The organism is Methylobacterium sp. Leaf118 (assembly GCF_920984675.1).
Taxonomy (GTDB): Bacteria; Pseudomonadota; Alphaproteobacteria; order Rhizobiales; family Beijerinckiaceae; genus Methylobacterium.
On record NZ_CAKLBV010000005.1, the window covers coordinates 1 to 57671 of the forward strand.

Here is a 57671-nt window from a genome sequence, read left to right on the forward strand (position 1 = left end):
ACCTCGCCGCTGCTGAGCGCGCCGATGGTGCCGGTGGTCTACCGGGTCAACATGCGCGATCCGCAGAGCCTGTTCCTGACCCAGACGTTCCGGATGCGCAATCGCGACCTGCTCTACGCCTCGAGCGCGCCCTTCGCCGAGGTGGCCAAGGTGCTCAGCGTCGTCTCGACCATCGCGGCCCCCGTGGGATCCGCCGCCTCCATCTACCGCATCACCCAGTAGGACCCGGGTCCGGCCCACTCCTCCGAGTGGGCCCTTGTGAAGCCCCTTGCGAATCCCCTTGCGAATCCCCTCTCGAATACCCTGGGGGAGAGCCGGAACGGGGCCCGGTTTTCAGGCCGATCGGCTTGCCAAATGCCCCGTCCGCATCGTTCCATGCGGCACGCTCGGCGGCCCGGAACACTGGGCGCTCAGGCGGGATTGCAGGACGATCGTCCTGCCCCGAGACGAGGATCCGGGCCGGTAGACCTTGGCAAAGGCGCGTCCGGCTGGGAAAGAGGCGACATGACGGTCCGACGCCTTCTCGCCCTCGGTGCCCTGTTGGCCGGCTTCGCCGTGCCCCCCCTCTCTCCCGCCGCCGCGCAGGTCACGGTGGGCGTCGCGGTGCCGCGCACCGGCCCCTATGTCGCCGTCGGCGAGCAGGTGCTGCGCGGGGTGCAGGCGGCGGCGCGCGACGCCAACGCGAAGGGCGGCATCGACGGCCAGACCATCGTGCTCGACGTGCAGGACGATTCCTGTGACTCGAATCAGGCGGTCGGCGTCGCCAACCACTACGTCAACGCCAATGTGCGTCTCGTCGTCGGCCATGTCTGCTCGAACGCATCGCTCGCCGCCTCCGACGTCTATGCGGCCCACGGCATCGTGATGATCACGGCGGCCTCGGTCGCCGCCAAGCTGACCGACCGCGGCCTGCCGACGATCTTCCGGGTCTGCGGCCGGGACGACGACCAGGCCAAGCTCTCCGCCGCGATCCTGGCCGAGCGCTTCCGCGACCGGAAGATCGCGATCCTCAACGACCTCTCCCCCGCTTCGCGCCAGCTCGCGGCGGCCACCAAGGACAACCTCAACCGCATCGGCGTGAACGAGGCGGTCTCCACCGCCTTCCAGGCGAGCGACGCCGACGACGCGGCGCTTGCCGACCGGCTCAAGGCGGCGGGCATCGAGGTGGTCTATTACGGCGGCGACGCCGGGGAGATGGGCCGGCTCGTGCGCATCGCCGCCGAGCGGGGCTTTCGCCCGCAATGGTTCGGCACCTCGGCCATCGCCACGCCGGACTTCGCCCGGATCGCGGGCGGGGCCAGCAACGGCGTCCTGATGACCTTCTACCTCGACCCCAGCCGCAAGCCGGAGGCGCAAGCCGTGGTGGCGGCCTTCAAGGCCCAGGGAATCGAGGCCGACGGCTCGATGATCTACGGCTACGCCGCGCTCCAGGCCCTGGTCGAGGCCGGCCGCTTCACCCGGAGCACCGAGGCCGCGGCCATCGCCAAGGCGCTGCACGGAGAGCGCTTCGACACGGTGCTCGGCACCGTCGGCTTCGACGCCAAGGGCGACATCACCGCCCAAGGCTACGTGCTCTACATCTGGCGCGACGGGAATTTCACGCCGGCCCGCAGCAACTGATCCGGGCTCCGCTTGATCAAAGCGGAGCCCGGATCAGGCAAGCCCGCACGGCGTTTGAGCGAAGCCCAAATCCGCCATCCCGAAGGGATCAACCGGATCTGGTATGAGGCCCCCGCCCGGCGTCGCCGAGGAGCGCCGCACAAGGCCCGCTCGCTCAGGCCAGCGTTGTCATCGTGACCGTCGACGCCGGCGCTCGGACCGGTGCCCTATCCCCGCAAAGCGGCGTCGATCTCCGCCCCGCGGCCGAGGTCGCGCATCAGCGGCTCGAGATCGGGGCGCTTGCGCAGCTGGAGGGCGTGGAGCTGGCGCACCGCCTCGTTCAGGCGGCCCTGCCGGCCCAGGATGTCGTCGGCGAAGGCGATCATGCGAGCGTTGGGCCAGGCCTTTTCCCGCTGAGCGTGGAGGCGGGCGATCAGGGCCTCGGCGGAGGTCTGCGGCTCGGCCTGCGCGAACAGGCTCGCCATCGCCGCCGTCGAGCGCGAGATGCCGACATGGCAGTGCACGAGGATGTGGACCGACCCACCCGCCGACGCCGCCGCGCGGCCGAACGCCAGGATCGTCTCCACATCCTCCCGCTCGGGCAGAACGAGTCCGGGGGCGGGCGCGATGGCGTCGTGGAAGCGCAGGGTCACCCGGTGATGGGCGCCGTAGGTCGTGAAGGCGGTCGGGTCGGGCCGGTCGGGGTCGAGGATCGACAGGACGTGGCTGACGCCGCGCGCCTCGTGCTCGACGAGTTCGTCGAGGCCGCAAACGGTGTGGAGGCTGAGATTCTCGGTACGCACGGGGGCGCCCTAGCACGGGAGCGGCGGTGACGCGACGATTTCCAGAGCTGGCGCTTCGCGTGTATGGCACGCGGGCGGCGGACGTCGCCGCCGGGAGCCGAGCCGAACCCCACGATGCCCCAGCAGACCCTGCCCCGGCGCGCCTTGCTCGCGGCCGGCCTCGGCGCCGCCGGGATGGCCACCCCCGCCCGCGCCCAGCACGGTGGGCCGGAGGTGCGCTGGCGCCTCGCCTCGGGCTTCGCGCGCAATCTCGACATCCTCTTCGGCGCCGCCGAGACCTTCGCCCGGACCATCGCCGAGGCGACCGACGGGCGCTTCCAGATCCAGGTCTCTGCTGCGGGCGAGGCCGTGCCGGCCGACGGCCTTCTCGAGGCGGTGTCGGGCGGCAAGATCGAGATGGGCCACGCCCCCGCGACCCTCGGTATGGCGAAAAATCCGGCCTTCGCCCTCGCCACCGCCCTGCCGTTCGGCCTCAACGCCCGGGGCCAGAATGCGTGGTGGCTTCAGGGCGGAGCGGCGGAGCTCTTCGCCGAGATCTTCGCCAAGCAGGGCCTGACCGCCCTGCCCGGCGGCAATACCGGCGCGCAGATGGGCGGTTGGTTCCGTAAGGAGATCAAGGCGACGGGCGACTTCCAGGGGCTGAAGCTGCGGGTCACCGGGCTCGGCGCCACGGTGCTGGCCAAGCTCGGCGCCGCGGTCCAGCCGACGCCCGGCCCTGAGATCTACGCGGCGCTGGAGAGCCGGGCCCTCGATGCGGCCGAGTGGATCGGCCCGCATGACGACGAGCGGCTCGGGCTCCAGAAGGTCGCGCCGATCTACCACTACCCGGGCTTCTGGGAGGGCGGCGGCATGCTGCATTTCTGGATCGGCGCCGAGGCCTGGAAGGGGCTGCCGAAGGGCTACCAGGCGATTGTGAGGGCCGCGGCGGCGCAGGTGAACGCGGAGGTCCAGGCCCGCTACGACGCGCGCAATCCGCAGGCGCTGCGCCGCCTCGTTTCAGGCGGGGCGCAGCTGCGCCCCTTCCCGCAGGACGTGATGGAAGCGGCCTGGAAGGCGGCGAACGAAGTCTATGCCGACCTGTCGGCCAAGAACCCGGACTTCAAACGCATCTACGACGCCCTGCGGACGTTCCGGAACGAGGAATACCTCTGGTTCCAGGTGGCCGAATACACCTTCGACAACTTCATGATCCGCGCGCGCGCCCGCGGCTGATCGCCCATCGACAGTGGGCCCGGCGGGGCGCAGGGCAAAAAAAAGCCGCCCTTGCGAGCGGCCCGAAGTCTAGGGAGGAAACGCCCAAGGAGGGCAGCGGAACCGAGGACGCCGTCCGCGATCCCGCAACGCACAATCTGTACGCGTCACAAAATTTTGCAAGGCCGCTGAGGTGCAAGATGCGGGTTCGGTCGTGCCGAAGCGCACATCGGCCGCGCTCTGTATCCGAAATGCCTCAGCCTCGCTGGGTCGCCGCCTCAGCCCCGATTGGGCGTAACGGGGTTCAAGGGGCGAGCCGCATCACGCGGCAGCGTGCCCGCGTCAAAGCGGCACCCGCCTTCTGCGGGGAGGACGGCAACCTTCGCGGCCGCCACGCATTCGCAGCCGCGACGGCCGGCGCCGGAGTGTCGAGAGCCGGAGCCCCACCGGGAAGCGGAGCCGAGCGAGCATGGCCATCCAATCCGCGCGTATCCGGCTCCTCGACGAGGCGCCTCCGCGGGAGAAGGCGGATTTCGTCCTCTACCTGATGCAGCAATCCATGCGGGCGGACTTCAATCCAGCGCTGGAACTGGCCGTGGAGGAAGCGAACCGGCTGGGGCTGCCGGTGCTCGTCTGCTTCGGGCTGCTCGACGGCGCCAACGGATTTCCCGAAGCCAATGCCCGTCACTACGCCTTCCTGCTCCAAGGGCTGGTGGATGCGGCGGCGGGTCTCAGGAAACGCGGCATCGCCTTCCACCTGCGTCGGGCGACGCCGGCCGAGGTGGCGATCGATCTCTCGGCCAAGGCCGCGCTGCTCGTCCTCGACCGCGGATACCTCGCGATCCAGCGGCGCTGGTACGACACCATCGTGCAGGACGCGCGGTGCCGGATCGTCCAGGTCGAGGGCGACGTGGTCGTACCCCTTGAGACTGCCTCGCCGAAGCACGAATACGCCGCCCGGACCCTGCGCCCGAAGCTGCACAAGCTCTGGGACGCGTATCTCGAGCCGCTGAAACCCCGCCGGGTCGATCATCCGGCGCCGGAGCTGACGGTCAGGGGCGGTCTCGACGTGTCGGACCCGGACAAGCTCCTGGCCGAGTTGACCCTCGACACCGCGGTCGGCCCGGTCCGGCGCTTCCGCGGCGGCACGTCCGAGGCCCGCAAGCGCCTCGACCGCTTTCTCGCGGAGGGCTTCGGCGGGTACGGCGCCGGCCGCAACAAGCCGGAGGCGGGGGCCGCCTCGCATATGAGCCCCTACCTGCATTTCGGGCAGATCTCCCCCGTCGAGATCGCCCTGGCGATCCGCGCCAGCAAGAGCGGCGACCGGGACGACCGCTCGGCCTATCTGGAGGAGCTGATCGTCCGGCGCGAACTGGCGATGAACCACGTCTTCCGGACCGAGGGCTACGACGACTATGCCCGCGCGGTGCCCGAATGGGCGCGCAAGACGCTCGCCGAGCACGCCGACGACCCGCGTCCGCACCTCTACACGGAGAAGGTGCTGGCGGAGGGAGGCACCCATGACCATTACTGGAACGTGGCCATGCGCGAGATGCGCGAGACCGGCTACATGCACAATCAGCTGCGCATGTACTGGGGCAAGAAGATCCTCGAATGGTCGCCCTCGCCGGAGGAGGGCTTCGCCCGGACCCTGCGGCTGAACAATCGCTACTTCCTCGACGGGCGCGACGCGAACTCGTTCACCAACGTCGCCTGGGTCTACGGTCTGCACGACCGCCCCTGGCAGACCCGCAAGATCTTCGGGAGTGTGCGCTACCAGAGCGAGAACTCGCTCCGGAAGTTCGACGCGAAGGCCTATGAGCGGGCCGTGATCCAGTTGTGCGAGGCGGAACAGGCGTGAGGCGCGGGCCCCGTGCCGTGACGCGCGAGGTCGGATCGCTCTTGCCCCTTGGGATCGCCTCCCGGGCGCGGTGGTGGCCGCCGAAGGGGGGGCCGACCCGAAGCGGGGCCCTTCAGCGCCTCACGCAGCCCATCAGCCCCTCGACCTGCCCCATTCGGCCCTGGATGCGGGCCGCGATCGCCCGCACGCCGCGGGACGGCTTGCCGGCGCTGCGCTGGATCGGATTCGGCAGCACGGCAGCGAGAAGCGCCGCTTCCCCGCGGGTCAGGTCGCGGGCGCTCTTGCGGAACCAGTGGCGCGCGGCGGCCTCGGCCCCGAAGATCCCCTCCCCCCATTCGGCGACGTTGAGATAGATCTCCAGGGTGCGGCGCTTGCCCCAGAGCGCATCCGCCATCACCGCGAGCGGGATCTCGAGCCCTTTGCGGAGATAGGAGCGGCCGGGCCACAGAAACACGTTCTTGACCGTCTGCATGGTGATGGTGGAGGCGCCGCGGCTCGGCCCTTCCTCGTCATCCACCACCTCGCGCAGCGCCCCCCAATCGACGCCGTTGTGGAGGCAGAAGCGCTGATCCTCGGAGGCGATCACCGCCTGGACCAGGGCCGGCGCGATCGCGTCCAGGGGCACGCCCTCCCGCTGCACGCCCTGAAGCGTCAACCATCGGCCGAGCATCAGGGTTGAGGGCGGGTTCACCACGCTATAGACGAGCGCCAACGTGAGCGTGACGATGAGAACCGCAACGGGCGCAAGGGTGATCAGGGTGGCGGCCCGCCGCAACCCGGACCGGCGCGTTGGAGCCGCTCTCCGCGACGGGGGCACCCTTCGCAGGTCGTGCCCGCGCCAACCGGCTTCGCTGTCCTCCGGCTCCGCCACTTCGCGTCCGCCCTTCCCCGATCCAGGCCAGTCCCGATGACCTCAACGCAGGCTCCCCACCCCCCGGTCAAGGCGGACGCTTATACGGGTGACTTTACCCACAGGCTCGCTCAGGTCGCCGGCACCGTCGAGACGTTCCTCGTCGATCTGCTCGGGCCGACCCTGCAGGCCGGCGAGATCGCGCGGCCGCCCCGCCTGATGGAGGCCATGGGCCACGCGGTGCTGGGCGGCGGCAAGCGGCTGCGGCCGTTCCTGGCGATCGAGACCGCGCGGATGCTCGGCGGGGCCGAGGCCGCCGCTCTGGCCGCCGGCGCCGGAGTCGAGCTCGTCCATTGCTATAGCCTCGTCCACGACGACCTGCCGGCCATGGACGACGACGACCTGCGCCGCGGTAAGCCCACCGTCCACAAGGCCTACGACGAGGCGACCGCAATTCTCGTCGGCGATGCGCTCCTGACCCTGGCCTTCGAGGTCACGGCCGAGCCGCGCTGGCAGCCCGATCCGGCGATCCGCGCCGAACTGGTGCTCGGCCTTGCCCGCGCCTCGGGGCTCGGCGGCATGGTCGGCGGCCAGCTCCTCGATCTCTCGGCGGAGGGGCGCTTCGGCCCCACCAGCATGGATATCGACGACACCCTTCAAATGCAGGCGATGAAGACCGGCGCCATCCTGGCCTTCTCCGTGGAGGCCGGAGCCCTGGTCGGCGGGGCCGACGCCGCGCAGCGGGCCGCGCTCCTGCGCTACGGCAAGGCCCTTGGCCAGGCCTTCCAGGTCGCCGACGACATCCTCGACCGCGAGGCCTCCCCGGAGGCCATGGGCAAGGCCACGGGCAAGGACAAGGACGCCGGCAAGGCCACCCTGGTCGACCGGCTCGGCCTCGACGGCGCCCGGGCGGAATGCGACCGGCTGGTGGCCGAGTGCGAGGCGGCCCTGGCCCCCTGGGGCGAGGGGGCGCAGGTGCTCAAGGATGCGGCGCGCTTCACCGTGGCCCGCAAGGCGTGAGCGGAGCCCGGGGCTGTCCTTGATGCCGCCACGGTTGGCGGGCCGCTTCGGGTTGCCAACCGGGGCACGCCCATGATTCTTCGCAATGCGCTCCTTCTCGTCGGCGGGACGGCCGCCGCCGCCGGCCTGTATCTCGCCTGGGCGCTCACCAGCCCGAGCGGCTACGAGGCCGGGGGCCGGGCCATCAAGGCGCAGATCGGCTTCCTCACCATGCCGCATGCCGAGCGGCAGAGCCTGCGCAAGCTCGCCCTGATGAAGGCCGCGGGCCATTGCGAGTGGGACCTCGATCGCGCCTTCTGGGGCCGGATCTACGATCTCTATGTCGGCGAGGAGCGGGGCGTGCGGGCCGCCGTCTACGCCACCCTGCTCGATGAGCAGGAGCGCTACTTCCTGGCCGATGCCGACCAGCGCCGCTGCCGGGCCGCCTGGGTCCGCTTCGGCGTGGAGGGTGCCGACATCCGCGGCATCCTGCGACCCGCCGGCACCGAGGCCGCGCCAGCTTCCGACACGGTGGTCAACGCCAGCGCCGAGGCGAACTGATTCCGGACCGGCCGCGCCCGGCCCGCGGCCGGCGCCGCCCGGACAGGCCGGTCAGGTTGCGGCGACCACGATCTCGATGAGATTCGGCCGGCCCGAGGCGATCCCGGCCTCGAGCGCCGGGGCGATGTCGGCCGCCCGCTCGATCCGCCGGGCCGGCACGCCCATCGCGAGCGCGAGGGCGGGAAAGTCGATGCGCGGCTCTGTGAGATCCATGCCGATGAAGCGGTTGACGCGCACGCTGGCGTAATGGGCCTGCGCCTTCATGAAGGTCTTCAGGATGTTGTACTCGGCATTGTTGATGACCACGAAGGTCACCGGCAGTCGCTCGTGCGCGGCGGTCCAGAGGGCCTGGGGCGAGTACATCGCGGCCCCGTCGCCGACGACGCAGACCACCGGAGCCCGGTCGAGCCCCAGCGAGAATCCGACCGAGGCCGGCATGCCCCAGCCGAGCACGCCGCCGCGGATCGACGAATATTGCCGCGTCCACGGACTGTGCAGCAGCGTGCGCAGATGCCCGAGCGTCGCGGGCGCCTCGTCGACGATGGCCGTGTGGGCGCCGACCGCCCGGCCGATCTCCCGGGCGGCGACGAGCGGCGCGATGACCGGGTCGGCGAAGGCGGCCTCGGCCCGGCCCCACAACTCCGCCCGGCGCGCCGCGTAGGCGGCCTCCGCCTCGGCCCGGAACGCGCGCCGGGCCGTCGCCTGGACACCGGCCTGGGCCTCCACGAGGGGCAGCAGCACATCGAGGGAAGCCCGCACGTCGCCGACGGTGGAGAGCCGTGTCGCGTAGGTGCGGCCGAGGTCGCGGGCATCCGCCGAGAGCTGGAACACCGCGATGCCCGGGGGCACCGCCGATCCCTCGGTATAGAGGACGGTGATGAGCGACTTGCCGCCCAGGGCGAAGACCGCGTCGTAGTGCCCGAGGATCGCGGCGATGGCACTCGCCTTGGTGGGCAGGTTGCCCATCCAGAGCGGGTGGGCGGTCGGGAACGGGATATGGGCCGGCCAGGACGAGCCGTAGACCGGGGCGGCAGGGCATCGGCGAGGCGGACGGCCTGGAGCGAGGCGTCGCTCATCTCGACCTCGTCGCCCGCGATCAGGGCGAGCCGGCCCGGCGCGAAGCCCGCGAGATGCGCGGCGAGGGGCGCGAGGGAGCCGGCCACGGCCCGGTGGTCGATGGTCGAGATCTCCCCCAGCGGCGCCCGGGTCCGCGCCTCCATGACGTCCATCGGCAGCGACAGGAAGACCGGCCCCGAGGGCGCGGCGGCGCTGTCGTGGAAGGCGCGGCGCAGGAGCACCGGAAGCTGGTCGGCGCTCGTGACCTCGCGGGCCCATTTCACGGTCGGGCCGGCGATCGTCACGAGATTGCCGAACAGGAGCGGATCGGTGACGACGTGCCGGGAATCCTGCTGGCCCGCCGTCACCACGAGGGGCGTGCCCGCGATCTGGGCATTGAGCAGATTGCCTATCCCGTGCCCGAGGCCGCCCGCCGTGTGCAGGTTGAGAAAGCCCGGCCGGCGCGCCGCCTGGGCGTAGCCATCGGCCATGGCGACGGCGCTCGCCTCCTGGAGCGCCAGCACGTAGGCGATGTCGGCCGCCTCCGTCAGGGCGTCGATCAGCGGAAGCTCGGTCGTCCCGGGATTGCCGAAGACGTAGCGGACGCCCTCGCTGCGCAGAATCTCGACGAGCACGTCGGCGCCTCGGCGCTCCGCCAGGGTTTCGAGACGGTCGATCGACATGGCCGGACCCGCAGGCGCCCCGCACGGAGGACGAGGAGGGCAGGATAGGCCGGATCGAGCGCCGCTTGGAGAGGTGGGATCGCTCCGGCCGCCTGCCGCCGATGGGTCGAACAACGCCATCGATCGATCACGGAAAATTGTATTAGTGATGCCGAAAACTGAGGACTCTCAGAATATCGATCACGGGCGCGTGATAATTTGTGCAAATTCATACCATAAGACGTGATTGTTTTATCACATCCACTGCATAATTCATGTTCTTAGCCTCTTCTATCCGGCTATTTTCTTGTCGGTTATCCGACGCCCCAGCAGGATGCCGCCGCAAGCCAAACAATGGGCGGGAGCGTCACCGTGGTTCTCAAATTTCTTCGTGGGGTCGGCCGGTCCACCGGCGCCGCCCCGGCGCCGGACGGCGTCGATCGCGCCGCCGGGCGGCGCGCGTTCATCCAGAGCGTCGGCCTCGGCGTCGCCGGATCCGCCATCGTCGGACCGGCCGCCTTCAGCCCGGCGGCGGCTCAGACCGTCACCGACACCGACATCCTCAATTTCGCGCTCAACCTCGAATATCTCGAGGCCGAGTTCTACCTGCGCGCCGTCACCGGGCGGGGACTGACCGACGGCGAAGTCACCGGCACCGGCACCCCCGGCGCGGTCACCGGCGGGCGGCAGGTCAACTTCGCCACCGCGGCGATCCGCAACTACGCGACCGAGATCGCCAGCGAGGAGCGGATCCACGTCCAGTTCCTGCGCAGCGCGCTCGGCGCGAACCGGGTGGCGCGGCCGGCGATCAACCTGACGGCCTCGTTCACCGCCGCCGCCCAGGCCGCGGGGCTCATCACAGCGGGCCAGACCTTCGACGCCTTCGCCGACGAGACCTCGTTCCTGCTCGCCGCCTACATCTTCGAGGATGTCGGCGTGTCGGCCTATCTCGGCGCGGCCCCGCTCGTGACGAGCAAGACCATCCTGGCCGCGGCCGGCGGCATCCTCGCCGCGGAGGCCTACCATGCGGGCACGATCCGCACGGTTCTCTACAGCCGCGGCCTCTACACGCCGGCCCTCAAGATCTCCGATGCCCGCGACTCCCTCGACGGCGCGAGCGACCTCGACCAGGGCATCGGCACCGCGACGATCGCCAACCTCTCGCTGACGAGCCCGGCCAACGGTCAGGCCTTCGCCCGCACCACGGGCCAGGTGCTCAACATCGTCTACCTGAACCCGTCGGCGCGGCCCGGCGGCTTCTTCCCGGCCGGCCTCAACGGCACGATCCGCTGATCCCCCGCGCGCCGGGATGGCCTTCAGGGCCGCCCCGGCGACGGACCGCGCCCTCGAACGAAAGTTGGCTCTCGACCATGATCAAGACACTTCTGTTGGCGGGGGGCGCATCCCTGCTGGCGGCCGGGGCGGTCCAGGCCGCCGACCTGCCGCGCCGCCAAGCGCCGCCGCCCGTCTTCACCCCCGTCCCGGTCTTCACCTGGACCGGGTTCTACGCGGGCTTCAATGCCGGCTACGCCTGGAGCGAGCGCCGCCGCGAGACGGTCACGGCCTTCGACATCCCGCAGATCCCCACCGCCGACTATCTGGCGGCGCTCGGGACCGGCGCGGGCCGGGGCGAGTCCGGCGGTTTCACCGGCGGCGCCCAGATCGGCTACAACATCCAGTTCACGCCGGGCTCCGGGTTCGTGTTCGGCATCGAGGCCGACGCGGCCTATACCGACCTCCAGCGCCGCCGGGCCGCCTCGGCCACCATCGTCGGCTTCCCGGGTTTCCCCGGCGCCAACGACGTCAATCTCGACAGCGCGACCCGCAGCGAGCTGTCGTTCCTCGGGACGGTCCGCGGACGCGTCGGCTACGCCTTCGACCGGTTCCTGATCTACGGCACCGGCGGCTTCGCCTATGGGCAGACGCAGTATTCGTCGGTCCTCACCATCGGCACCACGCTGGGCGGGTTCGCCAGCGGTCCGACCGCGAGCATCAGCGGCGGCTACGATCGGATCCAGACCGGCTACGCCTATGGCGGCGGCATCGAATACGCGCTCCCGACCGACAACTTCCTGAATTTCTTCCGGTCGAGCGCGGTGACCCTGAAGGTCGAATACCTGCATTTCGACCTCGGCCGCCGGAGCGTCATCGGCGCTTACGACATCATCCCGGCCTCCGGCACGCCGGTCCCGGCCACCGTCACCCGCGTGCGCACCGAGGGCGACCTCGTCCGCGCCGGCATCAACTACAAGTTCGGCACCTACTAGACCATCCGCCCGGCCCCTGTCGCCGGGACGATGCTCGACCCGACCGAGAGAGGATGCGAGGGCGCCCCGCCATGAGGCCGGGCGCCCTTCGTCGTGACGGGCGCAGGCGTCGCGCCGCACTACGATCGGCCGGGGAACGGCTCCCGACTTTTCCGGGACTCGCCCTGGATCCCGTCTCGGTGACACGTCTCTCACGAGACGGCAGCTCCAGAAGCCTCTGGCCGAGCCGCAGGCGGATGGCCGCGCGCTCGTCGCGACAGAACAGGTTCTCGATGCGCTTCAGGGCGATCGGGTTCTCGTTCCCTGTATCGCCCGAGAGGTCGGTGAAAGCCGCGCCCGCGCAGCTCGCGCACGAGCGAGCCCGTCGAGGCCATGGTGACCCGCCCGGCGGCGTGGAAGCGCCGGAGCACCCAGTAGCTCCAAGTCGTCGGCACGAAGAAGCGCGCGGCGATGCATTCCGGGAGTTTCGTGGTGAAGCTCATCATGAAGGGCAGTCGGTTCCGGAGGCAGTAGGTCCGCACCGTTTGGCCGATCGGCCCCTCCGTCGCGATATGGATCGCATCGGGACGGGCCGCCTCGATCCTGCGGGCGATCGTCTGCACGTCGGGGATCGCGAGATGCAGACCGGGATAGCTCGGCACCGGGAAGCGCGGAAACCCGTCAGGGGGCAGGAAGACGATCTCCATCCCCACCTGGGGGGCGCAGCGTGCCAGCGAGGTCAGGGTCCGGACCACGCCGTTGACTTGCGGCGCCCAGGCGTCCGTCGCGATCAACACCCGCATTACGCCCGCAGTCCCTTTGGCCGACCATGAGAGCAGACCGAGTGTTCATCGGCAATGCAACGGCCTGTTCAGCACGCTCTGAGCATACTTCCAGCAGCACAATCCGACTTTTACATTTGCATGACGGCGATTGTCGCCAGAAAATTCAAATTTCAATCAGGAAATTCATTAGGCGCCGAAGGATCGGGCCGGCGAAGCCCCCCCATTGCGCGGACGGGTCGGACGCGGTGGGGAGTCCCACCGGGGCGGTGGACGCGGCGCGCCTGCGCCATCGGGCAGACGAAGGGAAACGGCGGCGCACGGACCGCCTCGGAGGCGCGGCCTGCGGAGCCATCAACGCCCAGTAGTGAGCCGGACGGCGCGTCTCCGAGCAAATGTTTTGGCGCAGCGTCTCATCATCGGCTGAAACGCGCCGGAACGGGGATCGGGATCTTGCCGCGCCCGGCCGGCCGACCTAACCCGGAGAAAGAGCTCGGACTCGGTCGAGATCAGACTCCACCCCCGCGGATTCGTCACTGCGGCAAGCCCGAGCGGAACTATTGCGTCTTCATTCCGACTTGTAAGCATTCTTCATCGGCAACCACGTGGTTCCATTAATCATTTCATCATTCGAGCAATAAGAAATAGCGTTTGATCCTATTGCAATACGAAATCGATTCATCTATGAAATAAATGAACACGCTGGCTGGCCTTCTATTCTTCTGCTCGCCGCAAATGCAGGTCACGCCATGACGGTCCGGGTTACGTCGCTCAGCTCCTTCGCCTCGGCGCCGGGCACGCTCAAGGTCGGCCAGTCGGTGACCTTCACCGCCGCACTCAACCGGCCCGTCGTCGTGTCCGGCATCCCGACGCTGATCACCTCCGACGGGGGGATCGCCTTCTATGTCGCGGCGCTCTCCACCCCGACCTCCCTGGTGTTCCGCTACACGGTGGCCCAGGGCGATTCCTCGTCGGATCTCACGGTGATCGGCCTGACCACCAACGGCGGCTCGATCACGTCGCCCGGCACCCTCTTCCTCGAGAACCCGGCCCAGTACAGCACCGGGGACCAGCCGAGAGACATCGCCGCGGCCGACGTCAACGGAGACGGCAACCTCGATCTCGTCACCGCCAATTACGGCAGCAACTCCGTCTCCGTGCTGCTGGGCGTGCGCCCGAAGCTCGCCTCGGTGACCGGCAATTTCAGCTTCACCGACGCCACAGATTTTGCCGCTGGTCTGCGCCCCAGCTCCGTTGCCGTCGGAGACTTCAACAAGGACGGCAAGCTCGACATCGTCGCCACCAATCTCCTCTCCGATACGGTGACCGTCCTCCAAGGCGAGGGCACCGGCTTCTTCAAGACCCTGGGCGCAGCCCCCGCGAGCGCCGGGCCCGTCTCGGTCACGGCCGCGGACGTGAACGGGGACGGCAACCTCGACCTCGTGATCGCCGCGGGCAACAAGAAGGCGTCGGTGATCATCGGCGGCGGCCGCTTCGACTTCGGCGCGCCCAAGCCCTACGAGGTCGGGTCCTCGCCGGTCGCGTCCGCCGTGGCCGATATCGACGGGGACGGCGACGTTGACATCTTCGTCGTCAACCAGACCAGCAAAAGCGTCTCGGTGCTGCTGAACGATGGCCAGGGCGGATTCGCCAACGGCAACAACTACCGCGTCGGCCCGTTACCGACCGATGTGGTCGCCGCGGACCTCAACAACGACGACGCGATCGACCTCGTCATCACGAACAGCGGCGACGACACGATCACGGTGCTGCGCGGGGATGGAAACGGGGGCTTTGCCCCCGCCATCGTCTCCACCGGCCCGAACAATCCGGGCGCGGTCGCCGCCGCCGACATGGACGGCGACGGCACGCTCGATCTCGTGGTCGCCAGCGACGAGGGCGTGTCCGTCCTCGTGGGCAAGGGCGACGGCAACTTCGCCACGCCGTACTCCCTGGCCACCGGCGACCGCCCCTCCGCCCTCGTCGTCGCCGACTTCAACCGCGACGGCCTGCCCGACGTTGCCGTCACCAATGCCGGCAGCGACACCGTCTCGATCCTGAGGAACAACTCCCTCCTCACCGAGGATCTGTGGCTGCCCAGCATCGTGCTCAATGGCGGGACGATCACCGGCTTCGTCATCGACGGAGAGGTCGCCACCGTCGTCGGTCGCTCCGCCACCGCCGGCACCTTCGGCGTCGGCCGGACGATCGACCTGTCCCTCCGCTTCAGCGAAGAGGTGTTCGTCAACGGCGTGCCGGAACTCGCGCTGAACACCGGCGGGACCGCGACCTATGTCAGCGGGTCGAGCACCAACACCCTGGTGTTCCGCACCACCGTCGCCGCCGGGCAGAACGCGGCCACCCTCGCGGTCACCGGCGTGGCGTTGTCGGGCGGCGCCCGCATCGTCAACGAAAGCGGGAACTCCGTCACGCTGGATCAGGCGCCCGGAAGCATCCCCGGCGTCGCCGTGGACACGGCCGGCCCCGGCCTCGTCACCGACCACGCCACCCCCGAAGTCGGGCGCTACGGCACCGGCCAGGTGGTGACCCTGACGCTGACCGGCAGCGAGCCCCTGACCGTCTCCGGCACGCCGATTCTGACGCTGAACAACGGCGGCACCGCCACCTACGTCTCCGGCTCCGGCACCCCGACGCTTCAGTTCCGCTACACCATCGGCGCCGGGCAGGACACGCCCGGCCTCGCCGTCACCGGCGTCACCCTGTCCGGCGGAAGCACCATCCAGGATGCGGCCGGCAACAATGCCACGCTGACCGGCGCGGCGGCCGCCTTCACGGGCCTGACCATCGACACCACCGCACCGGTCGTCGTCGCCGTGGCGGCAAACCCCGGCAAGGGCACCTTCGACGTCGGCCAGATCCTCACCTTCACGCTCACCCTGAGCGAAGCGGTGACGGTGCAGGGCAGCCCGGTGCTGCAACTCAACGACGGCGGGACCGCGACCTTCGTCGGCAGCGCGGGTGCGACGCTCACCTTCACCACCACGATCGCCGCTGGGCAGAACGCCGCCACCCTGGCGGTCACCGGGCTGACCGTGCCGGCCGGCGCCTCGATCCGCGGCGCAGGCACCGGAACCGACGCCTATCTCGCCTCCGCGGCCGAGACCTTCGACACCATCAGCGTAAACACCGCCGCCCCGGTCGTGGAAGACCTCGTCGCACTGCCGGGGAACGCGATCCTCGGCGTCGGCGCCGTGGTCACGCTGCACGTGGTGATGAGCAAGGACGTCATCGTCTCCGGCGGCCCGCCGACGCTCACGCTGAGCGACGGCTCGGTCGCGCGGTACGTGTCCGGTTCCGGCACGGACACGCTGGTCTTCACCAGCGTGGTCGCCCCCGGCCAGACGGTGCCGGACCTCGCCGTCACCGGGCTGAACCTGAACGGCGCCGGCATCGCCGACGCGGCTGGTCGCACCGCGAATCTCGCGGGCGCGGTCGGCAACCCCGACGGCACGCTGGAGATCGACGCCGCCGCCGTCACCGTCTCGGCGGTCGCGGCGACGACGGCCGAGACCGGGCCGCTCAGCATCGGCGACGCCGTCACCTTCAGCCTCACGCTGGACCGTGCCGTCACCCTGACGACCGGAACGGGCGCGCCGACGCTCACGCTGAGCGACGGCGGCACCGCGACCTACGACGCCGCCGCCTCGACCGCGACCAAGCTGGTCTTCCACCACACCGTCGCCGTCGGACAGAACGCCGCGAACCTCACGGTCGAGACGCTCGCGCTCAACGGCAGCACCGTCACCGTGCCGGACGGGCCGCTCACCTTCTCGCCGCCCGCGTCCACCCCCATCGATTCCGGCTACAATTACGGGACCAACACGACCATCGCCGACATGGACCGGGACGGCATCGCCGATATCGTAGTCCAGAACTACGGCGCGCTGTCCATCTTGCTGGGCGACGGCGATGGCGGCTTCTATCCGCCGATCCTCTACCAGCCGGGATTCGTCCGCGACGGCGACGACGGCCAATTCTTCATCGCGTCCGGGCCCGCCGTCGTGGCCGACCTGAACGGCGACGGCATCCTGGACGTCGTCACGCCAGGCTCCAATACCGGCAAGATCAACGTGTCGCTCGGCGACGGCACCGGCAATCTCCGCACCCCCACCCTGATCGAGGCACGCTTCGGCGACCAAGATTACGGGCGCAGTGCCGACGCCCTGACGCTCGCCGACATGAACCGGGACGGCGCGGTGGACATCGTGGCGGCGACGAACGGCGCCGTCTTCATCATGGACGGCGACGGAAGCGGCGGGTTCGCCGCAGCGAGGCCGTTCGCCATGGCCGGGTACGCCTCTTCGCTCACCCCGGTCGACATGGACGGCGACGGCGACCTCGATGTCGTCGGCACGCGCACGCCCCGTCAAGGTGGGGTCGGGGAAGCCTTCATCATGCGGGGTGATGGCCAGGGCGGTCTGGGCGCCCCCACCACCGTTGTCACAGCCAGCTCCGATTACGTGGTTCGATCGGTGGTCGCGGACCTGAACGGGGACGGCAAGCTCGACGTGGCGGCCCTGGACTACGGGAAAACGCTGCACGTCGCGCTGGCGGATGGCAGCGGCGGTTTCACGGCCGCCCCCCGCCTCACGACCGGCCCGGCTCCGACCGGCCTCGCGGCGGCGGACGTGAACGGCGACGGCACGATCGACCTGATCGTCGCGAGCAGCGGCACCGTCGACATGAACCATCCCGATTTCATCAACTTGGGCGACGGCAGCCTGCAGGTGTTCCTCGGTGACGGAAACGGCGGCTTCGCCGCCCCGGTCGCCTTCGACACCGGCACCGGGAACTACCAGGTGCTGGAAAGTGTCACGGCCGGCGACGTGAACGCCGACGGGCGGCCGGACCTCATCATCATGAACCGGACCTCCGCGAGCGCCGTCGTCCTGCTGAACGAGACGATCCCACCCAACGTCTTCGATCCGGGCGGCGCCGCGACGGCCCCCGGCCACGCGACGGGCCTCGTCGTCGATACCACCGCGCCCGTCTTTCTCGGCGGCGCCTCGAGCCCCGCCCGGGGCGTCTACGACATCGGCCAGGTCATCACGCTCACCCTGACCGGCACCGAGCCCCTCCTCGTCACCGGCACCCCGGTGCTGACGCTCAACAACGGCGCGGTCGCGACCTACGTCTCCGGCTCCGGCACCACGAGCCTGCAGTTCCGCACCACCGTCGCCGCAGGCCAGAGCACCGCGGCGCTCGCCGTTACCGGCGTGACCCTGCCGACCGGCGCGGCCATCCGCGATGCGGCGGGCAACGCCGCCGACCTGTCCGGGGCGCCGACGAGCTTTCCCGATCTGTCGATCGTCACCACGGCGCCGACCGTTCTCGCCGTGGAGGCGAGCCCGGCCTCCGGCCCCCTCGGGGCCGGGGCCGTGATCACGCTCGAAGTGGTGCTGGACAAGCCCGTCGCGGTCTCCCGCGGGGTGCCGACCCTGACCCTCAGCACCGGCGGTACCGCGACCTATGTCGCGGGCTCCGGCACGAACACCCTCGTCTTCACCACGACCGTGGCCGCCGGCCAGGCGACCTCCGACCTCGCCGTCACCGGCATCGCCCTGAACGGCGCGACCGTGACGGATCGAGGTGGCCAGGCGGCCGATCTCGGCGGGGCCGTTTCGAACCCGGCCGGAACGCTGGCCGTGTCGGCGCCGGCCCAGTCGGTCCTCGCCATCGCGGCAACCCCCTCCGTCGCAGGACCGCTCAAGGCCGGAGACACGGTGACCTTCACGGCCACCCTCGGCGCCGCGGTCAGCGTGTCCGGCACGCCCATCTTGACGCTGAACGACGGTGGCACCGCCACTTACGATGCCAGCGCCTCCACCGCGACCAGCCTCGTTTTCCGCCACACGGTGCAGGCCGGGCAGAACACCTCCAGCCTCGCCGTGACCGCCCTCACCCTCAGCGGCGCCAGCATCGCGGTGCCGGGACGCCTGGCCTTCGGGACGGCCGCCGGTGTGCCGGTCGGCACCACCGGCTGGGGCCCGTCGGTCCCGACGCTGGCCGTCAACCTGGACCAAGACGGCATTCCCGATGAGGTGAAGGTCAATCCCGGTGCCGGAACGGTCTCCGTCCGGCTGTTCGACCCGGACAACAACCGGTTCTTCCCGACGACCGACTACGCCGTCGGGCTCGATCCCGGTTCCGTCACCCGGGCCGACGTCAACGGGGACGGTATCGGCGACCTCCTCGTGGCGAATGCCGGCAGCGGGTCGGTGTCCGTCCTCCTCGGCCTCGGGGATGCCTTGATCCCCAACGGGCGCTTCGCTCCCGCCATCACCGTGGCGGTCAACGGCACGGCCTCGGCGCCCCGCTCCGTCACGGTCTCGGACTCGAACGGCGACGGCCGGCCCGACCTCCTCGTCGCCAGCGGCACCTCCGTGTTCCTCCTGACCGGGGACGGCGCCGGCGGCTTCACCCCCGACGGCAACGGGGCGCCGCCGATGGGAGCGACGGTGGCGGATGTGAACGGCGACGGCCGGCCCGACGCCATCGTGACCCTGGCGGGCACGAACCAAGTGGCGGTCCTGCTCGGCACCGGCGCGGGCAGCTTCGGCCCGGCCACGACCTACGGCATCGGCCTCGTGCCCTACGGCGTTACCGTGGCGGACCTGAATCGGGATGGCCGGGCCGACCTGATCGTCGCCAACGCCTATTCCGGCACCCTGTCCTTGCTGCTCGGGACCGGCGCGGGCGGCTTTGCCGCCGCCACGACTCTTCCGATCAACGGCGCGTTCTCCGTGCCGCGGGCGGTGACGGTGGCCGACATGAACGGAGACGGCAATGCCGACCTCCTCGTGGGCTACACCAGCTCCGTCAGCCTGCTGCTCGGGGACGGCAAGGGCGGGTTCAGCGCGGGCGGGGACTACGCCGCGGGTTTCCGCACGACCGGCGTCGCCGCGGCGGATCTGAATGGCGATGGTCGTCTCGACCTCATCGCCAGCTTCGGCGGCGAATTGGATGAAGACTATTCCGGCGATGGCGTGATCAGCCCCGGTGGCGTGTCGGTCCGGCTCGCGGATGGGAGCAGCGGCTTCGGCCCGGCGATCACCTACGCCGCCGGGAATGCGCCGGAGGATCTCGCCGTGGCCGACCTGAACGGGGACGGCACGCCGGATCTCGTCGTCGCCAACGTGCTGGGCGGAAACGTCTCGGTTCTGCTGGGCAACGGCTTCGGTGGGTTCAACACCGCAGTGAACTACGCCGCCGGCGTCGCCCCCACGGCCGTCACGACCGCCGACCTCAACGGCGACGGCCGTCTGGACCTCGCCGTCGCCGATGGACAACGGATCAGCGTGCTGCTCGGCAACGGCGCCGGCGTCTTCGGCTCGCCCACGCGCTACCTCGCCGGCAACACGGAGTTGGTCTCGATCTCGGCAGCGGACGTGAACGGCGACGGCCGGCTCGATCTGGTCGCGGCGAGCAGTAACGGCAACGTGTACACGCTGCTGAACCAGTCCGCCGCGCCGGGCCTGTTCAAGGCCACCGGCGTCGGTGCGCTGCCCGGCGCCAGCACCGGCTTGGTCGTCGATACCAAGCCCCCCCGGGTCGCGCCCACGGATGTCGTGGTGGTCGGGACGGGGCTCGGCGCGGTCGAGAACGCGGCCAACGGCGTCGTGGTGGGAACCGTGCGCGGCGTGGATGCGGGCGGGCTGTCGATGACCTACAGCCTCACCGACAATGCCGCCGGGCGCTTCGCCATCAACGCCGCCTCCGGTCAGATCACGGTGGTTCAGGGGCTTCTCCTCGACTACGAGCAGGCCGCCACCCACACGATCAAGGTCACGGTCACGGACGATACCGGCCTGCGCTTCACCAAGGCCCTCACGGTTCAAGTCGGCAACCGCACGCCCGAGTTCGTCACCGGAGACGCGAGCGCCAACACGCTGGTGGGCGGCGTCGGCGATGACGCCTTCTCCGGCGGCGGCGGCAACGATGCCCTGAACGGGGCCGGCGGCGACGATCGGCTCTACGGCGGCACCGAGGCCGACCGCCTGATCGGCGGATCGGGGGACGACCGGCTCTACGGCGAGGCCGGCATCGACACGCTGCAAGGGGGCGACGGCAACGATCTGCTCGATGGCGGCGCAGAGGCCGATCAGCTCTCGGGCGGCAGCGGGAACGACCGGCTGGACGGCGGCGCCGGCGCCGACCTGATGGACGGCGGAACCGGGGACGACAGCTACACCGTCGACAATGCGGGCGATCGCGTCATCGAGGCAGCGGAGGGCGGCACCGACACGGTCTCGGCCGCGGTGGGCTTCACCCTCGGTGCGGGCCAGGCGATCGAGGTTCTCCGTGCCCATGCCGGAGCGACGGGCCTGACGCTCACCGGCAACGAACGCGCCAACCGGATCCTGGGCAATGCCGGGGCCGACGCGCTCAACGGCATGGACGGGGCGGACCGGCTGGACGGCGGCACGGGCGCCGACCGCATGGAAGGTGGGGCCGGGGACGACGTCTTCTACGTCGACCACGCGGGCGATCGCGCGATCGAGGCAAGGGGAGCCGGCTCCGACACGGTCTATGCCGCAGTCGGCTTCACCCTCGGGGCAGGCCAGGAAATCGAGTTCCTCCGCGCCAATGCCGGAGCCACGGGCCTGACGCTCACCGGCAACGAATTCGCCAACCGCATCGTGGGCAATGCCGGGGCCGACACGCTCAACGGCATGGCGGGCGCGGATTGGCTGGACGGGGGCACCGGCGCCGACCGGATGGAGGGCGGGACCGGGAACGACGAGTACCGCGTCGACAACGTGAACGATCGGGTGATCGAGGCGACGGGGGGCGGCACCGACACGATCTACGCCTCGGTGAGCCTCACGCTCAGAACCGGCCAGGAGATCGAATATCTTCGGGCCAATGCTGGGGCCACGGGCCTGACGCTCACCGGCAACGCGTTCGCCAACCGCATCGTCGGCAATGCCGGGGCCGACACGCTCAAGGGCATGGACGGGGCGGACCGGCTGGACGGCGGCGCCGGCGCCGACCTGATGGTCGGTGGGACCGGGGACGACGTTTTCTACGTCGACAACGCGGGCGATCGCGCGAACGAGGCGACGGGCGCCGGCTCCGACACGGTCTATGCCGCGGTCGGCTTCACCCTCGGCGCGGGCCAGGCGATCGAGTTCCTCCGGGCCAATGCCGGGGCCGCGGGCCTGACGCTCACCGGCAATGAACTGGCCAACCGCATCGTCGGAAATGCCGGAGCCGACACGCTCAACGGCATGGCGGGCGCCGACCGGCTCGATGGCGGCACCGGCGCCGACCGGATGGTGGGCGGAACCGGGGATGACGTCTATTACGTCGACAACGCGGGCGATCGGGCGATCGAGGCGACGGGGGCCGGCTCCGATACGGTCTATGCCGCGGTGAGCTTCGCCCTCGGGGCAGGCCAGGAGATCGAGTTTCTCCGCGCCCATGCCGGAGCGACGGGCCTGACGCTCACCGGCAACGCGTTCGCCAACCAGATCGTCGGCAATGCCGGGGCCGACACGCTTACGGGTGGGACGGGCGCGGACACCTTCGTGTTCTCGGCCGCACTCGGCGGGGGGAACATCGACCAGATCACCGACTTCTCGCACGCCGCGGACACGCTCCACCTGTCCAGGAGCGCGTTCTCGGGCCTGTCCGCCGGGACCTTGAGCGCCGAGGCGTTCAAGGTGATCGGCGCCGGTGCGATCGATGCGAATGATCGCGTGCTCTACGACAAGGCGACGGGCGCGCTGTCCTACGACGCGGATGGCAGTGGCACGGGGGCGGCGGTGCAGTTTGCCATCCTGACCAGTCGCCCGACGATCGATCACACCGACCTCTTCGTCGTCTGAGGGCGTGGCGGGCCGAGTTCGGGCACCGGGGGCGCGGCCCGCGCGGAGATCGCCGTCGAGGGTCCCGAACCGGGTGCCCCCGACCGCGCCTCTCGCTCCGCGCTGGCGGCCTTCAGGGGCGTTCCGTCGGCTCCGGCGCGGGGGCCTTGGTGCGGCGTGGCGCGATCACTTGGTCGAAGATCACGCGCTTGCCGTTCTTCCGATAGCGCACGCCCATGGCCCTTCGGCCGACATTCTGAGCCTTGCCGGCCTCCACCAGCGCGATGAGCGTCTGCGGCGCCGCCGCGGCCGCCGTCATCACCCATGCGACGTCGGCGCCGTCCGGTCGCTCGAGAGGCGGCGGCCGCCCCGTCTGGGCGAAGTCACGGGCCTCCGCGTGATCGTAGAGGTGCCATCCGAGATAGCCGACGACCCGCCTGTCGTCGAAGGCGAAGAGGGCGTGGCGGCGACGGATCTGGTCGTCCACCGTCTGGGTCAGGTCGCCGAACCGGAAGCCGGAGAACGGCGGGCGGCGCGCGAGGAAGTGAAGCGCGACCCCCAGGGTCGCGTAGGAAGGGTCCAGGGCTCGGATGGTTAGGGCCAAGAATGCGCTCCTCGTCTTGCGCGCGCGGACTGCGACGCGGGCCTGCGGCCGGGTCATTCGGGGTTTCGTCACGGGACTCCGGTCATGGCGCGGGCGCCTCGGACGCGTGCAGGCGGAGGAACGCGGCCAGCTCCCGGGGATCGGGCAGACCGTCGAGGACACCGTGACGCGTCACCATCAGGGCCCCGCAGGCCGCCGCCATCCGGCCGCTCGCCGCCCAGGGCCGGCCCGCCAGGAGGCCCGCCGCCAGACCGGCAATGAAGGCGTCGCCAGCGCCCATCGTGTCGATCGCGGTCACCGGGTAGGGGCGTTGATCCCAGATCGTCGAACCGCCGAGGAGGATCCGCGCCCCGGCCGCGCCGAAGGTGATCACCAGCGCCTCGACGCCGCGGGCGTGCAGCGCCCGCGCCAGATCCTGCGCCGACATTCGCACGCCGCCGGCGGCTTTCCGCCCCTCGGCGAGGTGGCCGAGCAGAGCCTCGGCTTCGGTCTCGTTCACGACGAGGATCGTGGTCGCGGCCAGGATCTCGGGCAACGGAACCCGGAACGGCGAGGGGTTGAGGAGGGTCGGAATGCCGGCCCCGCGCGCGATCGCGAAGGCTTCGGCGATGGGGTCGTCGCCGATCTCGAACTGGGCGAGCACCATCCCGCAGGAGCGGATCCGGGCCGCCGACGCGCGCACGGCCTCCCGCGACAAGAGAAGGTTCGCACCTGGATGGACCGCGAGGCAGTTCTCACCGTCGGCGCCGACGAAGCCGACGCCGATGCCGGTGGAGCCCGGATGGGAGTGGATCATGGAGACCGGCAGGCCCATCCGCTGCAGAGCGGGCTCGGCCAGCGCGGCGAGATGGTCCGTCCCGACCGGGATCAGGCCGTCCACCGCCAGCCCGAGCCGGCGCAGACCGGCGGCGACGTTGAATCCCTTGCCGCCCGGTTCCCAGGCGACGGCGGAGGCCCGGAGCGATTCGCCCGGACGGGGCAGCCGATCCACCCGGAAGGTGCCGGCCGCGACGAAACTGCCGAGCACAAAGGCGCTTCCCATATGGCGGGTCCGTCGCGAGATCATGTAGGAATGGAGCGTGCCGCGCCGACCGCACGCCCCCATACGATGCCGCCGCATTGACCAGATCACCAAGCGTTTTCGCAAAGCTCCGCATTCAGGACGACACGGCTCTCCCGATGTATCGGCAACTGGAGCACCAGTTCCGAACGATGATCGCGGACGGTTTTCTTCCCCCCGGGGCCACCCTGCCGGCCGAGCGCAAGCTGGCGCTCGATCTCGGCATCAGCCGGAAGACCGTTCAGCAATGCTACGACGCCCTGCGCCAGCAGCGCATGGTGAGCGCGCATGGCCGCAACGGCTATATTGTTCAGGATGGGTTTCGCCGCATCAAGCCCGGCATGGAGCGTCTCAAGGGCTTCACGCAGGAGATGCAGGAGCTCGGCCGCGTCCCCTCCTCCCGCATCCTCGAACGGACGATCGGGGAAGACCGCTCCATCGCCTCGATCTTCGGCCTTTCCTCGACCGCCCGGTTCCTGCGGCTCGTCCGGGTGCGGATGGGCGATGGGATCCCCCTGTCGGTCGAGAAGGCGTGGTACGATCTCAGTGTCGCGCCCGGCCTGGCCGAGGCGGACCTGACGGGGTCGGTCTATGCCCGTCTCATCGAGTGTGGCGCCCCCCTCGTCGATTGCGAGCAGACCATCGAGGCGGCCTCCCCCGAACCGCAGGAATGCGAGATTTTCGGCTTCTCCGAACCGCTCCCCTGCCTGCTGATCAAGCGCCGTTCCTACGGGGGCGATGCGCGCCTGATCGAGTATGTCGAAGGCCTGTTTCGCGGCGACGCCTACGCCTACCGGCTGCATCTGCGGGCCTGACCCAATTCGCGTGGCGCCCGCCGGCCCGTCCCCTCGGTCGAGCCCGGAAGGGGGTATCGGAGCCGGGTCCCAAGGCGCGGGCCGGAGAGGCGAAACCCGCGCAAGCCAGCGTCGCCCACGCGCCCGGCGCGAATGTCCGGCCTGCTGCCGGTTCGGTGGGTCAAGCATCGCGTTTTGGTTGAACCGTGTGTCTTGCACCGCTGGTCGCTCCTCACGATGGATTTCGACCTGCGATCGAGGCCATCCGGAAATCCAAATTTAAAGACTTGGCCATAGGGCGCGTCTCAGGATCGGTGGCGTCCCACGAGAACAGAACGAGTATTTTGAAATTGGTACCAAACCAGGATACCAATTTTCGGCCTGAACTCCGGAGGACTGAAGCGTTCGGAATGTTTGGGCTCATTTTGGTAGCGTCGATTATTGTCGCATGCTAGCTCTCGGACGAACGGCCCAAACCGATTCGAGGGCACTGCCTTCCAGCCGTCGGCGCAATCGTCTCCTCCTCTGCGAAGTACAGACTCGGCTCGCGCGGGAGGCGACTCATGGGAGATCGGGCGATGTGCATCCTGTGCAGCGACAATCCGAGCTACGTCTCCAGACATTGGATCTCCGAATCGTCGGCCGGGAGTGGATCGCTCGCGGGCGACGAGGTCGACGCTCCGCCGGTCGGGACGCTCGCCACGGTCATCGATCAGCTCACCACGTCGTGGATCGGAGATGATGATCGCCGAACCTGGTCATCGACGCAGCTGACCTACGCGATCCCCTCGACCGCGCCGCCGAGCAGCGGCAACAACGAGGCGACCGGCTTCCGGGTGATGACCAATCTGATGGTCGCCCGGGCCCGCGAAGCCTTCGAGATGTGGGACGATTTGATCGCGATCGACCTTGTCGAGACCACCTCCGCGACCAACCACGACATCAGCTTCGCCTACACCTCGGTGACCCGGAATGGTGGGACCTATGCATCGCCGACCCTGATCCAGGGCACGAACGGGACCGACGTCATCACTAAACAACGCGTGTGGATGAATTCGGGCTGGGACAGCCACGATACCGATGCCGACATGTTCTATGGCGGCTACGGAGTCGAGACCTACATTCACGAGATCGGCCACACGCTCGGCCTGTCACATCCCGGAAAGTACAACGCCGGATCCGGGGGTGCTATTACGTACAACGGAAACGCCGAATACGCGCAGGACACGCGAAAATATACGGTCATGTCCTATTTCGATGCGGACGAAGACGGGTCCGGCGTCGACCATTTCGGCCGGCGCGACGACAATCGTGACGGGTTTTTCGACCGGACCTACAGCGCGTCGCCGCTGCTCGACGACATCTCGGCGATTCAGGCCAAATACGGCGCCGATCCGAACACGCGGGTGGGCAACACGACCTACGGGTTCAATTCCAATGCGGGGCGTGGCGCCTTCGATTTCAACCAGAACACCGACCCAGTCATCGCGATCTACGATGCCGGCGGATACGACACGCTCGACGTGTCGGGCTTCGGCACGAACCAGCTGATCGATCTCGGGCCGGGCACCTTCTCCGACATCGGCAGCATGACCGACAACGTCGCGATTGCCCGGAACACGACGATCGAAGCTGCGATCGGCGGGTCCGGCAACGATACGATGTACGGCAATGCCGTCGCCAACGCCCTCACGGGAAATGGCGGGAACGACTCGATCTTCGGCTTCGACGGCAGCGATTCCCTCTACGGCGGTTTCGGCAACGACATCCTGGATGGGGGGAACGGCTTCGACGTCCTGCGCGGCGGGTTCGGCCTCGACACGCTCTACGGCGGAAACGACGGCGACAGCCTCTACGGCGAGGACGGAAACGATACGCTCTTCGGCGGATTGGGCGGCGACTATCTCGAGGGAGGATCCGGCGACAACAACCTCTACGGCGAGGACGGCAGCGACACGCTCCGGTCCGGTTCGGGCAAAGATTACCTCAATGGCGGAGCCGGCTTCGACTACGCCAATTACAGCGACTCGACGGCCGGCGTCACGGTGGACCTCGCGCTCGGCAAGGTTCTGGGCGGCTACGCCACCGGTGACACGATCGTCGGCATCGAGGGCGTCTACGGGTCGGCCTTCGACGACAACCTCAGCGGCGGCACAACGGCCTCGAGCCTGTATGCCGGGGGCGGCGACGACAAGCTTCGGGGCCTCAGCGCGAACGACATCCTCTATGGCGAAGGCGGCAACGACACCCTGGTGGGGGGCGCCGGTGCCGACATCGTCTTCGGAGGCGATGGGTTCGACATCGCGGCCTTCGACGGCACGGCCGGCGTCACCGTGAATCTCGTCAACGGAGCCCATGCCGGCGATGCGGCCGGAGACCTCTTCTCTTCGATCGAGCGCTTCACCGGTAGCAACTTCGACGACACCTTCGTGGGCGCGGCAGCCGGCGACGACTTCCTGGGGCGCGGTGGAAACGACAGCCTCACCGGCAACGGAGGCAATGACACGCTGGAGGGAGGCGCCGGCTCGGATCGGATCGATGGCGGCGACGGCATCGACACGGCGAGCTACGCGGCCTCGTCCGCCGGCGTCTACGTCGACCTGTCCCTCGGCAAGGTGCTCTACGGTGACGCAAACGGCGACACCCTCGTCAGCATCGAGAATGTCGAAGGCTCGAACTTTGACGACAATCTCGTCGGCGACGCCTCCGCCAACACGATCAGCGGCCTCGCCGGAGACGACACCTTGGCGGGTGCCGCTGGAGCGGATCAGATCGCCGGCGGCGACGGAGACGACATCATCACGGGTGGGGCCGGGGCCGATTACATGACCGCCGGCGACGGCGTCGATTGGGCCTATTACAGCGACTCCGATGCCGGCGTCACCGTGGACATCAGCGCCGGCAAGGTCGCCGGCATCGGTGGAACCGCGGAGGGCGATGCCCTGGTGGACTTCGAGAACATCCTCGGCTCCGCCTACGACGACAAGCTCTACGGCAATCTTGTCGCCAACATCCTCAGCGGCGGCGGCGGCATCGATCTTCTCTACGGCTATGACGGCGACGATACCCTGATCGGTGGGGCCGGGGGTGATACCCTCGACGGCGGCGCCGGTTTCGATTTCGTGGATTACGGCGGCTCGTCCGCTGGCGTGTCGGTCAATCTCACCACAGGCGTCGTCAGCGGCGGCGATGCGGCGGGGGATGTCCTCGTTGGGATCGAGCGGGTCGCCGGATCGGGCTTCGCCGACACGCTGGTCGGAACGCTCGGGGGTGATCGTCTCGATGGGCGCGGCGGGGCCGACCGGCTGGAGGGGCTCGAAGGCAACGACGTGTACATCGTCGACAACAGCGGCGACGTCACCGTCGAGGCCGCGGGCGACGGCAACGATACGGTGTTGGCCGCCGTGAGCTACGTGCTCGGCACGGGTCGATCCATCGAGACCCTGCGGACCATCCTCGATACGGGGACGGGGGCCATCAACCTCACCGGCAACGAACTCGCCAACAAGATCGTGGGCAATGACGGCAACAACGTTCTCGATGGCAAGGGCGGTATCGATAACCTGTACGGTCGGGCTGGCAACGACACCTACATCGTCGACAATGCCGGCGACCGGGTGTTCGAATCCGTGGGCGGCGGCCGGGACGCGGTCGCCGTGGGCGTGAGCTACACCCTCGCGGCCGGCCAGGAGATCGAGGAACTCCGCATCCTCCTATCGGCCGGCGATCGGGCCATCGATCTGACCGGCAACGCGTTCGCCCAGACCCTCAAGGGCAACGACGGCGGCAACCGGATCGACGGCGGCGCGGGCGCCGACACGATGATCGGCGGGGCCGGGAACGACACCTACCTCGTCGATAATCTTGGCGATACGGTCACCGAGGCGACCGGTGAGGGCCGCGACGCGGTCGCGACGGGGGTGAGCTACATCCTCACGGCGGGCCAGGAGATCGAGGAGCTGCGGATCCTCTCGTCGGCCGGCGACCGGGCGATCGATCTGACCGGGAACAGCCTCTCCCAGGCCTTGCTCGGCAACAACGGCGCCAATACGCTCAACGGCGGCTGGGGCAACGACGTGCTGACCGGCCGCGGCGGGGCCGACATCTTCGTCTTCGCCAACGGTCTCTACACGGAAAACGTCGATCGTATCACCGACTTTGCCTCCGAGGATACGCTGCAACTGTCGAAGAGCATCTTCACGGCGCTGGCGCCGGGCCAACTGGCGGCTGGTGCCTTCAAGAACATCACGACCGGCACGGCCGACGGGGATGACCGTCTGCTCTACAAACAATCGACCGGCGAGTTGTTCTACGACGCGGATGGCTCGGGGAGCGAGGTGAAGGTGAAGGTTGCGGTTCTCGACAACAAGGCCACACTCACGGCGGCCGACTTCTTCATCGTGTGAGCGGCCCACGGGCATCCGTTTCGGTGAGACGGATGCCCGTGGCCGGGCTCGAGCCAAGGCCCGCGAGCCAAGGCCCGCGTCCTGGCCTTCAACGGTCCGTCGATCGCCGCTGATCGTCCCCCATAGGAGTGGTCCGCCCTGAGGTATGGCTTTCGAGCCTATGGAGGACGGACAGATGGGAACGAAGCGGCGCAAACCCGAGGAAGTTACCGCCTGCGGCGACGTCCAGCGGATCATCCGTCAGAGCAAGATCGACGACGGTCGTTACGTTCATGTTGGACATCATTGGGATCCGTGCCGAGCGACGACGGGTCGTCGTCGGTTCCTCCGCCGCGCCGACAATCCGTGAGATCTTGCTCCGTGCCGTGGAAGGGGGAATCACCCTCAACAAGATCGTCATGGCGGCCCGGGTTGACGACGTGTTGCGACAACAGATCGAGACCTTCAGACACGATCCAGGATGGCAGTCTTTTTTCTTGGAGCCGCCTCGTGAGAGAGGAAGGACCGCGGGCGAGCTTGCGTTTCAAATCCTGGCTCGCTTGGCCTTATCTGCCACCGAGAGAGCCCTCGACCCTAAAGGTCAAACCCGCGGGATGCGGCCGGAATTAACGTTGGGCCATTGCAGTTCTGTCAAGATCGCCAACAGAAACTCATTAGTCCACGAGCGCGCCCGTCAAATCAGCACCGGATTTTCAAGCCATCACTCAAAGATCTGCGGCTTGCCCTTTCATTGAATAGACAAGCAGATCGTCATTTTCATCAAATCCCGATTTCTGCGGCCGACTCCTCCCCAAGCACCGTTCGGATTTTCCGCCTGATGAAGGGTTCTGCACGCGGATGTTGCCCAAGGGCATTCATTCTGGACGCCCAGGATTTGATATCGTCGTTGCGCGTCCGGCAATAGGTATTGCTGTCCCATATGCCTGTCAGATCGACGCCGAATTTCATCAGAGAATCGATCAGATGTTTTTGATCCAGCACCGAGATGGCGCGCGTTTTGTCGGCGCGGCCGTTTGATCGTAGGCTATAAATCATGCCATGAACCGCGTTGATATGCGTCAATTTCTGGACGCGACCCTGGAAAGAGGTCGTCGGCATCGATTTTCCCTTGCGACGGCTGATAATACCGAGCTTGGAATGGAGCCGCCCCAGGAGCTGCAGCCCATGAAGGGCGGATCCTTCGGAAAAAATCAGGGTCGATGCGTTTTTGTAGGCTTCCAGCTGTTGATCGACCGGCATTTCTTCGGGATGAATGGTCGTGAAGCCGACCTGCGTGAGGGCGTTTTCGATGTAGCTCTCAGCCGCGATTTGCCCGACGGGAAAATTGTGATTTTCGTGCAATCGGGATCGAGATACGTAGACCATCGTGTTTGTCGTTTGATTTGCGGTGCTCCCGGTGATGCGATCCATCAGGTCGAGATGCTGACGGCTCGGCCCAGCGCCGCCTCTGACTTCCGATTGCGGATAGACGTACAATTTTTCGACCTTGATCGGCGACCGAACGATCAAAACTCTGTCGGTATCGACTTTTAGATGCCGCAAGATCTGCCAAAAATACTCTGGAGGATCGATGTCGAGTTGGCTCTCCATGGCGAAAAGCAGCGGACATGGAAGGCCGGAATAGGCAGATTCGGCGATCCTCATACCGAAATCGGCGACCGCGTGTCCGAAATGGAAGGCAATCGGCCCACACCAGATGGCTTGCGGGATCGTCATCGTCGGCTCGGCGATGAAGGACGGCGCCGCGTCACGCGGGATCGGGAGCCAGCCCCTCGCATGCCGGGCCTTCCATTGCCACGCGTAACGGGGCCACAGAGGGCCACCACGAAACATCGCACCCTGATGGAAGCTCTCAATCGGCATAACAATAACATTATTGTATAACATTTGGCGCTGCATGAACGTCTGCCGACCGTCCTCGTGTCAGGGTTTGCCGAATGTTTCTGCAGCAATCCGTCTGCATCGGATCGCGTGTCGCCCCACGGCATCGGAGCGGTCAGCAGGGCCGGCCCCGGGGATCGATGTCAAGCGGCGCGATGGTTCGGGCGTGAACCGCCCAGATGTTTCGGTGTTCGGTTCCCATTCCGCGTTCGAGGGCCCGGCAGTCGCGGAAGGCGAAGAGCACGCGCGATGATCCTCCGCCGTCTTGGGAAGCTTGCAACGATGTGGACGGATGGAACGCCATCGTGCCGCCCGGGCGCGGGCGCTGGCACGACGCGTTTCTCAGGACGCGCCGATGATCGACGGATGCTGAAGGCGGCCGGCTGGTTGGGTCAACGACAGGCGGATTGAGCGGATCTGGCGGCGCGAGGGGCTGCCCGACAAGAACTTCGCCGACAAGTACCGCCTGGAAGTCTTCTCGGAGGTGTTCGGGCAGGAGAGTGCCTTCGCCTGCCTGGCCAGGCTGATCCGCTTCGGACAGCGCGGCCGCTCGATCCTGCTTCACGGCTCGTCCGGCTCCGGGAAGACCGTGTTCGTCGGGACGTGGCAGCCCGAGACGAAGGTCGCGGCAGCCTCAAGGATGGCCAGCATCGCCGCGCCGAGTGCGACAGGCAGGCCCGGTCCGGCAAGGTGGCTCAGCCCGGTGTGGTCGCGCTGGCCGTGGCTGAGCACCAGGGCGGAGAGATCACCGCCGCCGGCCAGACCGTTGATGTCGGGCATGAAGGGTCGGGCTCTGGTCGGGTGAAACCTGCGCCGGGTGCGTGTGGCGCAAGGCTTGTCGCAGGAGCGGCTGGCAGCGGATGCAGGCGTGGACCGGGCCTATCTCGGCGGCCTGGAACGGCAGGCCGAGAATCCGACGGTTGATTTGCTTGACAAGGTTTCTGAGGCGCCGGCCGTACCGTCGGGTGAGTTGTTCCTAGCGCCGGCTGCCGACGAATCCCCGCCTATGCCGCCGCGGGGTGGACGACGGGGGCGACTCTCAAGCGGAAGCGGTCGGTGTCATGTGCGGTCCACGGTGCCGCCCGCTGCTTTGGGCATCAGCACGGTGTACACCCCCTACACGGCCTACCTGGCGTGCATAACCCGACAGCGCCAAAATCCAGTCCTGACAAGTCCGACGCAACCCAATTCGAAATGTGGGGTGTGCCGTGGGCTGTCGCCAAAGAAGGACCGAAAAACCCTATGCTCTTAGTGTCTTAAGTAATTCAATGGCGGAGAGGGAGGGATTCGAACCCCCGATGCCCTTGCAGGCATGCCGCATTTCGAGTGCGGTGCATTCAACCGCTCTGCCACCTCTCCGTCCCTGAAGCGCCAGACTGGACCGGGATCCGGCCTGCCTTCGACTTCAGATGCCCACCGCATGGCGGCGCGCTGTGGCAACGCTCGGCACGCAGCGCCTATAGCGAACCGCAGGGTCGATGGCAAGGAAGAGCGTCGCGTGTCGTGGCGGTCGGTGCGGGCTGGCTCATCCCGCGTCGGTCCCCTCCTTCCGCTCGTGCCGCAGCAGCAGCGGCGTCTGGGCGAGGGCGAAGCCGATCGTGAGCGGCATGATGCCGAACACCTTGAAGTTCACCCAGAAATCCTCCGTCTGCGTGCGCCAGACGATCTCGTTGAGGACGGCGAGCGCCAAGAAAAACAGGCCCCAGCGGAAGGTCAGCTTGCGCCACCCGACCGCATCCAGGGCGAACATGCTGTCGAGCACGACCGAGAGCAGCGACTTGCCGAAGGCGAGACCCCCGAGGAGCACGAGGCCGAACAGCGTGTTCACGATGGTCGGTTTCATCATGATGAAGGTCTTGTCCTGGAGCGCCAGCGTCAGGCCGCCGAACACCACCACGACCACGCCCGACACGAGCGGCATGATCGGCAACCGTCGCAGCAGGGCGAAGTGGACGCCAAGGGCGATCACGGTGGCGACGACGAAGATGCCGGTCGCCACGAACAGCTTGCTCTCGGGCGGCACGCCGAAGCGTTCGGCATAGGCGTTGCCGAGGAAGAACACGACCAGCGGGCCCATCTCCAGCACGAGCTTGAGCAGCGGCGGCAGGTGACGGCCTGGGGGCACGCCCTCGACCCGGACGGCGGGTCCGTCCCGGCGGGGCGAGGTGTCGGCGGCGCTCATGGGCGCTCCTCCTTCGAATCCTTGGGCAGGCCGGTGATGGCGCGGGCGAAATCCCGGGCGGCGAAGGGTTCGAGGTCCTCCACGCCCTCGCCGACGCCGATGAAGTGCACCGGCAGGCCGAACCGCGCGGCAAGCGCCACGAGGATGCCGCCCCGCGCGGTGCCGTCGAGCTTCGTCATCACGAGGCCCGAGACCGGGGCGGCCTGCGCGAACAGCTCGACCTGGCTGAGGGCATTCTGGCCCACCGTGGCGTCGAGCACCAGAAGGGTCGCATGGGGGGCGTCCGCGTCGAGCTTGCGGATCACCCGCACGATCTTCTCCAGCTCCGCCATGAGGCCGGCCTTGTTCTGGAGGCGGCCCGCCGTGTCGATGAGGAGCACGTCGGTCCCGGCCTCCCGCGCCTCCTTCAGCGCGTCGAAGGCGAGGCCCGCCGCGTCCGATCCCTGGGCGCGGCTGATGACCGGCGCGCCGGTGCGCTCGCCCCAGACCCGGAGTTGCTCGATCGCGGCGGCCCGGAAGGTGTCGCCCGCCGCCAGCATGACGCTGCGCCCCTCCGCCTTGCACTTGAGAGCGAGCTTGCCGATCGTCGTGGTCTTGCCCGCGCCGTTCACCCCGACCGTGAGGATGACGAACGGCTTGCGTGACGGATCGATCGCGATCGGGACGGCGACGGGGGCGAGCGCGCGCTCGATCTCGGTGGCGAGGATCGTCCGGACTTCGTCCGGGGAGATACCCTTCTCGTAGCGCCCCTTGCCGACCGCCTCCGCCATACGCGTCGCCGTCTCGACGCCAAAATCGGCCTGGATCAGCGCATCCTCGAGATCCTCCAGGGTCGTGGCGTCGAGCTTGCGCTTGGTGAAGAGACCCGTGACCCGGTCCGACAGGGCCGAGGAGGTGCGGCGCATGCCGGAGGTGAGGCGCGACCACCAGCCCCGCTTCTCCTCGCCGGGGCTCGGACCGGCTACGGCGTCGCTCGCGAGCGCGGCGGCACTGTCGACAGGCTGGATGTCGACCTCGGCGGGCGTTGTCGCCTCGGCCGCAGACCCCTCGCCACCGCCCGCGACGCGGGACCACCAGCCGCGCTTCTCCGAGGCTTCGGATGCGGGCGCCGAGGCCTCGGCCTCCGGCGAGGATTCCGATGCGGCCTCGGGCTCTGAAACGGGCTCGGGCTCGGGCGGCGCGAAGGCCGCATCCTCGATCGGGGGCTGCGGTTCGGGCTGAAGGTCCGCGCCCTCGATCTCGTCGGGGATGCGGTTCTTGTCCGGATCGTCGGGCGCGGGCTCGCTGGCGGGCGGCGGCACGTGAGCGACGTCGTCGGCGGCGGTGGCGAAGTCCGGCACCCCCTCCGACTCGGAGGCCGGCGAGGTCGCCTCCGGTCGGACCGGCTCGTCGGATGGCTTCGCCTCCGGCGCGCCCTTGCGCCCGAACAGGCGCCCGAACCAGCCGGGCTTGTCGTCGTCGCTCATCCTCGAAAACCTTGCTCCCGAAGGCTTGGCGCTCTAGCCCCAGGGGATGAGCCCCGAGGCACCGAACCCAAGCACCGACCCGCAGATAGGGCTTCCTCTCCTCTACCGCGATGCCCTGATGCTCGTCATCGACAAGCCGGCGGGTCTTCCGGTGCATCCGGGCCCGAAGGGCGGGCCCACCTTGACCGACCGTCTCGACGCCCTGCGGTTCGGGCTGCCCCGGCGCCCGGAGGCGGCGCACCGGCTCGATCGCGACACCTCGGGCTGTCTCGTCCTCGGCCGGCACGCCAAGGCGCTGGCCCGGCTGAACCGCCTGTTCGCCGACGGACGGGCAGAGAAAACCTACTGGGCGCTGGTCGAGGGGGCGCCGCCCGAGGAGGGCCGCATCGATCTGCCCCTCGCTCGCCGTTCCGACGATCCACGCAGCTGGTGGATGAAGACCGATCCCGCCGGCGCCCCGTCGTTGACGCTGTTTCGCGTGCTCGGCCGCGCGGAGAACCAGACGTGGCTGGAGTTGAAGCCGGTGACGGGCCGAACCCACCAATTGCGGGTCCACTGCGCCGCGATGGGCTGGCCGATCCGGGGAGATGCGATCTACGGGAGCGCCGATCGCCGGGGCGCCGCGTTGCAGCTCCACGCCCGGGGCTTGAGCCTGCCGCTCTATCCGAAGCGGGAGCCCGTCGCGGTCACGGCACCTGCGCCCGCGCACATGCGGGACGGGCTCCTGGCCTGCGGGCTCGCGCCGGAGGCAGGCCCCGAGACGGACAAGTCTCTGTCGTAGACGGCGTTTCTGGCGCCAATTCCTGCGGGATCGCGCGCCCATGGTCTCGACCGGCAAGGGTGCCGACACGCACCGCGACCGGGACGAGGGGGGAGCAGGGTCGCCTCACCCGAGTCGATCCAGGTAATCCCCCATGCGACAGGACTGCCTCGCGCCGTCGCGCCCGCTCCTCACGCTCCCCGGCGCCGACCGCGCCTTCCCGCCTCTCGGAACGCCGTCGATCGCCGTGTTGCCCTTCGCCGATGCGGGCGGCGAGTTCGAGACCCAGGCCTTCGCCGACGGCGTGACCGACGCCCTGACCGAGACCCTCGCCCGGATCCGCGGGCTCTTCGTGAGCGGGCGCAACTCCGCCTTCACCTATCGGGGGCATCGCCCCTGCCCGAAGGAGGTCGGGCGCCGGCTCGGCGTGGCGCATGTCATGGACGGAGAAGTCCACCGCCAGGACGACCGCATCGAGATCGTCGCCGGGCTCTGCGACGCCGCCTCCGGCCGCCTGCTGTGGCGGGAGCGTCTCGCCGGACCGCACGCCGCGCTGCCGCGCCTGCAGGGCGCGCTGGTCGCCCGCACGGTCGCGACCATCGCGCCGGACCTGCCCTTTGAGGCGGACGCGATCGAGCTGGCCCGACACCCGGGTGATTGCGGCATCTATGCCGGGTTTCTGGCGGCCTGCGCGCAGACGGTCGCCGGCACCGAGGAAAGCCTTCGGGCGCTCCTCGGCTCGCTCGAGGCGATCGCCGGGCTCGTCCCCGACCATCCGATCCCGCAGGCCCTGCGCGCCCAGGCCTATGCCGACCTCGTCGTCCAGGGCTGGAGCCGCGATCGGGCCGGGGACGCCGCCCAGGGGATGGAGCATGCCCGGATCGCCCTCGCCCTCATGGACGGGGAGGATCCGGCGGTGCTGATCCCGGTCGGCCACGCGCTGAGCGTGCTCACCCGCGATCATGGCCGGGCCCTCTCGTTCCTCGACCGGGCGCTGGCGATCAACCCGAACGCCGCCGCCGGACACGAGCGCCGGGGCTGGGTGCTGTGCCATGTCGGGCGGCCCATGGAGGCGCTCGGGCATTTCGGGGCGGCCCTGCGCCTGAGCCCCCTGGACCGGGCCTGCTACCGGTTCGAAGCCGGGCTCGGGCTCGCCCTCTGCATGGCGGGCGAGCCCCTGGCGGCGCTGCCGCATCTGCGCCGGGCGCTCAACGACGCGCCGTCCTGCGTGGGCAGCCGCTGCGCCCTCGCGGCGAGCCTCGGCCGCCTCGGCCGCTGCGCGGAAGCGCGTGCCGCGGCCGACGCGCTTCGGGACGAGGCGCCGGAGCGCCTGGTCGCCGCGTGGCTGCTGCCCTTCGAGTCCTCGCCCGGCCGGGAGCGCCTGATCGAGGGGTTGCGGGTGGCCGGGCTGGCGGCGTGAGCGCCGCGCAGGCGCCGTTCACGCCCGCAGCCATTGGCCGTCGTGGCCGGTGATCGTCACGGTGAGAATCTCGCCCGCCGGAACCTCGCCCGCGAACCGTACCCCCGCGAAGCCTTCGGTGCGGGCCGTGCCACCGCGCTCGGTCAGGACGCGGCGGCGCGCCCCGATCTCGCCGTCGAGGTGGCGCCGCAATGCGTCGGCCCCCGCCGCGCGCAGGCGGGCGGCCCGCTCGCGGATCGTGGCCCCGGGCACGGGCGGCATTCGCGCCGCCGGGGTGCCGGGCCGGGGCGAGTAGGGGAAGACGTGCAGATGCGTGAGGCCGCACTCCGCCACGAGGTCGAGGGAGCGGTCGAACTGCGCCTCGGTCTCGGTTGGGAACCCGGCGATCAGATCGGCGCCGAAGACGAGGCCGGGGCGCAAGGCCCGCAGGGTCTCGCAGACGCGGATCGCGTCGGCCCGGCTGTGCCTCCGCTTCATCCGCTTGAGGATGAGATCATCCCCGGCCTGGAGCGAGAGATGGAGATGCGGCATCAGCCGCGGCTCCTCGGCGAACGCGGCGATCAGATCGCGATCCGCCTCGACGGAGTCGATCGAGGAGAGGCGCAGCCGCGCGAGGTCGGGCACCTCGGACAGAATCGTCCGGACGAGACGCCCGAGGGTGAGGTCGGGATCGAGGTCGCGGCCGTAGGCGGTGAGGTCGACGCCGGTCAGGACCACCTCGCGCCCGCCATGGGCGACGAGGCGGCGCACCTGTTCCACCGCATCGGCGACCGGCACCGAACGGGAATTCCCGCGGCCGAAGGGGATGACGCAGAAGGTGCAGCGGTGATCGCAGCCGTTCTGCACCGGGACGAAGGCGCGGGAATGCCCGGCCATGGCGTCGATCCGGGTCGGCTCGGCGGTGCGCGCCGCCATGATGTCGGCGGTCTCGCCCCACCTCTCCGGGCGCAGCTTGACCGCATTGCCGACGAGGCGGGCAACCTCCGGCATCGCCGCGTAATCCGCACGCTCGACCTCGGCGCCGCAGCCCGTCACCACGATTTCGACGCCGGGCCGCGTCCGGGCGAGGCGCCGGATCGCCTTGCGGGCCTGCCGCCCCGCCTCCGCCGTCACCGCGCAGGTGTTGACGACGACGAGGTCGCGGCCGGTCGCGCCCGGCTCGGCGCGTCCGCGCAGCACCTCCGACTCGACGGTGTTGAGCCGGCAGCCGAAGGTCAGCGTCTCGACGCTCATCCGGACAGACCCGCGAAGAGTTCGGGGGCGAGCGTGCCCTCCGCCTCGCGATAGACCGGGCCCGTCATCAGCACGTGGTCGTCGGCCCGCCATTCGATCGACAGGAGGCCCCCGGACAGGGCGACGCGGGCCGCGCGCCCGATCATGCGCAGGCGCGACGCCGCGACCACGGTGGCGCAGGCGGCGGTGCCGCAGGCCAGGGTCAGCCCCGCGCCGCGCTCCCAGACCCGGAGCTTGATCGTGTCCGGGCCGGTCACCTGGGCGATCGAGATGTTGGCGCGCTCAGGAAACAGCGGATGGGCCTCCAGCAAGGGCCCGATCCGGCCGAGATCGAAGCTGTCGGGGTCGCGATCGACGAAGAAGACGGCGTGCGGATTGCCCATGCTGACGGCGGCGGGCGAGTGGAGCACCGGTTCGTCGATCGGTCCGACCTGAAGCTCGATCCGGCGGGTATCGGGGAACGGCTCGGCCAGGGGAATCTCGTCCCAGCGCAGGCGCGGCGGGCCCATATCGACCGTGAAGGCGAGTTCGCCGACGCGGCTGACCGCGACGAGCCCGGCCTTGGTCTCCAGCGTCAGCCGGCCGCCCTCGGAGGGGCGCGCCATGGCGGGATCGTCCATCAGGGCGTAGGCGACGCAGCGGGTGCCGTTGCCGCAAGCGCCCGATTCCGAGCCATCGGTGTTGTAGATGCGCATGAAGGCGTCGGTGCCCCGGCTCACGGGATCGTGCACGACCATGAGCTGATCGAACCCGGAATGCGGATCGGCCCCGATCGCCTGGGCTTCCGCCGCCGTCACGCGCAGGCCGGTGCCGCGCAGGTCGAGCACGACGATGGCGTTGCCGGCGCCGTGCATCTTCAGGAAGCGGCGGTGGGCGAGAGGGCTCATGCGGCCTCCAGGCGGCAGACGATCGCGGGGCGGACGCGCCCAACCGCGACGGCCGGGCGGCGCGTCGTCGGAAGGCGCTGTTCCGTGCGGCGCCGTATATGGCAAACGCGGCGCGTCGGCGCGAGTGGGTGAGCGAAACCGGGGCGCAGGTCAGGCCCGCGCACTCGCGAAACCGCAGCGCGCGCCCTACCCTATTCGGGCCGGCCCGATCGGGCGGCAGGCCGATCGGAGCCGTACCTTGAATCGTCTCGCCACGCTCGCCGCCGGGTTGCTGCTGCTCGCCCCGCTCGCCGCACCCGCAGCGGCCCAGGCGCCCGCCCACTCGAACGCCCCACCGCCCACCAACGCGCCCTCCCCGGCGGAGACCCAACCGATCCCGCAGACGACCATCCCGGACACGTCGAAGACGCCCCCCGGCACGGCGATGCCCGCCCCCGAACAGGCGCCCGTGCGCAATCCCGGCGGGACGGACCCGGCCCCGCTCGCCAAGCCCGGCCCCTCGGCACTGCCGACGCTGGTGCCGAGCCCGGGCGACGCCAACGACGTGGACGAGGTGACGCTACCGGCCCGCCCCGCGGCGATCCTGTCGGGCCAGACCAAGTGGGACGACGCGGTGGCGAGCCTCACCGAATCGTTCAAGGCGATCGAGGCCGCCCTCGCCAAGGCCGGCGTGAAGCCCGCCGGAAGGCCGGTCGCGGTGTTCAACAAGACCGAGGAGGACGGCTTCCAGTACGAGGCCATGATCCCGGTCGAGGCGGCGCCTGCGGAGGGCAGCGCGATCGACGGCGTGCGGTTCGGCGCGACGCCGTCCGGCAAGGCCCTGCGGTTCAAGCACACCGGCAGCTACGAGGAGATCGACGGCACCTACGAGACCCTGACGGCCTATCTCGACGTCAAGGAGATCGCCGTGCAGGACCGCTTCGTCGAGGAATACGTCACCGACCTGAAGGGCGGAACGGAAGACAAGCTCGACATCAACATCTACGCCCTGCCGAAATAGCGCCGGCGACACCGGGGAACCGCCGAGTCCGCTCGTGGATTCGGCCTCCATGCCCTTTCTTCCCGGACTCGACACCACGCCCCCGCCCCGCCCCCGCCGCGCGGCCCGAGCGCCCGCGCCGACCGAGGCCATGCGGGAGAGAGCCCTGGTGATCCATGGCCGGCTCTGCGCGGAATACGGCTGTCCGATCGGGTACTTCCACGATCTCGACCCGCTTTCCGAGCTGATCTCCTCGCTCCTGTCCCACCGCACCCGCAACGCGGAGTCGGGCCGTGCCTTCAAGGCCCTGCGGGCGGGCTGGCCGGACTGGGCCGAGGTCGAGGCGGCGGAGACCGCCGAAATCGAGGCGGTGATCCGCGGCGTGACCTGGCCGGAACTGAAGGCGCCCCGCATCAAGGCCGTGCTGACGGCGGTGCGGGAGCGCAACGGCCGGCTCGACCTCGGCTTCCTCGCCGACCTGAGCGTCGAGGCGGCGCGCGGCTGGCTCGAGGCCATTCCCGGCGTCGGGCCGAAGACCAGCGCGGCCGTGCTCTCCTTCAGCACCTTGCGCATGCCGGCACTCCCCGTCGACAGCCACCACCACCGGGTGGCGCAGCGCCTCGGCCTGATCGGTCCGAGCGTGGATGTCGGCCCGAGCCACCCGATCCTGCGGGCCCAGCTTCCAGCCGCGTGGTCGGCGCAGCAGCTCTACGACAATCACGAGATCCTGATGCTGCACGGCCAGCAGGTCTGCTTCCACCACAGCCCGGCCTGCGGGCGCTGCGTGCTGCTCGACCTCTGCCCGACTGGGCAGGCCAGGACGCGGGGCTGATCCGATCGGCGCAATCCGGCCTCACGACCCCGCCGGGTTCGACGCGGACCGGTCGGGCGAAGGGCTCAGGTCCAGTAGAGCACCCGCGCAAAGGGCAGCCGCGCCGCGATCCGCTCATGGAGATGGATGCGCATCTCCCGCATCAGCTCCGGCGGCAGAACGTATTTCACCGAGCCGAATTTCGTGAATTTACGGCTGCGCTCGGCCTCGCGCATCGGCAGATCGGAGCCCGGATACCACCCCTCCAGCACCTCCTTGGAGCCCGGCGTGAAGCGATGGGTGATGAGCTCGATCGTCAGATCCGGGTCGGGCCGCGGTGCGAGCGCCGCGGCCGCCGCGGCAAAGAGCGCATCGTAGGCCGCCCGCCAACCGGCCACGGGAAGGATCGGCGCGACGGTGAGGCCGACCGGGTATCCGGCCCGGGCCATCTCGCCCAGGGCGGCGAGGCGGTCGGGGAGCAAGGCCGTTCCGCCCTAGTAGCGGGCGGCCGGTGCGGCGTTGACGGAGAAGCGGATGCGCGTGCGGCCCCGATGCGGCAGGGCCAGAAGCGGGCCGACAGCCGCGAACTTGGTGGTGAAGCGCAGCTGCGCCCGCGCGCTCCCGGCGCCGAAATGCCGGATCGCCGTCGAGAGCGAGCCGGTCAGGTGCTCAATGCCGAGGGGATCGGTGTAGCAGGAGGCCTCGAAGGTTGTGCCCTCCGCCGCCCGCGCCACCGACGCGCTCGTGACGGCCCCTCGGCCGAGATAGGCGTCGAGGTTCGACAGGATCGCGTCGAGATTGGCGTAGACGCGCGTCACCGGAGGACCCGAGAGCGAGCCGGCGAGGTAACAATACTGGCAATGGGCCGGACATCCCTCGGCGAGGTCGAAGCGCCAATCGGCCGAGGGCGGGATCGGCTGGAGCTTGAGCTTCGTCGGCGGCGCGACCACCACTGCCAGCGTCGCCTTGGCCTCCGCATAGGCCCGGCGCGGATCCTCCGTGCGCGGGAGGACGAGGCGGTTGCTCCTCAGACGCTCGACCGGCAGACCAAGGCTCTCCGACCGCTCCACGATGGCACGCCCGTGGGCATGGTCGAGCGCCGCCGCCGTCACCAGCACGCGGCGCGGACGCCAGAGCCGGGTCCGGCCTGACGGCTCCCCCGCTGCCGCCGCGGCGGGTTCCTCGAAAAGGGTTTTGCTCATGCCGGGGCAACCGGCGGGATCGGGCGCGGGGTCCGCGCCTGCGCGCGGCCGCTTCGCCGCGGCGGCGGCGGCCGGACGGGAGCGGGAACCGCGACCGCGCTGGCGCGATGGTCCAGGAGAGCGAGGAGGAACCCGATGCCGGACGTGAACGCGATCCGTGAGAGGCTCGCCACCCTCGTGGCCGAGCGCCAGGGCCTGGGCGCCCTCGCAAGCCTCGACGCCGGGCGGCGGGCCGCCGTCGAGCGTGAGGTCGAGGCCCTGGTCGACGACGGAGCCGATCACGGGGATGCGGACGCGAGCGTTCCGGCCCCAATCCGGGAGGCGATCGAAGCCTACCGTGAGGCCCGTCGCCTGCGCGCCGACGAAGCCAATGTCCGGTTGGCCGAGAGGGGTGAAGTCTTCGCGCCCGAGGACGACGCCTGACCTTTTCCCGGTCTGCGGCCGGCCTACCGAGCGGTGGAGACCGTTGAATGCGCTCGGCCTCGTCAGCATTCGTCACGCCATCGGCTGGCCGGCTTCAGGCGGCACAGCGTTGAGGACCGGCAATCCGGATTGGCGCGGCCCCCGTCTTGCGGCATGCGGGAGGCCATGACCAAGACCCTCCTCGCCTATTCGGGGGCCGCCCTCGCCGAGATCGCAGGCTGCTTCGCCTTCTGGGCCTGGCTCCGGCTCGGACGCTCGATCGGCTGGGTCCTGCCCGGGACGCTGTCCCTGGCGCTGTTCGCCTTCCTCCTCACCCTGGTCGAGAGCGAGGCGGCGGGGCGGGCCTATGCGGCCTATGGCGGCGTCTACATCGCCGCCTCGATCCTCTGGCTCTGGGCGGTCGAGGATGTTCGCCCCGACCGATGGGATGTCGCCGGCGGGGCGCTCTGCCTCGCCGGCATGATGGTTATCCTCTTCGCGCCCCGAGGCGCTTGAAGGCTCAGCCCTCGCGCACGAGGATCAAGGTCGAGAGCGGCGGCAGCGTCAGGCGGAGGGAATGCGGCTGCCCGTGGCTCTGCTCGGCCTCCGACTGGACTCCACCCATATTGCCGACATTGGAGCCGCCGTAGCGCTCGGCATCCGAGTTGATCGCCTCGCGGTAGAAGCCGCCCGTCGGCACGCCGACGCGGTAACCCTCCCGCGGCACCGGCGTGAAGTTCGAGACGACCACGACGACCTCGCCCTCCGCCTTGCCCTTGCGGGCCCAGGCGATGACCGAATTGTCCGAATCGTCGGCCACCAGCCACTGGAATCCCCCCGCTTCGACGTCGCGGGCGTAGAGGGCGGGCGTGCTCGTGTAGAGGTGGTTGAGGTCGCGGATCAGATCCTTGACGCCGCCATGGAGCGGATCCTCGAGCAGGTGCCAGTCCAGGGACTGGTTATGGTTCCACTCCCGCTCCTGGCCGAACTCGCCGCCCATGAAGAGCAGCTTCTTGCCCGGATGCCCCCACATGAAGCCGAAATAGGCGCGCAGGTTGGCGAATTTCTGCCAGCGATCGCCGGGCATCTTGCCCAACAGCGAGCCCTTCCCGTGCACGACCTCATCGTGGGACAGCGGCAGCACGAAGTTTTCCGAGAAGGCGTAGAGCAGCCCGAAGGTCAAGTTGTGGTGGTGGTAGCGCCGATGGATCGGATCCTCGGAAATGTACTTCAGGGTGTCGTGCATCCACCCCATGTTCCATTTGAAGCCGAACCCCAGACCGCCCGTATAGGTCGGATGCGAAACGCCGGGCCACGAGGTCGATTCTTCGGCGACGGTGATGGTGCCGGGCGCGTGGCTGTAGGTCGCCTCGTTGGTCTTGCGCAGGAAGTTGATGGCGTCGAGATTCTCGTTGCCGCCATACTGGTTGGGAATCCACTCGCCCGGCCGGCGCGAGTAGTCGAGGTAGAGCATGGAGGCGACGGCATCCACGCGCAGACCGTCGAGGTGGTAGTGCTCCAGCCAGAACCGGGCATTGGCCGTTAGGAAAGCCGACACTTCGACGCGGCCGAAATTGTAGATGTAGGTGCCCCAATCCTGGTGGAAGCCCTGCCGCGGATCGGCATGCTCGTAGAGATGGGTGCCGTCGAACAGACCGAACCCGTGGGCGTCCAGAGGGAAGTGGCCCGGCACCCAGTCGAGCAGAACGCCGATCCCGGCCGCGTGCGCCGCATCGACGAAGGCGATGAAATCTTCCGGCGAGCCGAAGCGGCTGGTCGGCGCGAACAGCGAGACCGGCTGATAACCCCAGGACCCGTCGAACGGATACTCGGTGATCGGCAGGAGCTCGATATGGGTGAAGCCGAGTTCCTTGACGTAGGGGATCAGACGCTCGGACAGCTCCTTGTAGGTCAGGTAGCGGTTGCCCTCGTTCGGCACGCGGGCCCAAGAGCCGAGATGGACCTCGTAGACCGACATGGCGGCGTGGCGCGGGTCGGCCTTGCCGCGGGCTTCCATCCAGGCGTCGTCGCGCCATTCGGCCTCGCCGAGCCCGTGCAGGATGGAGGCCGTCTGCGGTGGGTGCTGGGCCCGGAAGGCGACCGGGTCGGCCTTGAGCGGCAACAGGACTCCGTCGGGGCCACGGATCTCGAACTTGTAGTTCTGCCCCGCCGTGAGCCCCGGGACGAACAGCTCCCAGACACCGCCGTTGAGCCATTGCCGCATCGGGTGGCGCCGGCCGTCCCACTCGTTGAAGTCGCCGACGACGCTGACCCGGCGGGCATTCGGCGCCCAGACCGCGAATCGGTAACCGTCGATGCCGTCGAGGGTGCCGGCATGGGCCCCGAGCACGCGGTAGACGAGATTGCTTCCGATCTGGCGCAAACCGTCGATCTCGTGCTGCTCCAGCGACGGCCCGAAGCCGAACGGATCGTGGCGCCGACTCGTCGCCCCGTCCCAGGCCTCGACTTCGATCTCGTAGAGAGGCCGCCCCTCGCTCCTTACGCTGGCGACGTAGAACCCCTCCGGATGGATCCGCTCGAACGGGATGCTCTGGCCGCCGGTCAGCAGCCGGGCGCTCTTCGCCTCGGGAAGGACGGCGCGGATCTCCCAGGTGCCGGGCTCGGCCTCATGGGGGCCGAGCAGGGAAAAGGCGTCGCCGTGATCGGCAGACATCACGGCGGCGATGGCGTCGGGGTGGAGACCGGACTCGCGCGATTGCGAGACCGGCCGTCCGACACGCGGAGCGCTGCCCTCGCCGGCCAGCGAATCCGCGGGCCGGGGCCCCCGGGCCGCCTCGGCCGCGCCTGACCTGTTCGGGACGTCGGCGGTCGCGCGGCCTTCGTTCGAGGCCGCCGCCTTCTCGTCCAGAGCCGTCATCCAGTCACCTCTTCCATGCACCGTGCGATCAATCGGTCGGGGCCGGGGCGGAAGCGGCGCTCCGGCTCCGCATACCGCGTCCCGCCCAAGGGGGGGCGGGACGCGCGCAAGATCAGGCCGAAGCGCGATCCCGCCGGGCTTCGTCCAATATGTTGAGAACACCGCGTGCTGGGATTTCGATCCAGTCAGGGCGGTTGTTGACCTCGTAATCGACCTCGTAGAGCGCCTTGATGAGCAGGCACAGGCGCAGAAGGCGGCTATGCGTCTCGGGATCGGTCACCGCGGCGGAACTGCCCGCGACCGCCGCAGAATAGCCGTCCAGGAACGCAGCATCGATCATGCCACGCCACGCGATCGACGCGTTGCGGGCCCGCTCCTCGCTGTCTCCGAAGCGCGCCGCGAGCTCGCGCACCACCGTTTCGGCGCCGTAGGCGAAGGAGCGCAACATGCCGGCCACGTCCCGCAGGGGCGTGGACTTGGCCCGGCGCTGCTCGACCGGCCGCGACGGCTCGCCCTCGAAGTCGACGATGACGAGATCGCCCTCCGAGGCCAATACCTGTCCGAGGTGGTAGTCGCCGTGGATGCGGGTCTTGGTGGCGCCCCGCGGCGGCTGCGCCGACAATTCGCCGATCAGCGTCTCGACCTCGCCGCGGCGGGCGGCCAAAGCCTCGGTGGCCGAGCCCGTCGACCATGCGGCCACGGCGTCCAGCCCCTTGAAGGCGCGGGAGGCCTGATGGCGGGCATCGTCGGCCAGCGCCGCGAGATCCTCCGCCTCGAACGGCTCGACCTTGAAGGCCCGGTCCTCGGTGTCGATGGCGAAGGCCTTGTGCAGCTCCGCCGTGCGTTGGCCGAGCAACGACGCCCAGCGCAGATGGGTCTGGAACGCCTCCTGCGGCGAGGGCGCCTCGCTCTCAGGAGCGAGCACGACGGTGTCGAAGTCGCGGCGCAGGCCCTCCAGCATCAGGGTCCAGGCATCGCCCTGGTTGAGGACGAATTTCTGCAGCAGCGCCAGGGCCGTGCGCGTCCCATCCGCCGCCACGTGCTCGACCACGCCGAGCAAAGCGGGCGTGTTGGCGAACTGTGCCTCCTCGGTGAGGAAGCGGCCGATCTCGATCTCGGGATGAGTCCCGGGCTGGAGCCGGCGCAGGAGCTTGAGCATCATCCGGGCGCCGATGGCGATGGAGGTGTTGCTCTGCTCCGCCGACAGGCGGCGCACGTCGCCTGCCTCGAAGGAGACGTCCGGGTCGTAGGCCCGGGTCGTCGAGAAGGCGAGGCTACCCCGTTCGGACGGGATGGTGAGTCCGTCGCGCATCGCCTCGATCAGGGCAATCGCGAAGGGCGCGGCGGCGGCGGCCTCGTAGAGCAGGCCCGTGCGGGGACCGCGGCGCACGCGGGCGACCGCATGGTCCATCAGCGCCTCTTCCTCGCGGCCCTCCTCGACCGCGAGCGGCACGAAGTAGTCCTGGCGCTCGCCGTTGGCGAGCGTGACCGCCACCCGCGGCAGGAGAAACTTGCCCTCGCCCGCGGCGTCCTTGACGATGGCGCTGTCATCGACCTGCACCGACTTGATCCGCGTGCCCTTGGCCCCGAACCAGCGGCGCGAGCCGATGAAGGGCGGGGCCACCGTGCGCTCGAAGGCAGTGCGCTCGCGGCCCTTGATCAGGGTCTCGACGCCCCCGGTGAGAACCAGGGTGAAGAGCTCGGGGGTCTGCGGCTGCGGACCGATCTCGCCGGTATTCGCGACCGACAGGGAGAACCAGTAGAAGCCGTAGGCCGGCAGCGTCAGCAGATAGGGCAGTTCGCCGATGGCCGGGAAGGCGCTGCCGCCGGTCAACTCGATCGGGATGGCTCCGCGCAGATCCGACAGATCGAGCTGCACCGCCTGCGGCGCCCGCGAGAGATTCGCTACGCACAGAATGCGCTCGTTCTCGTGCTCGCGGATCCAGGCCAGAACCTTGCGGTTGGTCGGATAGAGGAACTGGATCGCGCCGCGCCCGAGCGCCACCGAGTTGTTGCGAATGGCGATCATGCGCCGCGTCCAGTTCAGGAGCGACGTCTGCGCCTGGGTCTGCGCCTCGACGTTGATCGTGTCGTAGCCGTAGATCGGGTCCTGGATCGCGGGCAGGAACAGCCGCTGCGGGTTGGCCCGTGAGAAGCCGCCGTTGCGGTCCGGCGACCATTGCATCGGCGTACGCACGCCGTCGCGGTCGCCGAGATAGATGTTGTCGCCCATGCCGATCTCGTCGCCGTAATAGAGCACCGGCGTGCCGGGCATCGACAGGACGAGGGATTTCATGAGTTCGATCTTGCGCCGATCGTTCTCCAGCAGCGGCGCCAGGCGGCGACGGATGCCGAGATTGATGCGGGCGCGCCGCTCGGCGGCGTAGAACGACCAGAGGTAATCACGCTCTTCCGCGGTCACCATCTCGAGCGTCAGCTCGTCGTGGTTGCGCAGGAAGATCGCCCACTGGCACCCTTCCGGGATTTCCGGGGTCTGGCGCATGATGTCGGTGATCGGGTGCCGATCCTCGCGCGCGATCGCCATGTACATGCGCGGCATCAGCGGAAAGTGGAACGCCATGTGGCATTCGTCACCGTCGCCGAAATACTGCGCTGTCTCCTCCGGCCACTGATTGGCCTCGGCCAGCAGCATCCGGTCCGGATAGCTTTCGTCCAGTGCTGCGCGGATCTTCTTGATGACGGTGTGGGTCTCGGACAGGTTCTCGCAGTTCGTGCCGTCGCGCTCGATCAGGTAGGGGATCGCGTCGAGGCGCAGCCCGTCCACGCCCATATCGAGCCAGTACCGCATGACTTCGATCACGGCGTCCAATACGGCCGGATTGTCGAAGTTGAGATCGGGCTGGTGACTGTAGAAACGGTGCCAGAAATACTGCTTGGCGACCGTATCCCAGGTCCAGTTCGAGGATTCCGTATCGAGGAAAATGATCCGCGTATCGGAATACTTGTCGTCCGTGTCCGACCACACGTAGAAGTCCCGCTCCGGCGAGCCGGCTGGCGCCTCGCGGGCGCGCTGGAACCACGGATGTTGGTCGCTGGTGTGGTTGATGACCAGCTCTGTGATCACGCGCAGCCCGCGCTCGTGGGCGGCGGCCACGAAGCGGCGGAAATCCTCCATCGTCCCGTAGGACGGGTTGACGTCGCGGTAATCGGCGATGTCGTAGCCGTCGTCGCGCAAAGGCGAGGGATAGAACGGCATCAGCCAGATGGCCGTGACGCCGAGATCGCGGACATAGTCGAGTTTCTGGGTCAGGCCCTCGAAATCGCCGATCCCGTCATTCGTCGAGTCGAAGAACGACTTGACGTGAATCTGGTAGATGATGGCGTCACGGTACCATTGCGGATCGCTGCGATCGATCATCGCGTCGCTGCCTCACGTCACATTCGAGAGCGGGGCCGGGCCCTGCGGCGCCGGATCGCGAGCTTCCTCGGCTCGCTTCTTGGCAAGAACGCGACGGCCAGCGCCGCATTCCGGCCGATCTAGAGCAATTGTCGCCGAAGGGGACACCGCTTCGGCGAAAGAGCGTGACACGACCCCTTCGGCGCGGCGCCTCACGCCGCGGGGCGTGGGCGCAGCCGCCAGACGATGGCCGAGCGTTCGGCCGGATCAAGGGCGATGCGATGGCTCTTGCCGTAGAGCTCGAACGTGTAGCCCTGCAGCAGATCCTCGACCACGACCGCCCCGTCGTCCGGCAGGCCGAACAGCCAGAGCGGCACGTCGTAGGTGCATTCCTGACGGTTCTTCGGGTCGAGGTTGACCATCACGAACACGCAATTGTCGCGCTCGGGCGTGATCTTGGCATAGGCGATGATGCTGTCGTTGGTCGCGCCGGTGAAGTGGATGTTGCGGAAGTCCCACAGAGCCGGGTTGTCGCGCCGGGCCTGATTCAACTTGATGATGTGGTCGCGGATGTTGCCGGGGCGGTGGTAGTCCCAGGCCTTCAGCTCGTATTTCTCGGAATTGAGGTACTCTTCCTTGCCCGGATAGGGCGCGGCCTCGCACAGCTCGAAACCGTTATAGATGCCGTAGACCGAGGAGAGCGTCGCGGCAAGGGTCGCGCGCACCACGAAGCCGGGACGGCCGCTCGTCTGCAGGTAATACGGATTGATGTCCGGTGTGTTGGCGAAGAAATTCGGGCGGTAGTACTCGCCCATCTCGCCGGCCAGTTCGAGGGCGTACTCGGTCAGCTCCTGCTTCGTGTTACGCCATGTGAAGTAGGTATAGCTCTGCTGGTAGCCGGCCTTGGCGAGCTTCTTCATCATCTTCGGCCGGGTGAAGGCCTCCGCGAGGAAGATCGCGTCGGGATAGCGCGCGTTCACCTCCGCCAGCATCCACTCCCAGAACGGGATCGGCTTGGTGTGCGGGTTGTCGACCCGGAAGATGCGGGCGCCCTGGGCGCACCAGCCGAGCACGATGTCCCGCAGCTCGATCCACAGCGAGGGCAGCGCGCCGCCGTAGAAGTGGACGTTGGAGATGTCCTCGTACTTCTTGGGCGGGTTCTCGGCGAATTTGAGCGTCCCGTCGGGGCGCCACTCGAACCATTCGGGATGGTCCTTGATCCAAGGGTGATCCGGCGAACACTGGATCGCGAAGTCGATGGCCACTTCCATGCCGTGGGCGTGGGAAGCGGCGACGAGCTGGCGGAAATCCTCCAGGGTGCCGAGTTCGGGATGCACGGCCTCGTGGCCGCCCTCCTCCGAACCCACGGCGTAGACCGAGCCGACATCGCCGGGCTCCGCCTTCAGCGTGTTGTTCTTCCCCTTGCGGTTGGTCTTCCCGATCGGATGGATCGGCGTGAAATAGAGCACGTCGAAGCCGAGCTCGCGGATCTCGGGCAAGCGACGAATCACGTCCCCGAAGGTGCCGTGACGGTTCGGATCACCGGACTGGGAGCGCGGGAAGATCTCGTACCAAGCGGAGAAGCGGGCGGCCAACCGATCGGCGATGACCGGGACGTCGACCGGGTAGCGCGAGAGGTTCACCCGCTCGGCATGGCGGCGGATCAGCGAGGCGGCGTCCGGCGCCAGGATCTTCTCCAGAATGGCGGGCGAGCCGTCGGGCTCGGCGGCGAGCGAGCGGATCAGCGCATCGAGGCGCGCCTTATCGGCCCCGCTCGCCAGATCCTGCGCGATCTGGACGAGTTCCACGCCCTCGATGGTCTCGAGACGCACATCGACCCCGGCATCGCGCTTCTTGATCGTGTCGCGCACCCAGGACGAGAAGGCGTCGCGCCACGCCTCGATCGTGAACTCGTAGCGGGCGTTGCGCTCCAGCGGGAAGTGGCCGGCCCAACGATCGTTGTCGACGAAGACCATCGGGTCGCGCCGCCACGTCTCTTCGCCGACGATGCGCGAAAGGATGGCGGCATCGATGATCTCGTGGCCGTCGGAGAAGATGTCGGCCTCGACGCGGACCTGCTCGCCGACCACGCGCTTGACCGCGGAGCGACCCCCGTCGATCTCGGGGCTCACCGCCTCGATGACGACGCGGCCCCGGCCGTCCGGCGTGGTCGGAGGCGGGGGAACGGCCGCTTTCGTCCGTTCGGCAACCAGGATGCGCAACTCGCCCGGCGCAAGGTCGATGCTGTCGCCCGGATGGAACGCGATCGGCGCGGCGTCCGGGGTGCGATCGACGAAAGGCCCGAGCAGGCCGCCGGTCCGGGCGATGAGCGGACTGGCCTCCACCGGCGTGGGCGCCTCACCGGGATTGTACAGGAGGAGCGTCGCCGAATGCGCCGAGGCCGGGTGACCGGTGTCGGTGCGGAACAGGGCGACGAAGCGCGCGTCCGGCGCCGAGAGGCGCATCTGCGCCCCCTCGACATTGGCCGCCGGAATCTCCGCCTTCAGCCCGTTGATCGCGGCGACGAAGGACGAGATGTCGAGGCCGGTCTCGTGCTCGCGGGAGCCCGGATGCGTCTCGACCACGTGCAGCGCGCGGCGATAGCCCCATTCGTAGCCGATCGGCATGAGCACGCCCGCCGAGAAGAAGGCGGAGAGCGCGTAGCGGGTCTTCAACCGTGCGGCCACGGCCTCGGGGCCGCCGGGGATGTCGGCGGCGAGGCGGGGCATGTCGTGGTTCTCGGGGAAGGCGATGGAGGGCGCCACCACCCGCAGCCGCTCGTACTGCTCCAGGGCCCAGGGGGCCTCGAGATTCCACCACGCGAAGGAGTTGAACAGATAGTCGAAGCCGGCGCCGGCCGTCGCCTGCGCTTCCTCGAAGGTGCAGCCCAGGGTCTCGGCGGCGAACAGCGTGCCGGGCTCGCGGTCCTTGGCGGCCTGGATCAGGGCGCGCCACACCTCCGGCGGCACCTTGTAGGCGGCGTCGCAGCGGAATCCGCGCACGCCGAGCCCCTGCAGCCGAGCGATGTAGCCGTCGAAGATGCGGGTCAGCTCCGAGCGGGCGTGCTCGGAATGGAAGTCGAGTTCGATCAGGTCGCCCCAGACGGTGCGCTTGGTGGGATCGTCCGGATCGATCGCCGCCGGACTCACCGGCCGGCCTTCGCCGTCCCGCACGAACAGGTCGGGCCGCTCGTGGAACAGGCGGGCGTTGTCGGCGGTGTGGTTGATGACGAGGTCGCTCATCACCGAGACGCCCTGCGCCGCCGCCGCCTGACAGAAGCGGGCGATCTGCGCATCGTCCGCCGTGCCGTCGTCGTCGCGGAACCGCTCGTCGAGCCGATCGAGATCGGCCACGGCGTAGAGGCTGCGCGAGCCGCCGGTCTGATGGAACGGGTTGAGATAGACCCAGTCGAAGCCGAGGCCGGCGATGCGCGGCAGCTCAGCGGTCCAGGCCGAGACCCGTCCGACGAGAAGCGGAAACAGGTTGTAGATGCGCGGGCCTTCGGCGCGGGGCGCGAAGGCGGCGGGCAGGGCCACCGTCTCCGCCCCGGTCCGCGTCGCGGGCGTCATGGCGGTGTTCGGTGCGTTCATGGCTCGCCTCCGTGTCGTCGCGTCACGCCTGGATCACTCTCGCCAAGCTCTGGCGGCACCGCCCAGTTCCGGCGGCGCCTGGTTCGATGCCGCGTGGGCGGGCCTCAGCCGGCCCGACGCAGCACCAGATAGGGCAGGCGCTCGAACAGCCGACCGAGGTCCAGCCCCTCGCCCGCCGCCTCGTAGGTCCCGCCACCGACCACGTCGGTCCAGCGGCTCCCCGCCGGCACCGGCAGGATGGTCCCGGAGAACGGCGTCCCAGACCAAGCAGATTCCGGCGTCAGCCGTGCGACGAGACGCGGGATCGCGACCAGAAGATCGTCCTCGCCCGTGGGCGCCGCCGAGCGGGTGAAGGCGAGGACGTGGTCGGCCCGCTCGCCCGTCGCGGCGATCGGCCGATAATCGGCATCGGCGTAGAAATCCGGACGCGCCGCCCGGTCGGCCAGGAGTTGGGCGAGCGTCGCCTGCTTGACCCGTCCGTCGGCCCAGGACCCGATCAGATCGGCGGGCGCAGTGCCCTGTTCCAGCGCGCGGGTCCGCGCCTCGTAGTCGACGGGCCGGCGGTTGTCTGGATCGACGAAGGAGAAGTCCCAGAACTCCGTGCCCTGATAGGTGTCGGGGATGCCCGGCAGGGTGCATTTCAGAACGGTGCGGCCAAGCCCGGCGATCATGCCGAGGAAGGCGAGCCGGCGCAGGATCGGCCGCAGCCGGGCGACGCAATCCGAGCCCGGCACGAACAGCGCGGCGAACAGAGCGTGGACCGCGCCTTCGTAAGCCTCGTCCACGTTGACCCAGCTCGACCGACGCTTGCCCTCGCGCAGGGCCTTCTCGGCATAGGCATCGAGGCGCTTGCGGAACGCCTCCAAAGCGGCCGGATCGTCGGAATCGAGCAGTTCGAGGGGCCATGCGCCGAGCACGGCCTGCAGGAACATCCATTGGTCGTTGGCGTCGGGGGCGGGCTCGCCTTCGACGGGCTTCAGATGGGGCGCGGCCGCGCGGCGCCACGTGTCCCACGCGCGTGCCCATTCCTCCGGCAGCTCGGACAAGGCGAGCTGGCGCGAGCGGGCATCCTCGCCACGCTTGGTGTCGTGGGTGGCCGTGGTGATCATCGCGTTCGGCCAGTCGCGCGCCCGGGCGGCCTGCAGCGCGTGAAAATGCTCGGTGTCGAGGCCGTACTCGCCGGGATCACCGCCGACCTCGTTGAGCGCCAACAGCTCGACGAAGCGGTAGAACAGCGTGTCCTCCAGGCTTTTGGCCATCACCGGACCGGTGAGCTGCTGGAAGCGGCGGCGGAAGCGCAGGACGAGATCCGGCTCGGGCTGGCCCGACCCACCGACCTCGATCCGGCCGAGCAGCGCGCTGGCGGCGAAGTCGTGCACCGAGCGGTCCGGCAAGGCGCTCCAGCGCTTGGCCTTGCGCACGGCCCCCTCGATCAGGCGGACGTCCTCCTCCTGGATCTCGGTCTCGTCGAGGTCGCCCGGCAGGTACGAGCGGTAGACGGGGAACCGCGCCACGATCTCGATCAGCGCGCGGCGGATCGCATTGGTGGAGAAATCGCGGGTGCGGCGGTCGGCATCGGCGATCTGTTTGAGATCGCCCGTCATGACCTCGAGTTCAGAGGCGAAGCTGATCTCGAGGATCTCCGCCTTGGCGGCGCGGAACTGGAAGCCGTAGGGCTCGTCCCGGTCCGTCGCCCAGCGATAGAACTTCTCGATGCGCGGCTTGAGCGCCCGATCGACCAGGATGCCGTCGAGCTGGTTCAGCACGTCGTAGCCCGTGGTGCCGGCCACCGGCCAGCCCCGCAGCTTCTCGCCGGGCTCCAGGATTTTCTCGACGACGATGTAGAACCCGGGGCCCACGGCCGCCTGGAGCGCCCGGGCATAGCCCAGCGGGTCGGCCAGACCGTCGATATGGTCGATGCGCAGCCCATCGATCCGGCCCTCGCGGATCAAGCGGAACAGCAGATCGTGCGACTTGACGAACACGTCCGACAGTTCCACCCGCAAACCCGCCAGCGAATTCACGTCGAAGAAGCGGCGATAGTTGATGTCGCTCGACGCGATGCGCCAATGGGCGAGGCGATAGCTCTGCTGTTCGAGCAGCCGGTGCAGCGGCCCGAAGCTATCCGGATAATCCCGGTTGCCGTTGAGGAGATGCAGGGCCCGGTAGATCGCGGCGGCGATCTGCGGCGAGGCCCGCACCGCACCGGCGAGATCCCGCTTCAGTTCCTCGGCAATGGCCGGCATGGCGCGGCGGCGTTCGAGGTTGGTCTCCTCGCCCATCAGACGCAGGCGCTCGGAGATCGCGAGCACATCCGCCGACATGTCGTCGCCGATCTCGCCCAGGGCCGCGAGCGCCCGATTCAGGATCGTCGGATATTGCAGCGGGCAGATCGGCAGCTGGTGCTCGTAGTGCCAGACGCTGAAGGCGCCGGTCGCCTCGTCGAATCTCAGCTCCAGCGTCCCATTTTCCAGCGCCTCGCCGTAGCGTTCGCCGAGGAAGGGGATGACGAGCTTGCCATTGGCCCCGAGCCGCTCCCAATCGATGTCGAAGGCGTTGGCTTCCGGCGACAGGCCGCCCCATTCGAGCACGGAGAGCCACCAGGGATTGTCGGCCCCGCCGACGCCCATGTGGTTCGGGACGATGTCGAGCAGCAACTTCAGGCCATGTGCGTGCAGCGCGTCGGTGAAGGACCGGAACCCCGCCTCGCCCCCGATCTCCGGGTTGATCTGCGAGTGGTCGACGATGTCGTAGCCATGGGTCGAACCGGGGCGCGCCCGCTGAAGCGGCGAGGCGTAGACGTGGCTGATCCCGAGCTTGGCGAGGTAGGGAACGATCTTTTCCGCGTGGGCGAAGGTGAAGCCCTCGTGAAACTGGAGCCGGTAGGTCGCCCGCGGCGGGGCGGACGACAGACGCGCGGCGCCCGAGCGGGGCCCGCGCTCCTCGGCCGAGAGCGCCGCGGCGAGCTTGGCGAGCGGCCCGCCCGGAGCCGCGATGGCCTCAAGGTTCCGGTCGAGCTTGCGCCGCCAGTTGGGATAACCTTCGGTCGAGCCCGGGACGTTGGCCTGGCTCAGTTCGCCGACCACGTCCTCGTATTGCACGGCGGTGAGGATCGAGGGCGCGCGGGCGAGGTAACGGGCCGCCGCTTCGAGCGGGGCGTGCTCGGGCGGCTCGGCGCTCGGCAGCAATTGCTGGCCGGCCAGGGCCTCGGTGAGGCGCCAGCGCTCGGTGACCCGCTCCTGGCGCTCCGATTCCGCGCGATCGGAATCGTAAAGGCCGAGGGACTGCCGGGTATCGGTGTCGACCCCGCGCCACCAGCCGACGAAGGTCGGCAGATCGTGGGTCGTGATCGCGGTCAGCGCATCCTGGGGATAGGCGTCAGGCGCCTTGAAGGCGCCCCCCTCCTGACGCTCGAACGCGAGGATGCGGTAGCTCAGGATCCCGGAGGCCATCAGCGCATCCGAGAACCCGGCGGGCGCGGTGCCGAGATCCTCGGCGATGACGAGGCACTTGGCGCGGTGGCTCTCCAGCCGCAACACCGCGAGCATCGGCTCGAAGGGCATCGCCACATAGGCGCCCTCGCGGGCCGAGCGGTTGAGGGGGATCAGGAACAGGCGGGCGAGCTGGAAGGCGTGGTCGATGCGGATCGCGCCGGCATGGCGCATATTGGCCTTCACCAGGGCGCGGAACGCCTTGAGCCCGTCGCGCTCCATCTCGAGCGGGTCGAAGGCCGGCAGGCCCCAATCCTGGCCCTTCGGCGCCAGCAGGTCCGGCGGCGCCCCGATCGACACGCCATTGGCGAAGCGCTCGGGATGCGACCAGATCTCCGAGCCTCCGCGATCCGCCCCGACGGCGAGGTCGCGGTAGAGACCGAGCCGCATGCCCGAGGCGAGCGCGATCTCCGAGGAGGCCTTGAGCTGGCGGTCGGCGAGGTATTGCAGGAAGGCGTGGTAGCCGATCCGTTCGGAATGCGCCTCGGCGAAGGCGGCGACCGCGTCGGTGCCTGCCCGGCGATAGGCGTCCGGCCAATCACCGAGCCAATGCGCGCCCTGGCCGCGGAAATGCTCCGAGAGGGCGTCGAAGGTGGCATGGGACTGAAGGTCCTCGCCGCCCTCCAAGACGAAGGCGTCGAACGCCACATCCTGGCCGCGCCGCGCGGCGGATTCCTCCCAGACGGCCAGAAGGATCGGCGCGAGCACCTCCCAGACGCCGGCATGATCGACGAGCGCGGTGTCGCGCAGCGCCTCGATGCGGGGCCGCTGCTCCAAGAGGAGGGCGGCAGCGCGGCTTCCCGCGAACTCCGGCAAGGCGCCGGGCTCGATATAGAGGGTCTCGAGGAAGAGCCGCGAGGACGGTGAATAGGGCGAGATCTTCGTGCGGTCGGAGGGGAACAGGGCGTGGGCGGGGCTCAAGCCCAGGAACGAGGCGCCGCGCAGGCCCGCATCGCGGGCAGCGCGCCCAGCATCGGCGTAGGTGCCGATGCCGAGATTGTCCGGCGAGCGCAGGCCGTAGAGCTGGGCTGCAAGTCCCCAGTCGCGGGCCCCGTCCTCGGCGTAGGCGCTCGGGCGCCAGCAGCGCTGCGGGGCGGCCACGACCCATGCCTGCGCCCGGCGCTCACCGGCGCTCACGGTGAGCTGGTGGTAGCCCGGGGTGAGCGGAGGCAGGTCGAACCCGACGCCGTCCACGTCGGAGCCGAGGGCCGCGCGCCCCTCCCGAGCCCGCTGGTGCTCGTCGACGAGTCGCCAACCCACGGCAGTGACCGCCGTCTCGCCGCGCACCGGGACCCGCAGGCCGCGCCGTGCCTCCGCCGCGAGGAGTGGCGGAACGAGGTTGCGCCGCACGGCTTCGACCGCCGCGAGGCTCTCGCCGATGGCCTCCTCGCTCCCGGCGGCGAAGCCGAGGGCTTCGAGCATGCCGCGGCGAACGTCCAAGGGCGTATCGACCCGCTGGCCGAACGCGTCGGTGAAGCCGTCGGCGATGCCGACCAACTCGGCGAGACGTTCCAGGGCCGCGCTCACCGGGCGCCTCCGAGCACGAACACGCCCGTCCAGGCCGGGAGCAATCCGGATTGCCGCGTATAGCCGTTCGACCAGATCACCTGTCCATCCTGGATGTTCGCGCTGTATTCCTCCTCACCAAGATTGGCGACGAAGCGCAGCCATCCGCCCTCGTAGCGCCAAGTCACGTCGAGGATGCAGGGCGCCGGAAGCTCGGCCTTCGCGCCGAGGAAGCGCGTCTTGCTCAGTGGCACGACGTTCTGGTGGCGGATCTGCAGGAGGTTGCGGGTGTCGGCCCAGACCGCCCGATGCGGCTCGCGC

Annotated in this window: 34 protein-coding genes, 1 tRNA gene and 5 pseudogenes (1 of these 40 running past the window's edge); 19 read left to right on the top strand and 21 right to left on the bottom strand. The window is 69.2% G+C overall.

Translation table 11 applies throughout. The annotated features are described in order from the left end of the window. Both LW587_RS03500 and LW587_RS03505 read left to right on the top strand, forming a co-directional pair. Positions 1-222, top strand: a pseudogene (locus LW587_RS03500) (polysaccharide biosynthesis/export family protein); the annotation flags it as partial. Between the two features lie 282 nt (positions 223-504). After that, entirely contained in the window at positions 505-1620 is a 1116-nt protein-coding gene (locus LW587_RS03505; protein WP_232628215.1) for a branched-chain amino acid ABC transporter substrate-binding protein, read from the top strand. Positions 1621-1826: 206 nt separating this feature from the next. Here LW587_RS03505 and LW587_RS03510 read toward each other — a convergent pair whose 3' ends face one another. After that, positions 1827-2402: a tyrosine phosphatase family protein gene (locus LW587_RS03510; protein ID WP_232628216.1), complete on the bottom strand. Its 576-nt coding sequence runs from the start codon at positions 2400-2402 to the stop codon at positions 1827-1829. A 114-nt stretch (positions 2403-2516) separates the two neighbouring features. On the opposite strand from LW587_RS03510, the gene LW587_RS03515 reads away from it, so the two are divergent. Then, a complete protein-coding gene (locus LW587_RS03515; protein ID WP_232628217.1) occupies positions 2517-3614 on the top strand; it encodes a TRAP transporter substrate-binding protein in 1098 nt (365 codons plus the stop codon). Between the two features lie 448 nt (positions 3615-4062). Beyond that, positions 4063-5454 carry a deoxyribodipyrimidine photo-lyase gene (locus LW587_RS03520; protein WP_232628218.1) on the top strand — a complete coding sequence of 464 codons (1392 nt, stop codon included), beginning with the start codon at positions 4063-4065 and terminating at the stop codon, positions 5452-5454. Between the two features lie 112 nt (positions 5455-5566). On the opposite strand, the gene mtgA is transcribed toward LW587_RS03520, so the two are convergent. Then, the gene (gene mtgA / locus LW587_RS03525; RefSeq protein WP_232628219.1) at positions 5567-6325 is read right to left on the bottom strand and encodes a monofunctional biosynthetic peptidoglycan transglycosylase; all 759 of its coding nucleotides are present in this window, start codon (positions 6323-6325) and stop codon (positions 5567-5569) included. A gap of 36 nt (positions 6326-6361) precedes the next feature. Between mtgA and LW587_RS03530 the strand changes: the two genes are divergently transcribed. Continuing rightward, on the top strand, positions 6362-7324 hold the full coding sequence (locus tag LW587_RS03530; protein ID WP_232628220.1) for a polyprenyl synthetase family protein: 963 nt from the start codon (positions 6362-6364) through the stop codon (positions 7322-7324). A gap of 72 nt (positions 7325-7396) precedes the next feature. Continuing rightward, on the top strand, positions 7397-7864 hold the full coding sequence (locus LW587_RS03535) for a hypothetical protein (protein WP_232628221.1): 468 nt from the start codon (positions 7397-7399) through the stop codon (positions 7862-7864). A gap of 51 nt (positions 7865-7915) precedes the next feature. Here LW587_RS03535 and LW587_RS23970 read toward each other — a convergent pair whose 3' ends face one another. Continuing rightward, the gene (locus LW587_RS23970; RefSeq protein ID WP_269780287.1) at positions 7916-8830 is read right to left on the bottom strand and encodes a thiamine pyrophosphate-dependent enzyme; all 915 of its coding nucleotides are present in this window, start codon (positions 8828-8830) and stop codon (positions 7916-7918) included. Between the two features lie 485 nt (positions 8831-9315). Next, positions 9316-9723, bottom strand: a pseudogene (locus tag LW587_RS24130) (thiamine pyrophosphate-binding protein); the annotation flags it as partial. A gap of 231 nt (positions 9724-9954) precedes the next feature. On the opposite strand from LW587_RS24130, the gene LW587_RS03550 reads away from it, so the two are divergent. Beyond that, a complete protein-coding gene (locus LW587_RS03550; RefSeq protein ID WP_232628222.1) occupies positions 9955-10875 on the top strand; it encodes a ferritin-like domain-containing protein in 921 nt (306 codons plus the stop codon). 77 nt (positions 10876-10952) lie between these two features. Continuing rightward, the gene (locus LW587_RS03555; RefSeq protein WP_232628223.1) at positions 10953-11849 is read left to right on the top strand and encodes an outer membrane protein; all 897 of its coding nucleotides are present in this window, start codon (positions 10953-10955) and stop codon (positions 11847-11849) included. Between the two features lie 223 nt (positions 11850-12072). On the opposite strand, the pseudogene LW587_RS03560 reads toward LW587_RS03555, so the two are convergent. Then, positions 12073-12168, bottom strand: a pseudogene (locus LW587_RS03560) (archaetidylserine decarboxylase); the annotation flags it as partial. A gap of 16 nt (positions 12169-12184) precedes the next feature. Then, positions 12185-12631, bottom strand: a pseudogene (locus LW587_RS03565) (glycosyltransferase); the annotation flags it as partial. 728 nt (positions 12632-13359) lie between these two features. Between LW587_RS03565 and LW587_RS03570 the strand changes: the two are divergent. Continuing rightward, on the top strand, positions 13360-22461 hold the full coding sequence (locus tag LW587_RS03570) for an FG-GAP-like repeat-containing protein (RefSeq protein ID WP_232628224.1): 9102 nt from the start codon (positions 13360-13362) through the stop codon (positions 22459-22461). Between the two features lie 112 nt (positions 22462-22573). Here LW587_RS03570 and LW587_RS03575 read toward each other — a convergent pair whose 3' ends face one another. Beyond that, entirely contained in the window at positions 22574-23044 is a 471-nt protein-coding gene (locus tag LW587_RS03575) for a hypothetical protein (RefSeq protein WP_232628225.1), read from the bottom strand. A gap of 82 nt (positions 23045-23126) precedes the next feature. Then, the gene (locus LW587_RS03580) at positions 23127-24086 is read right to left on the bottom strand and encodes a ribokinase (protein ID WP_232628226.1); all 960 of its coding nucleotides are present in this window, start codon (positions 24084-24086) and stop codon (positions 23127-23129) included. Between the two features lie 137 nt (positions 24087-24223). On the opposite strand from LW587_RS03580, the gene LW587_RS03585 reads away from it, so the two are divergent. The 3 genes from LW587_RS03585 (at position 24224) to LW587_RS03595 (ending at position 30038) form a co-directional block, all read left to right on the top strand. Further along, a complete protein-coding gene (locus LW587_RS03585) occupies positions 24224-24919 on the top strand; it encodes a GntR family transcriptional regulator (RefSeq protein ID WP_232628227.1) in 696 nt (231 codons plus the stop codon). Positions 24920-25476: 557 nt separating this feature from the next. Then, positions 25477-29304 carry a M10 family metallopeptidase C-terminal domain-containing protein gene (locus LW587_RS03590; RefSeq protein WP_232628228.1) on the top strand — a complete coding sequence of 1276 codons (3828 nt, stop codon included), beginning with the start codon at positions 25477-25479 and terminating at the stop codon, positions 29302-29304. Positions 29305-29576: 272 nt separating this feature from the next. After that, positions 29577-30038, top strand: a complete 462-nt coding sequence (locus LW587_RS03595) for a hypothetical protein (RefSeq protein ID WP_232628229.1) — start codon at positions 29577-29579, stop codon at positions 30036-30038. A gap of 25 nt (positions 30039-30063) precedes the next feature. On the opposite strand, the gene LW587_RS03600 is transcribed toward LW587_RS03595, so the two are convergent. After that, entirely contained in the window at positions 30064-31203 is a 1140-nt protein-coding gene (locus LW587_RS03600) for a glycosyltransferase 61 family protein (RefSeq protein ID WP_232628230.1), read from the bottom strand. Positions 31204-31746: 543 nt separating this feature from the next. Further along, positions 31747-31965: a hypothetical protein gene (locus LW587_RS03605; RefSeq protein ID WP_232628231.1), complete on the bottom strand. Its 219-nt coding sequence runs from the start codon at positions 31963-31965 to the stop codon at positions 31747-31749. Between the two features lie 88 nt (positions 31966-32053). Here LW587_RS03605 and LW587_RS03610 point away from each other — a divergent pair, with 88 nt between their 5' ends. Next, positions 32054-32437 (top strand): hypothetical protein, encoded by a 384-nt coding sequence (locus tag LW587_RS03610; protein ID WP_232628232.1) that lies wholly within the window; start codon positions 32054-32056, stop codon positions 32435-32437. Between the two features lie 17 nt (positions 32438-32454). Here LW587_RS03610 and LW587_RS03615 read toward each other — a convergent pair. The 3 genes from LW587_RS03615 to ftsY form a co-directional block, all read right to left on the bottom strand. Next, a tRNA-Ser gene (locus LW587_RS03615) sits at positions 32455-32544 on the bottom strand. Positions 32545-32710: 166 nt separating this feature from the next. Then, complete coding sequence (locus LW587_RS03620) at positions 32711-33367, bottom strand: septation protein A (protein WP_232628233.1); 657 nt, start codon at positions 33365-33367, stop codon at positions 32711-32713. Next, a complete protein-coding gene (gene ftsY, locus LW587_RS03625) occupies positions 33364-34833 on the bottom strand; it encodes a signal recognition particle-docking protein FtsY (RefSeq protein WP_232628234.1) in 1470 nt (489 codons plus the stop codon). Before ftsY ends, LW587_RS03620 begins: the two co-directional genes overlap by 4 nt. A gap of 46 nt (positions 34834-34879) precedes the next feature. Between ftsY and LW587_RS03630 the strand changes: the two genes are divergently transcribed. Both LW587_RS03630 and LW587_RS03635 read left to right on the top strand, forming a co-directional pair. Further along, positions 34880-35614: an RluA family pseudouridine synthase gene (locus LW587_RS03630; protein WP_232628235.1), complete on the top strand. Its 735-nt coding sequence runs from the start codon at positions 34880-34882 to the stop codon at positions 35612-35614. 133 nt (positions 35615-35747) lie between these two features. Next, a complete protein-coding gene (locus LW587_RS03635) occupies positions 35748-37013 on the top strand; it encodes a tetratricopeptide repeat protein (RefSeq protein WP_232628236.1) in 1266 nt (421 codons plus the stop codon). Between the two features lie 18 nt (positions 37014-37031). Here the strand turns inward: LW587_RS03635 and mtaB are convergent, their stop codons facing one another. Beyond that, positions 37032-38246: a tRNA (N(6)-L-threonylcarbamoyladenosine(37)-C(2))-methylthiotransferase MtaB gene (mtaB, locus tag LW587_RS03640; protein WP_232628237.1), complete on the bottom strand. Its 1215-nt coding sequence runs from the start codon at positions 38244-38246 to the stop codon at positions 37032-37034. Beyond that, a complete protein-coding gene (gene dapF / locus LW587_RS03645) occupies positions 38243-39133 on the bottom strand; it encodes a diaminopimelate epimerase (protein WP_232628238.1) in 891 nt (296 codons plus the stop codon). Before dapF ends, mtaB begins: the two co-directional genes overlap by 4 nt. A gap of 238 nt (positions 39134-39371) precedes the next feature. Here dapF and LW587_RS03650 point away from each other — a divergent pair, with 238 nt between their 5' ends. Beyond that, entirely contained in the window at positions 39372-40133 is a 762-nt protein-coding gene (locus LW587_RS03650) for a GyrI-like domain-containing protein (protein ID WP_232628239.1), read from the top strand. Positions 40134-40182: 49 nt separating this feature from the next. Next, positions 40183-40944 (top strand): endonuclease III domain-containing protein, encoded by a 762-nt coding sequence (locus LW587_RS03655; protein ID WP_442919087.1) that lies wholly within the window; start codon positions 40183-40185, stop codon positions 40942-40944. 65 nt (positions 40945-41009) lie between these two features. Here the strand turns inward: LW587_RS03655 and LW587_RS03660 are convergent. Further along, positions 41010-42125: pseudogene (locus tag LW587_RS03660) on the bottom strand (SPL family radical SAM protein). Positions 42126-42260: 135 nt separating this feature from the next. Here LW587_RS03660 and LW587_RS03665 point away from each other — a divergent pair. Together LW587_RS03665 and LW587_RS03670 are read left to right on the top strand one after the other, a co-directional pair. Further along, positions 42261-42548, top strand: a complete 288-nt coding sequence (locus LW587_RS03665) for a hypothetical protein (RefSeq protein ID WP_232628240.1) — start codon at positions 42261-42263, stop codon at positions 42546-42548. Positions 42549-42713: 165 nt separating this feature from the next. Continuing rightward, positions 42714-43043, top strand: a complete 330-nt coding sequence (locus LW587_RS03670; RefSeq protein ID WP_232628241.1) for a YnfA family protein — start codon at positions 42714-42716, stop codon at positions 43041-43043. A gap of 4 nt (positions 43044-43047) precedes the next feature. On the opposite strand, the gene glgB is transcribed toward LW587_RS03670, so the two are convergent. The 5 genes from glgB to treZ all read right to left on the bottom strand — a co-directional run. Then, a complete protein-coding gene (gene glgB / locus LW587_RS03675; RefSeq protein ID WP_232628242.1) occupies positions 43048-45405 on the bottom strand; it encodes a 1,4-alpha-glucan branching protein GlgB in 2358 nt (785 codons plus the stop codon). A 112-nt stretch (positions 45406-45517) separates the two neighbouring features. Then, positions 45518-48784 carry a maltose alpha-D-glucosyltransferase gene (gene treS, locus LW587_RS03680; RefSeq protein WP_232628243.1) on the bottom strand — a complete coding sequence of 1089 codons (3267 nt, stop codon included), beginning with the start codon at positions 48782-48784 and terminating at the stop codon, positions 45518-45520. A gap of 191 nt (positions 48785-48975) precedes the next feature. Beyond that, on the bottom strand, positions 48976-52353 hold the full coding sequence (locus LW587_RS03685; RefSeq protein WP_232628244.1) for a maltotransferase domain-containing protein: 3378 nt from the start codon (positions 52351-52353) through the stop codon (positions 48976-48978). Positions 52354-52457: 104 nt separating this feature from the next. Then, entirely contained in the window at positions 52458-57371 is a 4914-nt protein-coding gene (locus LW587_RS03690) for a malto-oligosyltrehalose synthase (protein ID WP_232628245.1), read from the bottom strand. Beyond that, a protein-coding gene (treZ, locus tag LW587_RS03695; protein ID WP_232628246.1) for a malto-oligosyltrehalose trehalohydrolase crosses the window boundary here: on the bottom strand, positions 57368-57671 show its final stretch. Its footprint extends 1502 nt past the window's final position; 304 of the gene's 1806 nt are visible here — the last part of the coding sequence; its start codon lies beyond the right edge, outside the window; it ends in the stop codon at positions 57368-57370. Before treZ ends, LW587_RS03690 begins: the two co-directional genes overlap by 4 nt.

Coding starts and splice junctions, on each gene's coding strand:
- LW587_RS03505 (WP_232628215.1), top strand. CDS start 505: ATGACGGTCCGACGCCTTCTCGCCCTCGGTGCCCTGTTGGCCGGCTTC.
- LW587_RS03515 (WP_232628217.1), top strand. CDS start 2,517: ATGCCCCAGCAGACCCTGCCCCGGCGCGCCTTGCTCGCGGCCGGCCTC.
- LW587_RS03520 (WP_232628218.1), top strand. CDS start 4,063: ATGGCCATCCAATCCGCGCGTATCCGGCTCCTCGACGAGGCGCCTCCG.
- LW587_RS03530 (WP_232628220.1), top strand. CDS start 6,362: ATGACCTCAACGCAGGCTCCCCACCCCCCGGTCAAGGCGGACGCTTAT.
- LW587_RS03535 (WP_232628221.1), top strand. CDS start 7,397: ATGATTCTTCGCAATGCGCTCCTTCTCGTCGGCGGGACGGCCGCCGCC.
- LW587_RS23970 (WP_269780287.1), bottom strand. CDS start 8,830: ATGGGCAACCTGCCCACCAAGGCGAGTGCCATCGCCGCGATCCTCGGG.
- LW587_RS03555 (WP_232628223.1), top strand. CDS start 10,953: ATGATCAAGACACTTCTGTTGGCGGGGGGCGCATCCCTGCTGGCGGCC.
- LW587_RS03570 (WP_232628224.1), top strand. CDS start 13,360: ATGACGGTCCGGGTTACGTCGCTCAGCTCCTTCGCCTCGGCGCCGGGC.
- LW587_RS03580 (WP_232628226.1), bottom strand. CDS start 24,086: ATGGGAAGCGCCTTTGTGCTCGGCAGTTTCGTCGCGGCCGGCACCTTC.
- LW587_RS03585 (WP_232628227.1), top strand. CDS start 24,224: ATGTATCGGCAACTGGAGCACCAGTTCCGAACGATGATCGCGGACGGT.
- LW587_RS03590 (WP_232628228.1), top strand. CDS start 25,477: ATGTGCATCCTGTGCAGCGACAATCCGAGCTACGTCTCCAGACATTGG.
- LW587_RS03595 (WP_232628229.1), top strand. CDS start 29,577: ATGTTGGACATCATTGGGATCCGTGCCGAGCGACGACGGGTCGTCGTC.
- LW587_RS03600 (WP_232628230.1), bottom strand. CDS start 31,203: ATGCAGCGCCAAATGTTATACAATAATGTTATTGTTATGCCGATTGAG.
- LW587_RS03605 (WP_232628231.1), bottom strand. CDS start 31,965: ATGCCCGACATCAACGGTCTGGCCGGCGGCGGTGATCTCTCCGCCCTG.
- LW587_RS03620 (WP_232628233.1), bottom strand. CDS start 33,367: ATGAGCGCCGCCGACACCTCGCCCCGCCGGGACGGACCCGCCGTCCGG.
- ftsY (WP_232628234.1), bottom strand. CDS start 34,833: ATGAGCGACGACGACAAGCCCGGCTGGTTCGGGCGCCTGTTCGGGCGC.
- LW587_RS03630 (WP_232628235.1), top strand. CDS start 34,880: ATGAGCCCCGAGGCACCGAACCCAAGCACCGACCCGCAGATAGGGCTT.
- LW587_RS03635 (WP_232628236.1), top strand. CDS start 35,748: ATGCGACAGGACTGCCTCGCGCCGTCGCGCCCGCTCCTCACGCTCCCC.
- mtaB (WP_232628237.1), bottom strand. CDS start 38,246: ATGAGCGTCGAGACGCTGACCTTCGGCTGCCGGCTCAACACCGTCGAG.
- dapF (WP_232628238.1), bottom strand. CDS start 39,133: ATGAGCCCTCTCGCCCACCGCCGCTTCCTGAAGATGCACGGCGCCGGC.
- LW587_RS03655 (WP_442919087.1), top strand. CDS start 40,183: ATGCCCTTTCTTCCCGGACTCGACACCACGCCCCCGCCCCGCCCCCGC.
- LW587_RS03665 (WP_232628240.1), top strand. CDS start 42,261: ATGCCGGACGTGAACGCGATCCGTGAGAGGCTCGCCACCCTCGTGGCC.
- LW587_RS03670 (WP_232628241.1), top strand. CDS start 42,714: ATGACCAAGACCCTCCTCGCCTATTCGGGGGCCGCCCTCGCCGAGATC.
- glgB (WP_232628242.1), bottom strand. CDS start 45,405: ATGACGGCTCTGGACGAGAAGGCGGCGGCCTCGAACGAAGGCCGCGCG.
- treS (WP_232628243.1), bottom strand. CDS start 48,784: ATGATCGATCGCAGCGATCCGCAATGGTACCGTGACGCCATCATCTAC.
- LW587_RS03685 (WP_232628244.1), bottom strand. CDS start 52,353: ATGAACGCACCGAACACCGCCATGACGCCCGCGACGCGGACCGGGGCG.